This window comes from Halomonas qaidamensis, from assembly GCF_025917315.1.
GTDB lineage: Bacteria > Pseudomonadota > Gammaproteobacteria > Pseudomonadales > Halomonadaceae > Vreelandella > Vreelandella qaidamensis.
The window spans coordinates 3,513,194-3,570,864 of sequence record NZ_CP080627.1 but is presented as its reverse complement, the minus strand read 5'-3'; the positions used below and the strand labels follow the sequence as shown (position 1 = coordinate 3,570,864).

The window sequence follows — 57,671 nt, the reverse complement described above, 5'->3', positions numbered from 1 at the left end:
ATAGCGGCATTGTTAAACAACCCGCTTAGGTGATGTATGCAACCCCTCTGTCTGTCTCAATCGTTTACTCGTACGTTAATTAGTGCTGCTGTGGTGAGTGCGTTTTCGCTGGCGGCCGTTAGCGCCTCCGCTGACCTCTCTTCGCGCTATGTTGATAATGACGGCGACATGGTGGCTGATGTGCCCAGCGACGAGTCCCAGTGGGTTGACCCGGACACGTTGGTTTTTGCCTACACGCCGGTTGAAGATCCAGCCGTATACGCCGATGTTTGGGCTGATTTTCTCGAACACTTAAGCGATGCCACCGGCAAGCGGGTACAGTTCTTCCCGGTTCAGTCCAATGCGGCTCAACAAGAAGCGCTGCGTGCAGGCCGCTTGCATGTGGCTGGTTTCAACACAGGTGGCGTACCGGTTGCGGTTAACTGTGGGGGATTCCGCCCCTTTGCCATGATGGCCGCTGAAGATGGCAGCTTCGGTTATGAGATGGAAATCATCACTTATCCTGGCAGCGGCATTGAGTCGGTTGAGGATTTGGCGGGGCGCCAGCTGGCATTTACCTCTGAAACGTCTAACTCTGGTTTCCGCGCGCCATCTGCGCTACTGCGTTCCGAGTACGGTCTAGAGGCTGGTGAAGATTTTGAAACCGCGTTCTCCGGTTCCCACGACAACTCCATTTTAGGCGTGGTGAACAAAGACTACGACGCTGCCGCTATTGCTAACTCTGTTGGCACGCGGATGATCTCTCGTGGCGTTGTCAATGAAGGCGATTACGAGATTATCTACACCTCCGAAACGTTCCCCACCACCGCCTATGGGCTGGCCAACAACTTGAACCCTGAACTTGCCGAGAAAATTCAAGATGCCTTCTTCAGTTATGACTGGGAAGGCACCGCTCTTGAGGCTGAGTTTACCAATTCCGGTGAAGCGCAGTTTATCCCGATTACCTACCAGGAAAACTGGTCGGTCATTCGCACCATCGCCGATGCCAATGGCGTGACCTACGACTGCGATTAATACGCTAGTCGTTCTAAAACCCTATCGGCCAGGAAGGCAACTTTCTGGCCGAATTGCTATGTACCTGACTATTCGTTAATGAGGCACTCTCATGTTAACTCTTACCGGCGTTGGCAAACGTTACCCCACTGGGGATCGTGCGTTAACCGATATACAACTGACGCTACCTAAGGGCCAAGTGATGGCGCTGATTGGGCCATCCGGTGCAGGGAAAAGTACGCTGATTCGTTGCGTGAACCGTTTGGTAGAACCCACCCAAGGCAGCATTCGCCTGGAAGATGTAGAGCTGACCAAACTTTCGGGCAATCGTCTGCGCCACGCACGCCGCTCCATGGGGATGATTTTTCAGGAGTATGCACTGGTTGATCGATTAACCGTGATGGAAAACGTGCTGTCTGGCCAGCTAGGCTATGTGGGTTTTTGGCGTAGTTTTTTGCGCCGTTACCCACAAGAAGCGGTGGCCGAAGCCTTTCGCTTGCTGGAACGGGTTGGCTTACCACACGCCATTGATAAGCGCGCTGATGCGCTTTCCGGTGGGCAGCGCCAGCGGGTCGGTATTGCTCGTGCGCTGTTACAAAGCCCAAAGCTACTGCTAGTTGATGAACCCACTGCCAGTCTCGATCCGAAAACGTCGCGCCAGATCATGCGACTGATTCGTGAACTATGCGCCGAGCGAGAGTTGGCCGCGATTATCAACATTCATGATGTCGCGTTGGCGAAGCAGTTTGCTGACCGTATCGTAGGGTTGCGGGCTGGGGAAATCGTCTTTGACGGGCAGCCTAGCGAGCTTACCAGCGAGATACTCACCACCATCTATGGTGAAGAGGATTGGGATACCACCCCAGAACACTCCGACGATGATGAAACGGAAGAGAAAGCAAAAGTGAAAGCGAAAGAGAGCGAAGCACATCGCCCTCACGCTGGCCGTGAGCTGCCTCCGCTCGCAAGCCTGACGAGTGGAGGCACACGATGAGTGGTAGCGGTTCGTTGGCGCGCCAACAGGCCGCACGTGATGGCCAATGGCGGCGCTTGCCCCTGATTGATAACCCACGTGTGCGTTGGGGGTTGGTGCTAGGTGCCATGGTTTATCTGGTACTTGCACTCGCTTCTGTGGAAGTGAACTGGGCGCGTGTGGCGGAAGGGGCTGGGCGCGCACTCAATTTTCTTGGCGCATTTCTGCAGCCGGACTTCGTTAGCCGCCAGAGTGACATTATCGCTGGCCTGCTGGAAAGTCTGACCATGACGTTAACCTCTACAGTGATTGGCGTGTTATTGGCCATACCGGTGGGGTTGGGGGCGGCACGCAATATCTCGCCATTACCGATTTATGCCGTGTGCCGCGCGATTATTGCCGTTTCACGGACCTTCCAGGAAATTATCATCGCCATTCTGTTTGTGGTGATGTTCGGCTTCGGACCGTTTGCGGGCATGTTGACCCTGGCGTTTGCCACCATTGGCTTTATGGCCAAGCTGCTGGCAGAAGATATTGAAGATCTCGACTGGCGCCAGGTAGAGGCCGTACGTGCCACCGGGGCGAGCTGGTGGCAAACCATGAATCATGCCATTCAACCTCAGGTGATGCCGCGCTTAATTGGCCTCTCTATGTACCGTCTGGATATCAACTTCCGCGAGTCGTCAGTGATTGGCATTGTTGGTGCAGGTGGTATCGGTGCCACCCTGAACACCTCGTTGAGCCGCTACGAATACGGCACATCTGCTGCCATCCTGCTGATCATCATCGCTATTGTACTGATGAGTGAGTATGCCTCCAGCTATGTTCGCCGCTGGACACAGTAACGGCGCGCCACTTGTCATAAGAGGAAACGTTATGCCTGTTTCAACCTCCTCCCAAGGGGCGCCGCTGTGGCAGCGGCGTACTACCCGTGCTCAGTGGCTGCAGTTCGCCGCCTGGCTTGTCGGCATCAGCCTGTTTCTGCTGTGCTGGAAAGTGATTTCTGATAACACCATGTGGGTGTTTGTTGAAGATGCTGGCCGCCAGGGCAGCGACTTAATCAGCCGTATGATGCCGCCGCGTTGGGAGTACGCCAACGTGCTATGGAAGCCCATGTGGGATACCTTAAACATTGCTACGTTAGGAACGGCGCTAGGCATTGCCATGGCCTTTCCTGTGGCGTTTTTAGCAGCACGTAACACCACGCCACATCCACTGGTGCGTAGCCTAGCGCTCACTATTATTGTGTCGTCACGCTCTATCAACTCGCTGATTTGGGCCATGCTGCTAGTCACCATTCTTGGCCCTGGCGTCTTGGCGGGCATTATCGCCATTGCGCTACGTTCCATTGGTTTTGTGGGCAAGCTGCTTTATGAAGCCATTGAAGAGATCCACCCAACGCCTGTGGAAGCGATTAGCGCCACCGGCGCCAGCCGCCTGCAGGTGATGAACTACGGTGTATTGCCCCAAGTTATGCCGGCTTTCGCGGGTATCAGCGTGTATCGCTGGGACATCAATATTCGTGAGTCTACCGTGCTGGGCCTAGTGGGCGCTGGTGGTATTGGCTTGCAGCTCAATGCCTCAATTAACAGCCTCGCCTGGAATCAGGTGAGCGTCATCTTTGTGATGATTTTTGCCACGGTACTGGTGTCCGAGTGGGTCTCTGCCCGTGTGCGCCACGCGATCATCTAGTCAGCCTGTCGAGGAACAGAAACCATGCGCTTTCCAAATGCAGACATCACCACCATCGATATTATGCGCCATGGTGAACCAGTAGGCGGGCGTATGTTACGTGGCAGCACCGACCATCCACTGAGTGAAACAGGTTGGAAGCAAGTGAGCGATGCCGTTATGCGCCACAGCGAAGATGGCAGGCCACCTTACGATGCGATTGTCAGTTCGCCGCTGCTGCGTTGTCGCGAATTTTCGCTGTGGCTAGGCGAGGAGTTTGATGTGCCTGTGCAAGTCGATGACGACTTAGCCGAGCTTTATTTGGGGCGCTGGGAAGGCAAAACCCATGCTCAGGTATTTGCCGATGAGGGCAGCGAGCAAATGAGTGCGTTTTGGTTTAACCCCTGCCAAGCCGCGCCGCCGGAAGGGGAAACGCTGGCCGCGCTGGATGCGCGGGTCAGCGAATCCTGGCAACGGCTGCTAGCCAATCCGCCCGGTCAACACGTGTTGGTGGTGGCACACCTGTTTGTCTGCAATGCGCTGCTGCGCCAAGTGCTGGAGCAGCCGCTTAGTAACGGCTTAGTGATGGACTTGCCCTACGCCGCGATGAGCCGTTTGCGCCATGAGCGCCATTCGCTGGGCGAAACCACCTTTATAGAGTGGATAGGGCGTTAGTTACAGTGCGTTAGTAATAACAACCTACGAATCAGTAGCGGGTAAGCTGCGCATAGGCCATGATAAAAGCACTTCTTACGTGCTGAGCCGGAGCGATGTATGCCGTTTATCCGTCTATCTTCATTGTTAACGCTATTTACGCTGCTTCTATTGGCAGGATGTGCCAGCAAAGAGACCACCACCCTTCCTGAACCAAGTGCTCAGGCGGGCATTTCAATGGAGCGCGCACTAATTCTCTCTCATGCCCAGCAAGCGATTGGCACTCCGTATCGCTTTGGCGGCAATACACCGGAGGGGCTGGATTGTTCGGGGCTTGTAGAAATGACTTATCGCGCTGCGGGTATCCGCGTGCCACGCACCGCTGATGATCAGTTTCGCGCGCTGCCACAGGTAGATGCGCCTCGCCCAGGCGATTTACTGTTTTTTGGGGAGGGCGCTAAAGCCACGCATGTAGGTATTTATGGCGGTAATCGTCAGATGATTCATGCACCCGGCAGCGGCCGAGCCGTGGTCAGTGTGCCATTGGATATCGATTACTGGAATCAGCGCTTTTTAGGTGCTGCTTCACCAGCACCCTAAGCGGCATCAATAGGATTAATAAACTGATTCCAATGTGGGAAAAGCAATGGATCAGGCTGCTTGCTCATTAGGCGTTGCTGTCACATCTTCTGTCGTTGCTTCCCCAGCACTTCGTGCGGCATTCATTTCGCTTTGCTCGCGAGCGGCTTCCAGCTTGGCTTCCAATAAATACTGTCTTGCCTGAGAAGCCACCTGTATATCTTTAGAAGACGGTTCTGCGGGCGCTAACGCTGCCGCGATGACGGTTTGCATTTTTTCAATAGTCGCTGTGGGATTGCCTGGTACGGGGCCGTAATCAATAGGTACTTCACCCGCAACTGCATAGCGTTTGCCGTCTGGCCCAACTTCGTACTCATAGCTAGCGCCGCCAGTGTAGGGGCCGCCTACTGTCTGGTGGGCCATTTCATGTTGGCGAACTTCCCTGTCAGTTTGCTTAAGCTGCTCTAAATGCTGGATCTCCTCAGGTGCTAGCGGCGTACCGTCGGGGCGCGTAGGACCAGTCGTTTCACTACTGGCGGAGGAGTCCGTCTCTTCACTGGCTTGTGCAGTCTCAGAGGAGTGAGCCTTCTGCTCTTCCGGCTGCATCCGATTAGCCTGCGCGCTGCTTACCTTAGGCTGCGGTAACGTATATGAAGAAACAAAAGGGTTTAGAGTAGAAAGATCCATAAGCAATTACCGAAGGATAAGCTGTTTGCGTTAGCATAGAGCATCTATGAAAGAATCGCAGCACGTAATCGTCGTGTCTAAAACGACCGCTTAGCTATTATTTGGTTAATCATTCACATGCCCATAATTGATGTTGTTATTCATCTATCAAAAAGTGAGTGCCTAGCGCATTACGAAGGGCGTTACAGCAATGTTCGTACGCGCAGTGTTGATGGTCGCTGGGTCATTTTTCCGGCTGAAGCGCTGCGCCGTGTGGTAGGGCAAGAAGGTGTTCATGGCGTTTTTCGCCTTGAGTTTTCTGACCAAGGCCGTTTTATCAACATTCAATCTCTCCCAGGGAGTTGACTTGGCATATGCACCATAGTGATTCAAAACTAACGCTCCATGAACTCGTCTATTCCGTTATACCCAATTTAAATAGTGCAGAAAAATTAGTACTGAATACCCTGGAAAGCTTAATTGATGCGTCAGAAAACCCGTTAGACGTGTTTCAACGTAACGAACAAAAACATGCTTTTTCGCTAGAAATACACCGTATCCGTATCAACCTAGAACATCTTTTAGAACGCTATCGTACTGATGTTGAAACTATTTTAAACAAAGATAGAGAAATGGACGGCCCTGTGATTATGCCGGATGCCCAGGAGGCTGAAGCGATTAATAGCGCCATTGATATCTATCTGCACGTAAGAGCTTTTCAGCGTGGCGAACGTCGACAGCCAATTCCTAGCCGTTAGCAACCACCTTATCGTCACATGGCATCATGATTGCTTGTATAATGTGTATCGTAGCCTTTGGGTTTACCCACCTGAAAGCAAACAGCTTGCCTACCCGGCAATTCGCTGTGACCACATTAGGAGATATATCATGTCTGCCTCACCTGTCACGTTAATGGTCGCTCGCCGAGTAGCAAGCGGTCGTTATCAAGATTTTAACCGTTGGTTAAACGAAGGCCGCGAGTTGGCGGCTGATTTTCCTGGCTATTTAGGCTCTGGTGTTTTGGCACCTCCCAATAGCGATGACGAATATCAGATCATTTTCCGCTTTAGCAGCAGTGACACACTAAATGCCTGGGAGCATTCGGCTTCGCGGAATGCATGGCTACAGCGAGGTAAAGGGCTATATGATGCGCCCCATGAGCACCGTGCCACTGGCTTAGATGCTTGGTTTCAGTCTAGCTCTGGCTCGACACCGCCACGCTGGAAACAGGCCGTCGCTGTATGGTTGGCTTTCTTTCCAATCTCACTGCTATTCAATTGGGTATTTGGCAGTGCTTTAGCGGACTGGCCGATGGTGCCCCGTGTAATGGTTAGTACAATGATGCTGACGCCTGTCATGGTGTTTTTATTCATCCCGCTTTCTACACGGCTACTTGCTCCTTGGCTGGAAGGAAAATGGTCTCCATTAGGTAGTTTGGCGCGCTGGCGCCATGAACATAGAATGTAATTGATAAATAAGTAACAGCAGTGTGTATTGTTAAAAACAATTAAAATCAAGGTGTTATCGTTCAATCGCTGCGTTAAGCATTTTTTCTGCTAGTAGGCTGATTACTAAGGTAAATAGTTCCTAAGCTTCTTCATGGGGTTCAACGCCGTAATAGTGCTAAGCTAAACACGCTTATCGCAAAAAGGATAATTGGCGTTAGCGCAATGCTAGCGTAACAAGTCGCCCCATGGAGTCGTTATGATCCGCGTTCATCATCTTGAAAAGTCCCGCTCTCATCGCATTTTATGGCTTTTAGAAACACTTGGCCTTGATTATGAGATTGAGGTCTATCAACGAGATAGTAAAACCCAACAAGCTCCGGAATCACTTAAAAAAATTCACCCACTAGGTAAATCGCCTATTATTACCGATGGCGAGCTGGTGGTGGCAGAGTCAGGGGCCATTATTGATTATCTCGTCAACTGCTATGGTGAAAGTAAAGAGCACTCTATTGATGAGCGCCGCAATGAGTGGGTCAATTATCGCTATTGGCTTCACTATGCAGAAGGGTCGTTAATGCCGCTCTTAGTGATGGGGCTAGTGTTTAGCCAGATACCTAAACAATCCCCTTGGCTAATCAGGCCTTTGGCAAAAGGAATCAGCTCAACGGTACAGCAGCGTTTTATTAACCCCCAGTTAAAGCAGCACTTGCATCTGGTAGAGACGCACCTAGAGAAACACGGTAATTTTGCCGGTGTTTGGCCAAGTGGTGCCGATATACAAATGAGTTTTCCTCTACAAGCGATTGCCGCGACACAATCGTTGACCTCTTATCCTGCTATTGCGTCGTTTGTATCACGTATCGAAAACGATCCTGCCTGGCAACGAGTTGTTGAGCGTGCTGGCCCCCTTACGATGCCGGGTGAATAGGTTTCTTTATGTCGAAGACGCTGGGCTATTTGAGTACATGCTCATCTTCTATGCACAAGAAAGGTGTGTGTAGTCTGCTCCGTCTAGTACTCAGAACGCTATTGTTGGGAGGCTGTTTAGCGCCCTTCCAGTTAATGGCTGAGACCCTGACAGTTGGCGTTTACCATAATCCTCCTAAACTTTTTGCTGACGACGAGGGGCGGCCTAGAGGCGTATTAGGTGATCTATTACAGGAGATTGCTAAGGAAGAGCAGTGGCAGCTTGAAAGTTATCAATGCGACTTCCAGCATTGCCTGACGCTGTTAAAGCAGGGTGATATCGACGTGCTTCCTGATGTTGCCTGGAGCGAAAGTCGTGCTGGAGATATTGCCTTTCATGAAGAGCCTGTGCTGCATAGCTGGTCACAACTTTATCAGCGAGAAGGTGTTGAGATTGAGGCTATTTTTGATCTTGAGCAGCGTCGAGTAGCCGTGGTGTCAGGCTCTGTTCAACAACGCTATTTAGCATCGGTAACCGAACGTTTTGATATTAATGTTACCTGGCTACCAGTAAATAGCTTTGCAAAAGGGTTTCAGGCTGTGGCTGATGGTGAAGCAGACATAGTGGCTGCAAATCATCTATTTGGTGACTGGCGTGCACACGATTATGGGTTGCGCGCTACTCCCGTCATTTTTCAACCAGTAAGGCTTTTTTATGCGGCATCGCCGCAGCTTTCTGAAGAAGTTCTCAGCCGTATCGATGATGTCCTGCGTCGCTGGAAGCAGGATAATGGCTCTATTTATTATGAAACGTTAAGTTTATGGCGGGCTAATCCAAAGCCACATCAAGCAATCCCTACGTGGTTATGGTGGAGTGTCAGCTTACTTTTTTTACTGCTTCTATTAGCACTTTTAGTTAATTTTCTGCTTAAGCGACGTATGAAAATTAATCGTGAACAGTTGAATACTAATGAAGCACTATTGTCGACTATTTTAGATAGCGTTGATGCGTATATTTATATTAAATCACCTTCTTTAAAGTATCGTTATGTGAATCGAAAAATAAGTGAACTTTTTAACTGCCCAGCTAAAGATATTATTGGGAAGCGCGACGATGACTTTTTTGATGAAGTAAGTACAGCAGCCGTTAAGGCAATTGATCAAAAAGTTTTAGAAACTGGCACTAAGATGACGGTTGAAGAACACCATAAGCTCCAAGGAGAGGAGCATGTGCGTACCTTTCTCTCAATTAAGATGCCACTCACTATGGTGGCAGGAGAAGCACCTTGTTTATGTGGCGTTTCAACAGAATTGACCGAATACCTGGAAATGCAAACAAAAACCCATCGTCTGGCATTTTATGATGCGTTAACAGGACTTCCTAATCGTCGTTTATTAATGGAATCGCTAGCAGAAGTTACTGAACAAGACAGCCATTTAAGCAGGTATAGCGCTGTTTTTATTCTTGACCTAGACAGTTTTAGATTGGTGAATGATATACAAGGCCATGAGAGCGGCGATCAATTGCTAATTAAGGTGGCTGATCAGTTGCAGCAACAGCTCCCACAAGAAGCCATGGTTGCACGTTTTAGTAGCGATGAGTTTGTTGTATTACTTAAGGTGTTAGACGAGCAGCAAGGGGATGCTACCCATAGGGCTGAACGCCTTGCACGGCAATTCTTAGAGACGATTACTAAGCTGCGTAATGATCGTGCTCTACCGGTTAGTGCCAGTATCGGCATTTCGTTGTTTGAGGGTACTGGACAAAGTGTGAACAGCGTTCTGCAGCAGGCCGATATGGCATTACAACAAGCGAAAGCGGCAGGCGGCAACACGTTGCGCTTTTTTAATATGGATATGCAAATCAGTGTGCTTGAGCGGGCCAGCTTGGAAGGTGACCTGCATCAAGCGCTAGAGCGTAATGAGCTATCGTTGCATTACCAAGTACAAGTAGATCATCACGGTGCTACCACGGGCGTCGAAGCGCTGTTGCGCTGGTACCACCCCCAGCGTGGGTGGGTGTCGCCAGCCACTTTTATTCCGCTTGCAGAAGAAAACGGCCTGATCTTGCCTATCGGTCACTGGGTACTGAAATCAGCCTGTGAACAATTGGCAAAGTGGGCAGAGCATCCTGCGTATTCGTCACTTACCATTTCGGTTAACGTAAGTTCCGTTCAGTTTCAGCAGCCTGAGTTTGTGCGTAATCTAGAAGGTTTACTGGCACACACTCAGGCCCCACCTGGCCGTTTGGTGCTGGAAGTCACGGAAAGTCTGTTAATGAATGAGCCTGCGCGAGTGCGCAGCACGATGTTGAAGCTTCGCGCCCAAGGCATTCGGTTTGCATTAGATGATTTTGGTACTGGCTACTCGTCGCTGAGCTATTTAAAACGCTTGCCTTTAGACGAGTTAAAGATTGACCAGTCGTTTATTCGTGAACTATTAACTGACAAGACCGATGCGGCGATAGTAGATACCACTATTTTGCTAGCGGTTAGCCTGGGCTTAACGGTGGTTGCAGAAGGTGTTGAGAAAAAAGAGCAGCTTGACTGGCTGAAAGGCCATGGCTGCTACCGTTACCAGGGCTATTTGTTTGGGCGTCCTACGCCTATTGAGTACTTATTTGAAGCGTACTAAAAAGCCCGCGTAGTGCTCGTAAGCGCATGACGCGGGCTTGTTTTATGACAGCTGCTTGCTAGCCAAAGACGGCAAAGCTGTCAGCGTTAAGCCACATATGCACGATGATACTGGCAACGTAGCCAAGGAAAATCACCGGTGCCCAGCGCAGGTGGCCCATAAACGTGTAGGCGCCTCGTGCTTGGCCCATCACAGCAACACCCGCTGCTGAACCAATTGAGAGCAAGCTACCCCCTACACCTGCTGTCAGCGTAATCAGTAACCAATGGCCGTGAGACATCTCTGGCTCCATGGTAAGTACAGCAAACATTACCGGAATGTTATCGACAACCGCTGAAACAACCCCCAAGACAATATTGGCCCAGGTGGCATTCCAACCGGTGTAAAGCGCTTCGGAAAGCAGCCCAAGGTAGCCCATAAAGCCTAGGCCGCCGACACACATCACCACCCCGTAGAAGAACAACAGGGTGTCCCACTCGGCACGAGCAACACGGTTGAAAACATCAAACGGTACTACGCCACCTAACTGCTCAAGCTTCTTGTTGTCGCCCCGGCGACTGTAGCGTTCACGCTTGCGCTCCAGTGAACGGGGAAGGCTGCGACGTAGGTAATAGCCAAAAAATTGCAGATAGCCAAGGCCTGTCATCATGCCGAGTACAGGCGGCAAGTGCAGTAGTGTATGGCACATCACAGCGGTGGCAATGGTGATCAAAAATAGCGCAATAATTCTCCGTGCACCGCGCTTTAGCCAGACATCTTCATACACACTGCTGGGCTTCTGATCCTTGATAAATATGCTCATAATGACAGCAGGAATCAGGAAGTTAACCAAGGAGGGCAGGAATAGGATGAAAAATTCCTGGAATTGGATCAGTCCTGCTTGCCAAACCATCAGCGTAGTGATGTCACCAAAGGGGCTAAAGGCACCACCAGCGTTAGCAGCCACCACAACGTTAATACAAGCGAGATTAATAAAGCGCTTATCACCTTCAGCCACCTTGGTGATAACTGCGCACATCAACAGTGCCGTGGTTAAGTTATCAGCAATGGGAGACAGCACGAAGGCCAGGCCACCCGTTAGCCAGAATAACTGACGATAGCTAAAGCCTTTGCGCAGCATCCATGAGCGAAGGGCATCAAAGACGCGGCGCTCTTCCATGGCGTTGATATAGGTCATAGCAACGAGTAGGAACAGCATTAGCTCGGTGAACTCCAAAAGTGTCACACGAAACGCATACTCTGACGTTTCCGACATGCCATTTTGGACGTACACCCAGCCAATGAGTCCCCAAATAATACCGGCGGCTACCAAGACGGGCTTAGACTTACGCATGTGGATTTTTTCTTCTGCCATGACCAACCCATAGGCCAGTACGAAGATGGCAACAGCGAAAAAACCAACAGCAGACGTAGTGAGATCAATATCGCCTGTTACAGCGAACGCCGGTGTGCCAAGCAAGGGTAGTAAAGCTACTAATAAAAAAAGCCAGCGACGATAGGATCGTGGCTGACTTGAGTCATTATGCAAGGTAAGCATGCGACGTTATTCCCCATGGTTAAGTGGATGAAAGTGGTGTAGAAGCCGCGATATTGTAGCAGCCCGTATTGCAACGCAATATGTAATAAAAGCGAATGAAACTGCTAAATAAGAAGCTAAAAGAGACTTTTTTTATAAATTAATCGTTTCGCTAATAGCAATGTTAAAAAAACGGTGTAAAGAGACATTTTCATCCAAGAGTCATTTCCAAACTAAATAACCGTATCAGTGAGGTGAAAGCCCAGCGTCGATTGAGTGTCGAGCGTGAGCTCTTGCGTTCAAGCAACGGTTAGGTTCATGACGATGTTCGCAAAGGAAATGAGGGGTATTCTCCCAGCAGCTTAGCCAGCTCGTTACAGATAAAGCGTGGTTCTATCCATTGTGTTAGGTGTTCATGAACGTAATGCAAAAAGCGTTGTGCTGATTGTGGCAAGCGTTGGTCATTACGCACAATAAATTGCCAGTGGCTTTCAATAGGTAACCCTTCAACGGGTAAAACCACTAGGTCAGGGTGTTCATTGGGCAAAACGTGCTCGGATAACACTGCAACGCCCATATTAGCGGCAACACTGACTCGAATAGCCTCGTTACTTGCCATCTGCAACGTTTTTTGCATGGTTAGCCCGTGCTCCTGAAGCCAGCTGTCTAACAGCATGCGCGTAGCTGAACCAGGTTCACGCAGCAGTAAGCGTTCAGTGAGGAGCTGTTCCATAGAAACGCTGGCCTGCTGGGCAAGCGGGTGGTCAACACTAGCGATGGCAACTAAGGGGTTACGCATAAAGCGTGAAGCGACCGCGTGCGCGAGGGCGGGGGGATGGCTAAAAACATAAAGGTCATCTTCCTGACGCTCAAAGCGGGCAAGTACTTGGCGTCGATTGCCGATATGGACAGTGACATCCACTTCTGGGAACGCTTGGCTAAAGGGACCAAGCAGGCGCGGTAGCACGTACTGAGCAGTGTTCACTAGAGCAATACTAAAACGGCCTTTACTGCCGTGTTGTAAGTCGCTTAGCTGGTCGGCAAAATCGTCAAAGCGTCCCAGCACATCGCGGCTTGCCTGATAAAGAGCTTGCCCGGTTGCAGTCATCGCTAGTCGCTGGGAGTGCTGTTCTAACAATGGGCTACCCACTGCCTCTCTTAGCCTTTTTAGCTGTTGTGACACCGTTGGCTGGGTAAGGTGGAGCTGGCGTGCGGCTTCGCTAATGGAGCCGCATCGAACAACGGTGACATAGACCTGTAACAACCTGAAGGTCAGATGGCGAATATTCACAGTGGCTCATTACTCCTAGAAACGTATTAAAGATAAGTATAGAAAATTATCTATGGGTTTCTTTCAATATATTATTAGTTATCTAGTGTAGTCGCTCGCAAAATGCAGCCTCTTTTTGATCCTAAGGAGCAATGGCGATGCCAGATATTGTGGTGATGTTTTTCCTACTAGGCCTCGTTGCTGGAGCGGTAAAGTCAGACCTGCAAGTCCCCAAGGCTACTTACGACACCTTAAGCCTGCTACTAATGCTTACGATTGGTTTGAAGGGCGGGATGGCGCTGCATGGCAATATTCATTGGGGGTTAGTACCAGAGCTGGCTGGCGTCGCCTTGCTATCGGCGTTTATACCGCTATTGTTGATGCCGGTGCTTCGCCGTTGGGTGCGTCTTTCTCCCGCTGATAGTGCTAGCATCGCTGCTCACTATGGCTCCGTCAGTGCAGGTACCTTTGCGGTTGCGTTAGCGTATGTGGAAGCTCGCCAGTTAGTGGTTGGCAGTGAAGTGACGCTCTACTTAGTGGCGATGGAGTTGCCTGCGATTATGGTGGCAATAGCTCTATTTAGACGCCACCAAGGCGCTGCTGTTAAAGAGAGCACCAGTAAGCTATGGCATGAAACCCTAACCAATCGTGGCGTTATTTTATTGGCTGGCGGGGTCGTCATCGGCACGCTGTATGGGCCGTTTCAAGGAGAAGAAGTCACCGCACTGTTTACAGGGGCTTTTAAGGGTGTGCTGGCGCTGTTTTTGTTAGAAATGGGGTTAACCGCCGCGCAAACGTTACGTCCAATGCCTTGGCACCACTGGCGCTTAGTCACTTTTGCTCTGGTGACACCGCTATTGTTATCGCTACTGGGCATTCTAGTAGGAACTCTGGTTGGATTGCCGATTGGGTCTATCGTAATACTTGCCTCTTTGGCTGCCAGTGCGTCTTATATTGCCGCTCCCGCCGCCATGCGCGCCGCTATTCCACAGGCAAATATTGGCCTTGCCATGCTCGCTTCGCTTGGGATCACGTTCCCTCTCAATGTGATGTTAGGCATTCCGCTCTATCACAGGTTAATTGAGTACTTACTTAGCTAACAAAAGGGTAGCGCTATTGGCCGCTCTCTCAACACTATCGCCACAATGTGATCGGCTTTAGTAATGTTTGTTATTTTTTAGTGGGGTTAAACACCCGTCTCGCTTTCAGCGAGACGGGTGTTTTTGCTTGGTCTATTTTTTGGCTTTTTGGCTATTCTGCAGATTTTTTAGGCTGCTAAAAGATATTTTTTTATTAAAAATACAGTGTTTGCTTTAGTTTTTAGGTAAATAAGTTAATTGTCTTAAAGTGTTAATTTTAAGCATGAATGTTTAGTCGTTGTGAGTTTCCCCTGAATGCAGCACGAAAACCCGAGAAATAGACACGTTAAGTCTTCGTTACCTTCGTATTCTTTTGTTACAGGGACGTGATTGCAATGCCGTTCGTATGTGGAAAGCGTAGTGACGCATTGTAAGTAGTCAGCTGACATAGATAAAAAGGCAGGACAGTACAATGCTAAAAAACATGTCTACTGCCAGTGATCTAAACGATAAATCTAAGAAACTCTAGTAATACGAGAATAATAGCTGCTGATAAACCTATCAAAAGCTCAATAATGACGAGGATAATAAGATGGAAGAAAAACCAAAAAGGGTTCGTCAAAAACCCAGCCTTGGGCTTGCCCTAACGCCTGTTATATTGACGCTCATCGCCATTGGTGTGCAGATTTTCTATTTTGGCGACTTTACCCCTCATATTCCGCTAGCCATCGGTTTAGCGATTACGTCGCTTGTTGGAATCAAACTAGGTTTTCGCTGGAAGCGCATTGAAGACGGTGCTTTTCACGTTATTAACGTCTCACTCCCCTCGGTTTCGGTGTTGATCTTAGTGGGCATGATTATTGGCGTTTGGATCGCTAGTGGTACCGTGCCCAGTCTGATCTATTACGGCCTTTTACTGTTGTCTCCTGCTTTTTTCCTTGCCGCAGCGATGTTGATTTGTGCGGTGGTGTCCGTTTCCTTGGGCACTTCCTGGGGTACGGTTGGTACCGTCGGTTTGGCGCTGGTTGGAATCGGTGCTGGATTTGATATTCCCATTTATTGGACTGCAGGCGCGGTAGTGTCTGGCGCTTTCTTTGGCGATAAGGTCTCTCCGCTGTCCGATACTACCAATCTAGCCTCTGCAGTAACCGGCAATAATGTCTTCTCGCACATCAAAAACATGATGCCGACGACGATTCCGGCCATGCTAATTGCGTTGGTGATTTATCTGGTGGTGGGTTTCACGATGATTGATGACCAAGCCGCCTCGTTTGAACGTATCAACGCCATTACTGCATCTCTGGATGAAAATTTCACGATTTCTCTATGGTTACTGCTTCCGGCCGTGCTGGTTATTATCTTAGCCGTTAAACAGATGCCCCCCATCCCCTCGCTATTTGCTGGGGTCCTTGCCGGTGCGGTAACGGCGATGGTGGTTCAGGGCGTAGGTCTGCACGATATTGTGACGTATGCCAACTACGGCTACTCCATTGAGACGGGTGTTGATGCCATGGACAGCTTGCTGAACCGTGGTGGTATTCAGTCGATGATGTGGACAATTTCGCTGATTTTAATCGCGCTGGGTTTCGGTGGTGCGCTAGAGAAAACCGGCTGTCTCGAGACGATCATTACGGCCATTATGGCTAAAGTGCGCTCTTTCAAAGGGGTTCAAACGTCTGCGATTGCCACGTCCTTTGCAACTAACTTAGTGGCAGGCGACCCCTACTTATCGATTGCACTGCCGGGTCGCATGTATGCGCCCACGTACCGGGGATTGGGCTACTCGACGCTTAACCTGTCACGGGGTATTGAAGAAGGCGGTACGTTGATGTCTCCTTTAGTGCCTTGGAATGCCGGCGGCGCCTTTGTCATCAGTGTCCTGGGACTGGGAATCACCGACGGAAACGTTGAGAACCTGCTGTATATCCCGCTGGCCTTTGCCTGCTGGCTAGCCCCGGTACTCGGTATTCTTTACGCCCAGTTAGGCTGGTTCTCACCAAAAGCGACTGATGAAGAGCGTGCTTTGTGGGAGAGCCAGGGAGAAGCAATCGCCTCCTCATCAGCGCTCGGTGCCGCCGCTGATTCTGCTGTCACTAGCGCGACGCCGGTTTCCAGCTCAAGTGGCTAATTCTTAACGAATTAGACGTCGATTGTTCTAACGTTAGCGTAAGCATTTTATCGATTTGTCAGCACCCTGACCTGCTAAAGGCAGGGTGCTTGGCGTTTCCAGGAGAATAATAATGACCACAACGCATCCAGCCGTGGTGATCGGAGGTGGAATCGTTGGTATTTGCTGTGCGTTATATCTGCAAAGAGAGGGACTCGAGGTTACGTTGGTAGAGCCAGCTAGGGTTAACCATAGGTGCTACAACGGGACGCTTGGTAGCCGACCTACTGCATGGGCGTAAGAGTCCGTTGGAGATTCGTCCTTTCAGCGCGTCGCGGTTTAAGCTGATGGGGCATTAACTGACGCTGAACGTTTCACAAACCTGAGAAATGCATCAATGACTCGGTTAGGGCGACGGTCATTGCGAGTGATCATTACAAATGGTATTTGATAGCGAAGGGTGGCAGCATCAATGGCGCGCATCTTGCCTGCGTTAACCCATTGCGCAGCAACATGCGCGGGTAGAAAACCAATGAAGCGCCCAGTAAGAATCAAAAAGGCAGTGCCTTCACGATCAGAGGCGGAAGCCTGTAGATTAAGTGCATCATGTGCCTCACGCGCACTGTTAGGGAGTGGGTAACGAGGCATTATCGCTGGATAAGATGCTATTTTTTCAGCGGTTAGAGTCTTATCTGTATCTGTAAATAGCGGATGAGTTGCTGCGCAGTAGAGGTAGGACGGCTCATCGTATAGATGGTGTGTTTCTAAGCTAGCGGGTAGGTTTACATCGGGAACCACGCCGACATGTAAGTGCCCGTCCATAACACTTCGAATAATGGCATCTGAGGGCTCCATGTGAATATTAATGGTGACTTCATGGTTTGGTGCTGTCAGCTCGGCGAGCGCGTTGGTGACATGCATCGCGGGTAAGGTGACCAAGTTATCAGTAATACCGATATTTAGTTCACCTTTAATAGTATGATGCAGCGCATTGACGTCGCTTTTAAAATCTTCAAGCGCAGTAAGTAGGGTTAAGCCCGCCTGGTAAATTTCTTTGCCCTCTTCGGTTAAGCTAAACCCGCCTCTGCCACGTTGACATAACGAAAACCCTAGCCTGCCTTCTAAGTCGTTCATGTGTTGGCTAATGGCCGAACGACTGATGCCTAAGGCGGTCTCCGCAGCAGTAAAGCCGCCACACTCGACAACGGTTTTAAAAATACGCACTAAGCGCACTTCATAGTCACCCATTTGGCCTAACGATGCCATGGCAGCCTCTTGTTAAGTAAAATAACGTCGTTTAGTGAGTATTTTTGCTGAAAATTGATATACAACAAAAACAAGCCACGCCACTATTGAACCCTGCTGCTAAAGAGACGTAGTGGTGTATCGTCGTCTGTTTTTTTATATTGTACTAGGTGTGCTGTGAAGTACCTGAACAAGGTCTAACTATAATGCTGCTTTCTCGCAGTGGTAAAATAACTGAAAACAGGCAGCTAACCCCTGTCTATCGCCGTCAAAAACGTCGTGTTATTGCGATTTATATAGTGTCTCTATGTACGATGATGGCGTTGTTTGGTTGGTTGCTCAAAGGCCAATACCACCAAGAAGTCCATGCGGCTGAGTCCCGTATCATTGCACGCGCCAACGTGGTTTCTGAATGGGTAAAAGGCGTGTTTGGTCAAAGTGGTCAAGGGTTATTTAGCCTGGCTGAGCTGTTGGACGTTTATCAAATAACTACCTTAGATCAGAATCATTTAGAGGCTGAAACTTCGAGGGCTCTTCAGCAGGTGTTCAAAAATCTTGCTCAGTATGTGCCGTTGATTGATGAAGTAAGTATTCTGGATGACGAAGGGCGCGTATGGCTGGGCAGCGGTGATGAGCAGCATGTTGGAGATGAGCTAGGTAATAGCGTTTTTTTTCGTACGTTTGTGCAAGGTGAACAGGCTGAAAAAATGACGCCGCTACTTCGGTCAATGCATAGCGAGCGTTTTTACCTTTATCATGGTCAGCGTTTAGTAAATGATAATAACAATCTTGTGGGCGTGATTATGTCCCGTATTATGCCGCAAGTTTTGGTCGATACACTGAGGCAAATGCGGGTATACGACGGTGAGACTATTGCGTTAATAGATGAAAATTTACGGGTAATTGCTAGGCATCCAGCACCGGACGGGGGGATCACCATTGGTAGTCAGGTGAATGCACCCTCTACTCAGCAGTGGTTGGAGAGTGGTGATATTTCTCAAACACTCACCGCTATTTCGCCTATCGATGGGCATAAACGCTTATTACACATGCAAAGAATTAGTGACTATCCGGTATTTGTGGTGGTGGGGGTTGACCTACGTACACTGATGGCGGGGTGGTATCAGCGACTATTGGTATTGTCCTTGGTCGCGATCTTAATGACGTTGCTAGGTGCATGGGGGGTTCGCCACTACCTCAACCGTCTCACACTAGCTTATCAGTTACATGAGCGAATAAAAGAACGAGAGCTAGCGCGGGCGGAAGCCCAAGCACGCGGCGCGCGTATGGATGCTCTGGTAAGCTCAATCCAGGATTTGATCTTTGTATTTGATGGGGATGGACGCTTTAGCTACATCCACGCAGTTGCCCCTGAGCAACTGCTCATTAATAGCCAGGATGCATTAGGCAAGCACTTTGCTCATGTTTTGCCTAGCGCGTTAGCGGCCGCTTTTACTGCTGTTTTTGAAAGAGTGCAGCAGTTTCGCCGGGTAGAAAGATTTGAATATCCATTGATTATAAATGCACAGCGACACCATTTTCATGCCACCGTTAGCCCGCTAATGAGTAGTGATGGTCAGTTTGAGGGAGTACTATCGGTGAACCGTGATATTACCGAAGCAAAGCGCGCAGAAGTGGAATTGAAGATTGCCGCCGCCGCTTTCCAGGCGCACTTGGGCATCATGGTGACCGATGCTCAGGGAAATATTTTAAAAACCAACGATACGTTTAAGCGTATCACGGGCTATAGCGATGAAGAAGTAATTGGTAAAAACCCGCGAATGTTTAGCTCTGGTCATCATAGCTCGTTGTTTTATAGACGTTTATGGAAGCGGGTAACAGCAACGGGGAGCTGGGAAGGGGAAATTTGGAATCAGCGTAAAAATGGCGAACTGTTTCCTGAATGGTTAACAATTAGTGCCGTATACGATGCAGAGGGCGACCTCACTAATTACGTTGCCACCATGAGTGACATTAGTGAGCGTAAAGCTGCTGAGCAAGAGATCCATCAATTAGCGTTTTACGATCCATTAACAGGCTTCGCGAACCGGCGTCTGTTTATGGATAGAATGGAAGTGGCCCTAAAAGAGCTCAATCGACACCAACGCTGCGGTGCGCTGTTAGTAATCGATATTGACCGTTTCAATCATATTAACGATACGTTGGGCCACCTCGCCGGCGACCAGCTATTGCAGCGTGTAGCCCAACGATTTGGTCAAATGTTACGTGATACCGATACGTTGGCGCGTTTGGGTAGTGACGAATTTGCTGTGCTCATCGAAGGTATTGATGGAAGCCCCCGGCAAACACGTCGCTTAGCAGAGCATATCGCCCAAAAACTGCTGGCGGCGCTTGATGAGCCCATTACTTTTTCTGAAGAGCATGTCATGGTGACTGCGAGTGTTGGCATCACTATTTTATCCGATAGCCAACTGAGTACCGAAGACTATCTTCAGCAGGTTGACATGGCCTTAGCGCAGGCAAAAACAAGCGGGCGTCGTGTTATACGCTTCTTTGATCCTGTCATGCAGGCAACGCTACTGGCGCGAGTCAAGCTTGAAGCCGACCTGGGCCAAGCCTTGGAAAGCCAGCAGTGGCGCTTGCACTACCAGCCCCAGGTTGGTCGAACTGGTCACATTACCGGCGTTGAGGCCCTGCTGCGCTGGCAGCACCCAGAGCGTGGCATGGTGTCTCCGGGCGAATTTATCCCGCTATTAGAAAGTACCGGGCTAATTAATGAGGTCGGTGAGTGGGTCATCGAGGATGCGTGCCGCCAGTTAGCCTGCTGGGCAACCATGCCGCATCTGCGTGAACTGACGATTTCTGTGAATATTAGCCCACTTCAGTTTCGCGATAGCGATTTTCTGTCTCGCTTACAGCAGGTTTTTATTCGCACAAAAGCGCCGCTTGAGCGCCTAAAGCTTGAGGTCACTGAGTCACTGTTTGTGGAAGCGCGAGATGATGCTCGCGATAAAATGCTTAGTCTGAAAGCCCAGGGCGTACGTTTTTCTCTGGATGATTTTGGAACCGGTTACTCATCACTGGCGTATCTTGCTCAGTTACCGCTTGATCAGCTGAAAATTGATCAATCATTCGTCCATCAAGTATTGGATAGCAGTGCCAATGCGGCGATTGTTGAAAGCACCATTGCCCTAGCGAAAAGCTTAAATTTAGATGTGATTGCCGAAGGGGTAGAAACAGATGCTCAACAAGCGTGGTTGTTAGCTCACGGCTGTCGTGCTTTCCAGGGTTATTTGTTTGGCCGCCCTATGCCAGCTGAAGATATTGAGGCAGCGCTCTTAGCTCAGCATTCCTAACCCTGTACTTCTAGTTCGGTATTTCTAGATCAGTACTTCTAGAGCTTACCCTAGCTCAGTGCTCCTGAAGATGGTAGTTCTCTTAGTAAGTGAGTGTGGGTATGGGTGTCATTGTCAGGGGTAATGACTTCAAGCCGAGAATCCTGACGCCAAGCGCTGCTCCCAACGGTTAGCGTTCCGTCAGCTCGATTGAGTTGTTTCCAACCCAGCTCGGTATGAAATACGCCTTTGACGCGCGCAGTAGAGGGGAGCCCGCTTAAGTAAGCGGCTAAATGGTCAAGGTCGAAGTGTTCATTTGGATGCCAGCGTAGGCTAGTGCTGGTGTACCCAAGGGTGCTGGCGGTTTTTTGTTGAGGTTGACCAAGTAGAGGGGGAATATCAAAAAAACTGCCTTCCAAGGTGGGGGTAGCTATCACTTGGCGGTGTGTATCAGGAATGGCTGAGCCCTCGTGAGTACGTGTTTGGCCGCCGTTCAGCAGCAGCGCTAGTGGTATCATGCCATGCTCAATGCAATGCACCCATTTGCGCGGTGGCCAGAGTTCAGTCACAAACTGCTGCGCCTGTTCGTATTGTTCGGCACTGGCTTGCTCTCCCATTGTGATCGCTACAGCATCGGCCATCGCCAGTTGATCTTGAAAGGTCTCGTGTTGGCGTACCCGTGGCTCATCTAAGCGACGCGGGTCCAGCGTGGCGATAATATCGTGCACAACCACCACGTCCTGGAAAGCCTCACCACGCAGTAAATCTAATAAGCCGGCCGGATGGCCCAGCCCCGAAGGCTCAATAATGACGCGATCGGGCTTATTGCGAGCGAGTAAATTGACCAGCGCAGCTTGCAGCACAAAGGCCAGCTGGCAGCATAAGCAGCCACCGGGCAGACCTTTAACGACAACATCATTGCGCTGCTCAAACATTGTTTGATCAATGCCGATCTGACCAAACTCATTGACTAAGATGGCCCATTTTTCATCCACAGGCTTTTGCTCGATCAGGCTGTGGATAAGCGTAGTTTTACCGCTGCCGAGAAAGCCAGTAATAATATGTACTGGCACACGATTGGCTGACAACGATTACCCCCCTGTCATATTCATAAAGCGCACCACCTGGACATCACCATCGGTGGTGAAGTGATGGCGCTCGGGCTTGAGCGGTAAGGCGTTAATAATGGCCATTTTCAATGCCTGCATATTGCCAGGATGTCTGCGCAGTACGGCACGTAAATCGACAGAATGTTCATTGCCGAGGCAGAGTAGTAGACGGCCTTCAACGGTTACCCGTACACGGTTGCAGCTGTCGCAAAAGTTATGGCTATGGGGTGAAATAAAACCAACACGGCTGTTGCTGTCGGCCATTTTAAAGTAGCGCGAAGGCCCTGGTGTGGTTTCTGTGGTCGGCATGAGCGGGTAGCGTGTTTCGATCAAGGCTTGTACGTCGTCGCTGGAGTAAAACGTCTCTGCCCGTGAGTGATCAGACACATCGCCTAGCGGCATCTCTTCGATAAAGCTGATATCCAGCCCCTCATGGCGAGCGAATGTGACGAGGTCTAGCACTTCATCTTCATTGCGGCCTTTCATGATGACAGCGTTAAGTTTGATGCGTTTAAAGCCAGCTTCCTGGGCGGCGTGAATGCCGTCAATGACCTTAGCTAAATCACCGGTGCGGGTTAGCTGTTTGAAGCGTTCAGGGTCAAGAGAATCAAGGCTAATATTGAGCCTGCGCAGCCCGCCTTGATAGAGCCGGTTAGCGTGTTTGCGTAGGCTCGCGCCGTTCGTGGTCATGGTGAAGTCGTCAAGCCCTGGCAGCGCGCCAATGTCATCCACCAGCTGCTCAATACCTTTACGCACTAGCGGCTCGCCCCCGGTTAAGCGGATTTTCTCAACGCCAAGTTCGGTAAACGCCTGGGCCACCATGGCAAGCTCTTCCAGCGTAAGCACTTGGGCCCGTGGCAAAAAGGTCATCTCTTCGCTCATGCAATAAACGCAGCGAAAATCGCAACGGTCCGTCACGGAAATGCGTACATAACTGACACGGCGGCCGAAATCATCAATGAGTTTTTCGGCAATTGGTTGTTTAGTCATTGCCACCTCGTCAGTGGTTGAATGCAGACTGCCTCGCCTGGTTGAGCGCTTTCTTGATGGTCACCCAGTTCAATCAGGCAGTTGGCAGCTACCATCGAGGTCAATATTCCTGACCCCTGAGCTCCGGTGCTACGTACCTGTAACACGCCTTGGGCATTGCTTGAATAAATGCCACGTATAAAGTCGGTGCGTTTTAAACGGCTTTTTAGCGGTGTTTGGGCGATGGCTGTTAAGCGCCTAGGGGGAGAGGGCATTTGCCCTTGTAATCGTTGCAGTAACGGCACCACGAATTGGCTAAAGGTTACCATGACCGCGACGGGGTTACCGGGTAAGCCGACAAACGGTTTACGAGCCTCACCGAGCCAACCACAAGCCATAGGACGTCCGGGTCGCAATGCTACGCGCCAGAAAGCTAATTGTCCTAATGCTTCCAACGCTTCCCTTGTGTAATCAGCGTGGCCGACAGAAACGCCCCCACTGGTAATCACTAAATCGCACTGTTTGGCGGCGCTAGCCAGGGCGTTTTGAATGGTGGTGGGGTCGTCGGGCAGAATGCCTAGATCCATCACCTCGGCCCCCTGCTCGCTGAGTAGGCCGATCAGTGTAAAACGGTTGGTGTCGTAAATGCCGGCACTGGGCAGCGCATCGCCTGGGGGCGTGACCTCATTTCCGGTGGAAAAAATAGCCACTTTGGGTCGCCGAAACACCCAAACCTCACCATAGCCCAATGAAGCGATTAACCCCAAGCAGGCGGCATCTAACCGCGTGCCTGCTTCCAGTGCTATTTCGCCAATTGCAATATCTTCCCCTGCTTGGCGCACATGCTGGCCCTGGCTAACTCGGTCAGGGGCGTCGATCATGACACTAACACCCTGCTCAATAAGCTGCTCGCGCATGATGACCGTGTCGGTACCTGGCGGTAAGGGAGCGCCAGTGGTAATACGGATACACTGGCCGGAAGGCACATTACCTTCAAATGCCTGACCAGCAAAGGCATCGCCAGCAATTGGCCAGCGCGTTTGATGAGGCTGCACGCTTGGCCAAGCCAGGGCAATGCCATCCATGGCTGCGTTAGTATGTTGGGGTACATTGATAGGCGCGATGATGTCGCTCGCTATCCGCCTGCCATAGGCTTGGCTAAGTGCTATAGGCTCTACCCCAACGGGATGCTCCACCAAGGTCATCAGCGCTTCCCGTGCGTCATCAACGCTGAGCATCTGCTCACCAAGCTCAAAGCACGACAGGCTCATGGTGTTTCCTGCGATGGCAAACCTTTGGAAGTTGTCGTTAGGGTTAGCTCCAAACGCGACTTTTCTTCCTCGGTATTGAGGTTGGCAAACGTTTCTGGGCAATCCGACATATCTACCTTGCACCAGGAGTGGCGTGCGTACCAACGATCGATTTTGCGCTCCCCCCCAGCTAGCGCGTTTGCTAGGTCATCGGCAAGCGAGGTACGCAGCAGCGCAACGACAGGGTGTAAGCGTTCGCCGTCAAACGCAACGGCGATATCGTACTCGCCACTCTCTGAGCTGATGCCTGCCACCATACGATTCACAAGGTCATGGGGTAGGGCGGGAGAATCGCAGGGAGCGACCAGCAGCCAGGGCGTTTCAGCCGCGCGCAGTCCACTGTAAATGCCCATCAACGGGCCTTTAAAGCCGCCTTCCGCATCTTCAATGACCCGTGTTGCAAACAGCGCATAGGCATCAGTATTGCGATTGGCATTGATCATGAGTTCGGCTACTTGGCCATCAAACCGTTTAGCCACATGAGCGACAAGTGGTAGCCCGGCAAAGGGTTCAAGCCCCTTATCGCGCCCGCCCATGCGACGGCCTTCGCCACCTGCGAGAATCATGCCGGTGAGGGTTTGCGGGGTGATCATATGCCAGCCTCCTTAGACGTGCGTGCGCTGGGTGGTTTGGCTGGTATGGCATCTAGCGTTAAGCGATTAGCCGTATTAATAGCCTGGAAGTTTTTGCCTTTAGCACGAGCAATCAGCATCACCCCGAAGCGCTCCGCTAGCTCGACGCCTTTTTGGGTAACCCCTGAACGCGAAACCAACACGCTGATGCCCATCTGAGCGACTTTTAATACCATCTCGGAAGTCAGGCGGCCGGTGGTATAAAAAATATCAGCACTACTGCTTTTCGCTTGATTGAGCCACTGGTGGCCTGCCAGCGTGTCTACCGCGTTGTGTCGCCCAACATCTTCAACGAAGTCAAGCACTTGATGTTGATTACACAACGCGCAGCCGTGCACTGCCCCAGCGCTGCGGTAGGTATCGTTATAAGTATTCAGATTGGTTAGCAGCTGGTAGAGCGTCGATTGGTTAAGCGGTGTCTTGGGCAACTCAGAAAGCGATGTTTGTTCCAGCAATTTGCCGAATACCGTTCCTTGGCCGCAACCGGTTGTAACAGTACGAGTGCTCAGCCGGTTTTCTAAATCGTCGGGTAAATAGTCGGTGACCACCGCGGCGGCTTCAACCTCCCAGTCGACCTGGACAACTTTCAGATCTTCCGCGCGGCGTAATAACCCTTGATTACGTAAGTAGCCCACCACCAGTGCTTCAGGGTCATCGCCTAAGGTCATGAGTGTGACAATTTCGCGCTTATTAAGATAAACCGTTAGTGCGCGCTCTGCCGCGATGGCTTGTTGGCGAGTATCGCCGTAAGCATCCATCACATTGATTGTTGTTGTAGCCGGTAAGCGGGCTTGGCTTAACTGAAGGGCGGGCATCCGCAATCCTCGTTGGAACCTAATAAAAAACCATCTACGAAATAATAGTTGAGTAAAACACTCTGAGTTGACGATGATGGCGCTCAAAAGGCTTACTTGTCTACCCGTTCAAGGTCTAAGGTGGTCTATTTCGTATGAGTGATAATCTGCGTTCGTTGAGTATTACCTTGGTAGCCGAACCCAAGCAGGTCAGAGGGTTTAATTTAACGCAGTGGCGTATTGCTGATCTCGCCCTGGGAGGGGAAGGCGACAATGTGCTAAACCTTCAACTTTATATGACCGAGCGCGCTGCCTACCGTTTTAACCTCACTTCGGCTACGCCTAGGTTATTTGTGCGCGCTGGTTTTACCGGCCAAACACCCAAACCTGATGCCATTACCGCAAGCCAAGATGTGGCGGCGGGCTGGTTGGATGGCGAACAGCAGGTGTTGGAAGCACCGATGCCGATGGCGATTCAAATATGGCTGGAAAGTTATTTGGCACGCCATGGGGAAGCGCCGCCAGAACGGCGTAAAAAGAAGCATAAGGGAGCCGGCCGGGGCAAAGAAACGCCGACCAAGGAGCAACCCCAGTGAGCAGATTTGAACGCTGGTCACGTAAAAAGCGCGGCGTTGAAAGCGACGAAGCAGACACCGAATTCAATAACTGTTCCATCGGCAATGCAGAGTCAGAGGCCAATGCGCTTACTACTTCCCGCGATGATGAGACGTTGGATGAGGCGTCGTTACATAAGAGGGGGCTGCAGACAGAGCCACCTGTTGACGATGCGCCGCTTGCGCCTGGCAGTTTGGATCACACCTTACCTGACCCCGATCATTTGCCCGCAGGCAGTGACTTCAGCGCGTTCATGTCGCCTGGGGTTAGCGCTGCCTTACGCCGTCGTGCCCTGAAACGGCTGTGGGCCACCGGTAACTACAACGTACGCGATGGGTTAGATGACTACGATGCTGATTACCGTCAACAGCTAAAGCCTATGGCCAGCGAACTGGCAGGCAAGCTTCGTCGCTGGGCAAATAAAACAGAAGAGGCGCTAGAGCGGCCAGCAGATGCCGATGATGAAAACCGCATGGCGGAGGATGCTGCTACCCCAGCAGAAGATGTTAATAGCTGTACAGGTGATGCCAATGTTGTACAAAACTCGCGACTAGACGACCAGTCTGATTCATTTGGTGGCGAGGTAGACGAATGTATAAATAAGCAATAATTTTTTTATAAACAATAGCTTAACGTAGGTTCTGCAATGAAGCGTTGAGACGCTCAAGCGCTTTAAAGTGGCAAAAAAAGCCTAGGCACCATACGCTCAAGGTAGAGAAAGCGCTAAGATATACCCTCAAAGTAAAAAACGATGACATTTAATTATAAAAAAAACGATTTTCTGACCGTGAGAATGCATGAACCAACGAATTCAACTGGCATCGATAGATGACCAGATCAATGTCACCGCTCGTGAGGCGGTGCGTCAGCGTATCTCGTGGCCGGTTAACTTAACGCCCGCTAACGTGACGTATCACAGTCGTGGCCATGCGCTGTTGCTAGGTAAGGCGCACGAGGTTAGCTATGCTGCCCGCGTGCTACAAAACCGTGGCCTCGCCTCATTGACGCTTCTGACAACCGATATCGCCCCCGACATAGCAGCTGCTAGCGAGCCGCTAATCTGTCACACGCTGACAGACCTTCAACGATCACAGCTAAGCATCACCGGCTATTTAGGTGCCTTTCGCGCTGAAGTAGCCGTTGCTGACGACGACACACTTAATTTGGCGCAAGCGCTGATTGAGCGTGAGTCGTTTGACGTGGTGCTCGACGTAACGGCTGCGGACATATCGAACAGTGATCAATCCTGGGAAATCCCCCCGCCAGGCTACATTCGCCTAGACTGGCTAACCCAGGAAGCTCAACGCAACGAAATTCTGGACAGCGTTGTCGAGCTGGTTGGTGAGTTCGATAAGCCACGTTATTTTCAGGTTAATAGCGATCTTTGTGCGCACTCATCGAGTGGCAACGTTGGCTGTACGCGCTGTTTGGATGTTTGCCCAGCTGATGCTATTTCCAGTGTTCAGGGACGCATTGAATCGCGCATTGAAATTGACCCGTTCCTTTGTCAAGGGGTGGGCAGCTGTACCAGCGCTTGCCCAACCGGCGCAATTGAATTCCGCCTGCCCGAAACCCGTCGTCAGCAAGACACGTTAGCGACGTGGCTGGCTGCCTACCGCGAAGCGGGTGGTCAAGCGCCTGTTATGCGCTTTGTCACTCATGACTTCCTCGATACTGAGCGCAAAGCTGGTGTTGTTACGCCGGGCCACGTACTAGATGCTCCGCTTGAAGAGCTGGGTGCTGCTGGCCACGACCAGTGGCTTACCGCACTCGCGAACGGAGCGGCTGAAGTGCGTATTCAGTTGCACGATGAGATGCCGCCTCGTTTAACCACGTTCATCACCCATCAAGTCGCCCAAGCCCATGGGCTGCTGAAGGCACTGGGGCATGATGCTACGCGGGTTAAGTTATTGCAGCCGGAGCAGGCGGAAGAGCGCGATGCACTACCTAGCCTGACGCCGCTAACCGACGAAGCGTTACGCTTTACCGAACCCCACAAGCGCACTCGCTTTAATCAGGTGCTCGCCACACTCACAGCACTTGGGGCTCCTAGCAATGAGCGTTATGTCATGCCTGAAGGGGCTGCGTATGGCGGCATTGAGGTCGATCGTGAAGCCTGCACGCTTTGCCATGCCTGCGTTAGCAACTGCCCAACACCGGCGCTAAAAGCAGGGGGTGACACACCAGCGTTGAGCTTTCTGGAAGCTGATTGTGTGCAGTGCGGGCTGTGCGAACAGGCGTGCCCTGAAAACGCGATTACGCTGCTGCCTGGTTTTTTGGCTGCGCCGGAACGCGACACTCGGCACATTTGCCACGAAGAGGCGGCCTTTGAGTGCATTGGCTGTGGCAAGCCGTTTGCTACTGCCAGTACGGTAGCGACGATCAAAGCGAAGCTAGCTGACCACCCCTATTTCGCGGGCGATGCGCTAGCACGGCTAGAAATGTGCGAGGACTGTCGGGTCAAAGATGTGTGGAAAGCCATGATCCGTGACCCTGATGCGCAACTGAAGGTGTAAAGCAATGAGTGATGCAATGCCCACACTAAGCGATACCGATGCACTGCGGGCCGATATTTATCAGCTTTTAGCCAGCCTGCTACGCCAAGCACCTGACTGCGAGCTATTAACCTGGCTCGCTAACCTAGACATTGAACAAGACGGTAGCCGTTTGGCTGAGTGCTGGGCAGCACTTTCTCACGCCGCTGGCCAAAGCAGTCCTGAGAATCTTCAGCGCGCGCACTTTCGCCTTCTTGTTGGCGTTATTCAGGGCGAAGTAGTGCCTTACGCCTCTTGGTACCGAAACGGAGAACTAATGGAAGCCGCACTAGTGGCCCTGCGTCAGGATCTTCGGGCACTGGGGTTTGAGCGCAGCGAGCATACCCGCGAGCCAGAAGACCACCTGGCGGCTGTCTGCGAGGTCATGGCGATGCTGATTACGGCGCAAAGCGGCGAACAAACTTACTTCTTCCAACAGCACATTGCTCCTTGGGTGAAGCACTGCTTTGACGACCTTACTAAAGTAGACACTGTTTTTTACGCATCGCTTGGCCAGTTGGGCGGCGCGTTTATGGAAAGCGAACAGGCAACGTTGAGCGAAAGAGCGGCCTATCAACCGGTGCGGTTTGTGGAGCCAACGACAGACGCAGCCGGCGCGGCGCGCGACGTCACACCGTGAGTGGCAGTGCGCAGTGGTAAGCAAATAGCAAGGCCTGCGGGCCACGTATAAGAAAAAGGGCATGATAGAGGAGAAACCCATGCACACGTCACATAACCCTGAGCGCCGCCGGTTTATGAAAACCGTTGGTCTAGGTACCGCCGCTGCTGGTGCGGCCGCCGCAGTAGGTCACGTCACGCTAGCTCAAGCCGATAACACCCCCTCGGTTGAGCCTAAAAAAACAACGAATTACCACGAAACCGACCATATCCGCGCTTACTATGCGTCGCTGCGTGATTGACGGCACACTGCCAGGAGAACTGCCATGCGTCTAACTCGCAAAACCAACACTCCCAATGCTTCAGGGCTTGGAATCTCCCGTCGTCAATTCTTAAAGCGTAGTGGTGTCGCCACCGGTGGTGTAGCAGCTGCAGGCTTTATGGGTGCGCCAATGATGCAGCGCGCTGAATCGGCGACTAAAACCCCCGTATTAGATTCCCCCGTCGAAACTAAGCGCACCATCTGCTCGCACTGCTCGGTGGGCTGTGGTGTGTATGCCGAAGTTCAAGAAGGTATCTGGACAAAACAAGAGCCTGCCTTCGACCATCCGATTAATCGTGGCGCCCATTGCGCCAAAGGGGCCTCACTACGCCAGCACGGCCACTCCACTCGTCGTCTCAAGTACCCAATGAAGTTAGTGGCGGGTGAATGGCAACGGCTGAGTTGGGACGACGCGGTTAATGAAATTGGCGACAAGCTGCTTGAACTGCGTGAAGCCCACGGACCCGACAGTGTTTACTGGCTTGGCTCAGCCAAATTCAATAACGAGCAGGCGTACTTAATGCGCAAGCTGGCCTCCATGTGGGGCACCAACAACACCGATCACCAAGCGCGAATTTGTCACTCCACCACCGTGGCAGGTGTTGCAAACACCTGGGGTTACGGCGCGATGACCAATTCGCTCAATGATATGCAGAACAGCAAGGCGATTCTGTTCATCGGCTCTAACCCGAGTGAAGCTCACCCGGTAGCGATGCAGCACATTCTGATTGCTAAAGAGCGTAATAATTGCGACATCATCGTCGCGGATCCACGCTTTACGCGCACCGCAGCAAAAGCCAATAAATATGTACGTCTGCGTCCAGGCTCGGATGTTGCCTATATCTGGGGTCTGCTGTGGCACATCTTTGAAAACGGCTGGGAAGATAGTGAATATATCAGCCAGCGTGTTTACGGCATGGATGAAGTGCGCGCAGAGGTGGCACAGTTCACGCCGAGTGTCGTGGAAGACATTACTGGCGTACCGGAATCAGAGATGTTTGATGTGGCCAAACGGCTTGCTGACAATCGTCCGGGCTGTGTGGTGTGGTGTATGGGTGGTACCCAGCACACTACCGGTAACAACAACACTCGCGCGTACTGCATTTTAGAGCTGGCGCTGGGCAATATTGGTAAATCCGGTGGTGGTGCCAACATTTTGCGGGGCCACGATAACGTACAAGGTGCCACCGACCTTGGCCTAGGCTGCGACTCATTGCCAGGTTATTACGGTTTGGCCGAAGGCGCATGGCAGCACTGGTCTCAGGTGTGGGATGTCGATTATGAGTGGCTAAAAGGCCGCTTTGACGATACCGAATACGCTGATGGTAAGCCGATGTATTCTAGCGGTATTACCGTATCCCGCTGGGTAGATGGTGTACTGGAAGAAGACGAAAATATCTCCCAGCGCACCGCGCTAAAAGCAATGTTCTACTGGGGGCACGCGGTCAACTCGCAAACCCGCGGCGTGGAAATGCAAAAAGCCATGCAGAAGCTTGAGATGATGGTCATTGTTGACCCTTATCCCACGGTTGCCTCGGTGATGCATGACCGTTCTGATGGTGTTTATCTACTGCCTGCGGCGACCCAGTTTGAAACCACCGGCAGTGTGACGGCAACCAACCGCTCTATTCAGTGGCGCGATCAAGTCATTGAGCCGCTATTTGAATCAAAGCCTGATCACGAAATTATGTACCTGTTTGCCAACAAGCTTGGCTTCGGTAATGAGTTCGTGAAGAACTTTGAGATGAACGGCAACGAGCCTCTGATTGAAGACGTGCTGCGCGAAATTAACCGTGGCATGTGGACCGTTGGCTACACCGGCCAAAGCCCTGAGCGTCTCAAAGAACACCAGAAAAACTGGCATACCTTTAGCTTCGAGAACCTGCGTGCCCAAGGTGGTCCCGCCGACGGAGATTACTACGGACTGCCATGGCCGTGCTGGGGCACACCAGAGTTTAAACACCCCGGCTCGCCCAACCTGTATGACACTAGTGTGCCTGTCATGGAAGGCGGCATGGGTTTCCGCGCCCGTTTTGGTATTGAGCGCGACGGCGTTAATTTGCTGGCTGAAGGCTCAGCGCCGGTTGGTGGTGAGATTGATGACGGCTACCCCGAATTTACCGACCAACTGCTTAAAGACCTCGGTTGGTGGAATGATCTGACCGATGTTGAGAAAGTGGCCGCTGAAGGCAAAAACTGGAAAACCGATCTTTCTGGCGGTATCCAGCGGGTGGCGATTGGACGAGGTTGTGCGCCTTATGGCAACGCGAAAGCGCGCGCAGTGGTATGGACTTTCCCAGATGCCGTGCCAAAACACCGTGAGCCGCTTTACACCACCCGTCGTGATCTGGTCGAACGCTATCCCACGTGGGATGACTTTGACTCGATTATGCGTCTGCCCACGCTGTACAAAACCATTCAGGATCGCGATAACAGCGCCGATTATCCGATCATTCTCACGTCAGGTCGTTTGGTCGAGTATGAAGGGGGCGGTGAAGAAACACGCTCCATGTCTTGGCTAGCTGAGCTGCAGCAAGAGATGTTTGTCGAGATGAACCCAGCCGATGCCAACGATATTGGCGTACGCGACGGTGACGACGTATGGGTGGAAGGTGCCGAAGGTGGCCGTGTGAAAGTGAAAGCGCTGGTGACACCGCGAGTGGATCGTAAGGTCGCCTTTATGCCGTTCCACTTTGGCGGCATGTTCCAAGGTGAGAGCCTGCGTGATCGGTATCCGGATGGGTCTGACCCGTACATTATTGGTGAAGCGGCGAACACCGCCACGACCTATGGCTATGACCCGGTGACACTCATGCAAGAAACCAAGTGCACCATCTGCCGAATTGAGCGCGCTTAAGCTAATAAACGTCTCGACTGACCTGACAGAACCCAGCGTGGCCTAGTGCCACGCTGGTGAGAGGAGAACACCATGGCTCAAATGAAATTTATGTGTGACGCCGAGCGCTGCATCGAGTGCAACGGCTGTGTCACCGCCTGTAAAAACGCCAATGATGTAGAGTGGGGCATTCAGCGACGCCGCGTAGTGACGCTTAATGACGGCGAAGCGGATGAAATGTCGATTTCAGTCGCTTGTATGCACTGTGACGACGCGCCCTGTATGGCCGTTTGTCCGACCGACTGCTTCTATAAAACCGACGATGGCATCGTGCTGCACGATAAAGACTTGTGCATTGGCTGTGGCTACTGTCTGTATGCGTGCCCCTTTGGCGCACCGCAGTTCCCTCAGCAGAATGCATTTGGTGAGCGCGGAAAAATGGACAAGTGCACTTTCTGTGCAGGCGGCCCAGCAGAGAGCAAAGAGGAAGAGTACGAGAAGTACGGCTCCAACCGCATCGCGGAAGGCAAGCTGCCGCTATGCGCGGAAATGTGCTCTACCAAAGCCCTTCTAGCGGGTGATGCTCAAGATGTTGCCGATATTTTCCGTCAGCGTGTCGTCCATCGTGGCCATAAAGATGGTGCTTGGTCGAATAACCCCCAGGCCAGTACTGACAACCTTGCCTACGATGCTGCCCGTAAAGGGTAAGGAGGCGTGTCATGACATCAATGACCATAACAACAACGACCTCTCAGGTGCCTTCACAGGCACCTTGGTTGAGGGCGTTTTTCCAGCGCTGTTGGCGTGTCGGCATCCTGTTACTGCTGGTGGTTGCAAGTCTTGGCATGTCTCAACTAGCGGTTGCCCAAGCTGATACAGACCGCGAAATGGTAACCGCTGCTCCTGGTATTAGTGCCGACCAGTGGCGGCAGGTTCGCAGTGGAGAAACAGGGCCTAACTATCGCGACTCGCGTTTTGACAGTAACTACAACCTGATTAATTCAAGTGGTGAAACTTGGCGGCAGATCCGCAACCGTTGGGTGTCACCGTTTGGGTTGATTACGGTTGGTGGGATGATTGCAGTGATTGCGCTGTTCTACTTTATTGTTGGGCGCAAACACCTCGATGAACCGCGCACAGGGCGAAAGCTTTTTCGCTGGTCGTTGCTTATGCGGTCGCTTCACTGGACCGTGGCTACGCTGTTTATCACCTTAGCGTTAACCGGTTTGAATCTGCTATTTGGTAAATTTGTGTTTCGCACGCTGTTTGGCGATGCCGTTTGGGCGTGGATGATCTCCGCTTCCAAAGTACTGCATAACTACCTCGGCCCGGTGTTTGGCATCCTGTTGGTGGTGCTGCTGCTCAAATTGCTGAAAGACAACATTCCGAAAAAGCACGATTTGCAGTGGTTCAAAATGGGTGGTGGGCTGGTGGGTAAAGGCCACCCAGATGCAGGCTTTGCCAACGGTGGTGAGAAAGCGTGGTACTGGCTGTTAGCAACTGCTGGGTTGGTGGTGGTAGCCAGTGGCTTTGTACTCGACTTCCCCAACTATGGCCAAGGCCGTGACACTATGCAGTGGGCAAATATTATCCACGCAGTGGGTGCGCTGGGTTTAACGGCGGTTGCGCTAGGCCATATTTATATTGGCACCGTCGGAACGGAAGGTTCACTGGAAGGTATGACCACAGGCTATGTCGATGAAACCTGGGCCAAAGAGCACCACAACTTGTGGTACGAAGAGGTCAAAGATCAAGCCCTAAGCGAAGAAGAAGTCGCGGCACAAAAAGCGGGTAGCAGTAGTGGTGGCGATGTTTCCGCCACTAAGCCTAGCTAAGCCGTTTGCTGAAACGCTTTTCGACACCGCCTTCGGGCGGTGTCTTTTGTTATGCTGCTTCACAGTCACTTGATAAGAGGATCGGTAATGTCATCGTTCAATGAACTAGACCAAACCACGCGTACAGAACTAGAAGCTGCCGCGTTTCGCCGCTTGCTACAACATTTAGACGATAATAAAGATGTGCAAAATATCGACCTAATGATTCTTGCTGACTTCTGTCGTAACTGCCTATCTAAATGGCTAGTTACGGCAGCAGATGAGCAAGGTAAAGCACTGGACTATGACGCTGCCCGTGAGTATGTCTACGGCATGCCCTACAGCGAATGGAAAGCCCACTACCAAGGTACCGCAACTCCTGAACAGCTAGCCGCATTAGAGGCTCGCCAAGCCCAGAAAAAAGCCAAGGAGTAAGCCCATGGACAGCATGGAGCCCTTAAAAATAGCGGTATTGACGGTATCGGATACGCGCACGGAAGAGACCGACCGCTCTGGACAAGCGCTGGTACAACGTTTAACCGAAGCAGGTCACACCCTAGCCGAAAAGCGCATCGTGCCAGATGACGTCTACCAAATCCGCGCGGTCGTTGCCCAGTGGATTGCCGATGCCAACGTTCAGGTGGTGATTACCACGGGCGGCACTGGCTTTACGGGGCGTGACTCGACGCCTGAGGCGGTGTCCGTGCTACTGGATAAGCGTATTGAGGGATTCGGTGAACGTTTTCGCCAGCTGAGTGGTGATGAGATTGGTAGTTCAACCATTCAAAGCCGCGCGTTAGGTGGCTTCGCTAATGCCACAGTCATGTTTTGCCTGCCAGGTTCAACCGGCGCCTGCCGCACTGGTTGGGACGGCATTTTGGCGGAACAACTCGACAGCCGCCACAAACCCTGCAACTTCGCCAACCTCGTCATTCCAGGCCGGGGGCAGCATGGCTGAGTTACAGCCGATAAGTGCCGCGCTTGAAGCGCTGCTAGCCGATGTCACTCCGCTTGGCGCTGAGCGTGTGCCGCTTGATGCGGCAGCTGGGCGTGTGTTGACCGACGCTGTTAACGCACAGCTAGACGTCCCGCCATTTGATAACAGCGCAATGGATGGCTACGCGCTTCGTGCCAGTGATGCGGGCAAGTGGCTGCCGATCAGCCAGCGTATTGCGGCGGGCAGCCCCGCTGTACCCTTGGCACCAGGCAGTTGTGCGCGCATTTTTACCGGCGGTGAGATTCCTGATGGCGCCGACTGTGTAGTGATGCAAGAGCGGGTAACGCAGCACGGTGACCAAGCATTGATGCCGGATGCACTGCCGGTGGGCGACAACGTGCGCCGCCAAGGGCGTGATGTACACCAGGGGGAGCTGCTGCTGGCGGCAGGCGAGCGCCTGGAGGCGGCAGCGCTGGGGCATTTGGCGGGGCAAGGAATTACCCAGGTGAGCGTGCGTCGTCGGCCGAGGGTAGCGCTACTGTCGACGGGTGACGAAATAGTTGATCCTGGCACGCCGTTAAAGCCAGGTCAGCTATATAACTCTAATCGGCCGATGCTGAAACGATTGCTAGAAAACTTTGGTGCGGAGGTGGTACAGCGGGTTAGTGTGCCTGACGATTATGCCCAGACGGTCAAATTATTAACGCAAGCCGCCTCCGTCGCTGACGTGGTTGTCAGCACCGGTGGGGTTAGCGTCGGAGAAGAAGATCATGTTAAGGCTGCGCTGGAAACGCTAGGCCAATTAGATATGTGGAAACTGGCGATTCGCCCAGGAAAACCGTTGGCGCTAGGCCGTCTGCCACGTGAAGATGGCAGCGAGGCGCGTTTTGTAGGGTTGCCGGGTAACCCTGTTTCTGGGTTTGTGGGCGCGTGGTTGTTTTTACGTCCTTTGATAGGAAGCCTACTGGGTTGCTCAGCGTTGAGCGCCTTGCCTGCCCTAATGGCCACGGCTAATTTCAACACGAGTACTGGCCCACGCCAGCACTATATGCGTGTTGCGCTGCGGTTTAGCGAGGAGGGCGTCATAGCTGATGCGTTTGAAGACCAAAACTCAGGCGTGCTTTCATCGTGTATTAGTGCTGACGCATTAGCGGTGATTGACCCGCACCAGCAGATAGAGAAAGGCACGCCGGTTCGCTGTTTATGGTTACAGCGTTAGGTCTGGTTTAAGCGCTGCGCCATCAAATAACAAGCGTACCGTTTGGTTGGCCAACGCTAAGCCTCGCAGAGCGGGGCTTGCGTGGCGTGCAGCAATTAGAGCGGGCAATGGAAACAGTTCCACTATTGGCGTATGTGCTAAAACAACTTCTCCCGAGACACCTAACTGCCAAGCGCCATCGGCATCTTGCAGGGTGAGCCAGTGAGTAGGGGCTATGCTTATTAGTTGAGTATTAAGCAGCAGGCGCTCAGCATTGGCGCATCGTGGTAAGCGGGCTATGTTCGCTAACCCAGTGATATGACGTGCTTCAATGGCGGCCAGGGTCTTGCCAGCACTAAATAGCACTAAGGCAACATGGGACGGTGGGTCTGAGGAGTGCTTCGGTGCACCATTTACCATGACTTACCCTAAGCCTTGCTGATAAGCACTGAATAACGCGTCTGGGTCGAGTAGAACAATGGCTGCGCTGCGTTTTTCAGAATAACCTTCAGCTGCTTCTCTCTCGCTCTCTTCCGGCGTTGCTTCAGGTTGCCAGAGCCCACTTACATAGGGCGTTAACTGGCTGGAAAGGGTGTCTGGGGCGGGTTTCAGCGTGCTGATCGGAATGTCGCAAACATCGTCTAAATGGTCGATACGAACGGCGCTACGAATGCCTGCCGCGGTAACTAATAACAGCATGCCCGTTTGTTCTGCAGGGGGAAGCTCAAGCAGTGACCGCAGCGTCATCACCGATTCAATGTTGCCGCGTAAGTGAATCACACCTTCCATCGAGTCGGGCAGCCCAGGCACAAAATACACGGGTTGGTCACCGTTCAAAATTTCATTGACCGCACTGCCAGGGAAGGCGAAGCGTTGACCTGCTAAACGAAATAGCACCAACTGCTGGCAGGGTTCGTCCACATCAATAATCGACTCGCCGTTACTCTGGCGTGCTAGCGCTTCTTCAAGAGAGATAGCTTGTGCATCACGTTGTGGAGCAGTATCGGTCATTGTTTTCCCGTGTCACGTTGTGCTGCGCTACGATGGTTTGGGTCATGCTCTTTACTGATCACTACTTGATTACGCCCTTGCCGCTTAGCAAGGTAAAGCGCTTGGTCTGCGCTAAGGCGTAACGCTTCAGTGGAAGGCTGGTTAGGAAAACTGCTAATGCCTGCACTGAAGGTGCAGCGAAAGCGCTCTCCACCGGCATGAAAATCCACTAGTTCAAAATCGTGGCGCAGTTCATCAATAAGTTCGGCTGCGCGTTCTGCAGTGATCCCTTTTAGTAATACAACAAACTCTTCCCCACCATAGCGTCCAATAATATCGGATACGCGCAAGCGAGTTTTTAGCAGCCGAGCCAGTGTGATAATGACCTGATCACCCGCTAAGTGCCCATGGGTATCATTGACGGTTTTAAAATGATCGATATCCAGCATGGCCATGGCGTGCTGGCTGCCTTCGCGATAGGCATGGGCGAGGGCTTTACCGATCATGTCAGTGGTGGTGCTATGGTTATAAAGCCCCGTCATGCTGTCTTGGGTCATCAGAGAGCGCAGTAAATGCAAGCGTTCGGCACGCAGCTGTACCGCAGAGACCAGTTCATCGGGGGTAACAGGCTTAGTAATAAAGGCCTCTACGCCTGCGGTCATGGCCGAAAGCTGCTTTTGGCTGTCTGTTTCGCTAGATAGATAAATAATCGGCAGGCCAATATGCGCGGATTGCTGGCGAATAATCGTCGCCAGCTCTTCCCCAGAACACACTGGCATATAGACATCAATTAGCAGTAAGTCAGGACTAAAACGGTCCAGCGCCGCTAACGCATCCGCAGGGTGATTAACCTGCTGAACAATCATACCTGCTTCTTCAAGAATCAATGAGTGATAGGCCGCCGCTTCTGGCTCATCATCAACGACCAATACGCGCAGAGGCTCTTCATCTAGTGGAGTGGTGAGTTCATCGATGGCTAACATTAAATCCAGTGGCTTAATGGGCTTAGTAAAGTAGCCATTGCAGCCAGCACGAACAGCGCTCAGCCGTGAATAAAAATCGCCGTAGGATGACAATACAATAGAAGGCAGCCGTTCTCCGGTGAGCTTGTTCAGGCTGGTCAGCGTTTCAGTACCCGCGGTGTTACCTTGAGGAAACTGCACATCCATGATGATAGCGTCGGGTCGACGGGTAATGACCGCGTTAAAGAAAGATTCGGTGTCTTCAAAATGAACCACTTCATGGCCGAAACAGCGCAGGTGATGCAGCAGCTGACTAACTTGGTCGGGTTCGTCGTCGCATAAATAGATTAGCCGTTGACGCTTACTGCGTGGCTGTGCAATGGCCGATGACAGCTCAATACTGTTAAGCGATGCCAGCACCGTCTGCTGGCCTTGCTGGGACTGCAAATACTTAATTTCCTCGGCAAGCTGTTGAAAAAGCTGAGGTATCAAGCTGTTTAATGTAGGTGGAGTAGGGCTTGTTTTTAGCGCTTCTTCGCCTTGATTGGCTAACATCGCAATGCGCTCAAAGCCTAACGAGCGCCCTGTACCTTTTAAGCTGTGGAAAAAGCGATGGAGTTCAGGCGCTAAGCGTGACTCTGCCTCCAGCGACAGGTGGCTTTGTTGCCACTTGTCGGCGGTTTGCTGTAAACGTGCTGGCAGCTGTTCAATAAAACGGTGGCGCAAATGGTTCAGCTTTTCGTGCAGCGTCGGAGCAGAGGATGACATCAGACTACCTGTTTATGTGGGCAAACGATGCGTCGTGAAGCAGATAGCTTAGGTTTAACCATTGAGCGCTTGGGTCACGGCATGTTGGAGTGTAGAGGTTAGCTGCGCATCTTTTTGTAAGCAGGCATTCAAGCCTGGTGTTTGCAGTAGCTCTGGCTCAGGGGTGTCGCCGCTGAGTAAAATAAAAGGCAGAGAGACGTCTTGTTCACGCAACATTTCCAAAAATTCGATGCCATTAATAAGCGGCATATGCATGTCGCTGACAATAAGCTCGATAGTATCCAGGTTGTCCAAGTGTTGAACAGCCTCCATGGCATCATTGGCCATGATCGTTGTATAGCCTTGAAACTCAAGTAACGCTGCTGTCATTTCACAGGCTAATGGGTCGTCGTCTACGACCAAAATTTGCATGATTACCCCCCACCATGAAGTGTGCTTAGCCGAGTAAAGCTCTCAGCGTGTCCACTAAATTATTTTGATCAAAACTACCTTTAACAATATAGGCATCAGCGCCTACTTCAATGCCACGTCGGCGATCCGCTTCTTTTTCTCGTGATGTAATAATGATAATAGGCTTATAACGATAAAGCTCATTTTCTCGCAGACTTGCAGTCAGTGCAAAACCATCCATGACCGGCATTTCGACATCGGTTAGCACGGCATCAAACGAATCAGCAAGGGCTTTATTAAGCCCATCACGGCCATTTTCTGCCAGTGTGACCTGATAGCCCCATGCCTCTAAAACGTCTTTTTCAATTTCACGGGTGTTCAGTGAGTCATCGACAACCAGTATACGATGCGCCTGGAGCGGTTGTTCCGTTTTCACTAACGTCCGTGGTGCATAGCGACGTGAGTGCTCCAGTAATGTTGGTACATGTAAAAGGCTGACCAGCGTATTGCGCCCCAGAGTGACCATACCCGATACCAACGGCAAATGGCGTAAATGGGCGGGTAAAGGCTTAATCACCATATCGCGTTCATCCACTAACGCATCGATAATTAACGCGAGTTTTTGATGACGTTGATGTACGACAAGTAATAGCAAATTATCAGCAGTAGAGGGCGTGTAGGAAAGGCCTAATAATTCTGCGAGAGAAACGACTGGCACAAATTCGTTACGTAAGATTAGTGTTTTTTGCCCAGCAGCATCGATAAAGTTCGTTGATAGATGCTCTACAAGCTCTGATACATAAGGTGCCGTGATACCTAGCGTGATGGCACCCACTTTTATCAACAGAACACGCATCATGGCCAGCGATAAAGGCAGGCGCAGGGTAAAGCAGGTGCCTTTGCCGGAATGGCTGGAAAGATGTAAATCACCGTTGAGTTCATCAATAACGGTTCGTTTGACGACATCCATGCCCACGCCGCGGCCTGAAAAATCGGTAATCAGCGGTTTGGTTGAAAAGCCGGGCAGGAAAATAAGCTCTAGGGTTTCCTGTTCGGTTAGGGCAAGCAACTGCTCTTCGCTGAGCAGCTGCTTGGAGAGCGCCTTGCGGCGTACCGCTTCTAGGGAAATACCCGCGCCGTCATCGCGCATTTCAATCACTACCCAGCTGCCGTCTTGCCATGCCTCTAGCGACAACTGCCCCCGAGCAGGCTTACCCGCTGCTTGGCGTTCATCGGGTGCTTCCAAACCGTGATCTAGTGCATTCCGCAGCAGATGAATAAGCGGGTCCGACAGGCGATCTATCATTTGTCGGTCAAGTTCAATTTCACTGCCGTGAACACGGCAATTAACCTGTTTGCCTAGCGAATGGGCAAGGTCTCTGGCCATTTGGGATAAGGGGTCAAACACCACGCTCAACGGTAACATACGCATCTGCAGTGCTCGATCATGAAGGTCACTCATTAGCCCGTCGTGGGAAAGCACGCTGTCTTTCAACTCGCGGCTAAAGGCGTTAAAGGGGGCCTGCTGATCTTTGGGAAGAGCCGCGCCGAGGCTGCGAGCTTGTTCTACCAGGGAGTGCAGATGATGGTGCCCTGATAATACTTCGCCCATTAGGCGAATCACGTCATCCAAACGGTCAAGGCGCACGCGTACCGTATCTGTTAAACGCAGTTCTTGAGCCGGAAGTGCTGGGCTCTTTGTGGTAGGCGGTGTAACGCTAGGTTCGCTGTTCACGAGTGCTGCTGTTTCAGGGAGCCGTTCAGACGTTGGGGTTAGCTTTCCCGCAGCGGCGTTTTCCAGCGCTTGGCAGAGCTGGCTATCAGCCTCGGGTAGCTCTGCGGGTGGCACATTTTGGGCAAGTTGACTGACCAGGTCCGACAGGGCATCCGTCGCCTGATTTAAAAGACATGTGATATCCGGCGAGGCGGTTTGTGATCCGTCACGCAGTGCGCTTAATAACTCTTCAGTGCTGTGAGCGATCGCTGTAATGGGCGCCAGCTTCAGCATACGTGAAGAGCCTTTCAGCGTATGAGCAGCGCGAAATAGCTCGTTAATTCGCTCTTGCTGGGTGTCGCCTTGTTCAAGTGCTTCGATACCTTCCCTTAAACGGGGCAAGTGATCCGACGCTTCTTCAATAAAGCGCTGAATAAAGCGTTTAATATCCAGTGCCATTAACCCACTCCCTGTGTGGCCGTTTGTGCACGAAGGTGACGAGTTGCCAAAAAGTAGGCATCCCCAGGTGAGATAGGCGGCTCAATGATCGTTAACCCACCATCGGCCTGTTTTGAGGCATCCAATAGGCGAATAACCGCTGCGTAGCCACGCTGACGCTGCGTTGGGGCATCGTTAAGCTCGCCTAAACGGAAAAGTTCGGCTTGAAAAAAGTGCGCTGGCCAGCACTCAGGAGCCACATAAATAGCGCGCTTGAAATAATCATAGGCATCCGTAAAGCCCTGCTGCCAACGAGCAACTAAACCTGCCAGTAGCAGCGCATCAACACTCCAAGGTTGTTGGGCTAACAGTTTGGAAAGTAGCGCGGCGGCTTCAGAAAACGCGTTCTGGTTGAGTAACTGGTGAGCCTGCAGTAAGGCTTTGTTAAACGACGTCAGCGACTCGAACTCAGCGTTATCCTCAGAGGGTGAATAAGTATCTACCTGCACCGGCGGGACTAGCCACTCATCATCGTTGTTATCGTGTGGCTCATCATTAGCCGGTAGAGCGCTGGCCTGCGCCTCCTGGAAGAAAAACACCCCCTGGGCCTGCTGTAGTTCCAAAACGCCCAGATCGTTGCCTAAGGTTTCCGTGACTCCACACAACAAAACGCCATTTGGCGCCAGTAACTGTTGCAAATGGCGCTGTATATCGCGTCGGGTCGATTCGTCAAAATAGATCGATACATTGCGAAATAAGATAACGTCGAAAAGGCCGATTTTGTCAGTATTTGGCTGTAACACGTTGAACGAGCGAAAAGTTATCCACTGACGAAGCGTCTCCTCTATTTTGAAGCGTCGACCCTCTGGGCGAAAATAGTGGTGTTTAAGCGCAGGGCTCAGTGCCCGAAACGACATGCCGCTGTAAATGCCCTGTTGGGCTTTGCTAAGTACCTGCTGATCAACATCTCCGCCGGTAATATGGAAGAGTTGTTTGGCACGTTCGCCGTAACGCTCAAACAGCGCAATAGCGATACTGTAGGGTTCTTCGCCCGATGAGCAGCCCGCGCTTAGAATGGTCAGTGGCTTACCTTTTTCAGCTAGTCGCTTTGGAAGATGAACATCGGCTAACCAATCAAGTGCCTCTGGTTCTCGATAAAAGTAGGTTTCGTTTACCGTTAACTGACTAATAAAATGATTAAACAACACGTCGTTTTGCGCTAATTGCGCAAGAAGCGATGATGTATCAGATACGTTGGTTTCGGCTTGAAGAGTATCAATGGCTTTCACTAAACGAGCTTCAGCAAGGCCTTCTAAGTGTAAACCACAGCGACGGCGTACGAGATCCTTAAACGGCGTTAGCGAATGTATGGAACTCATAGCGGTTGCATCCACGAAGATGCCCGTTGACCGCTTGATTCATGAATAAGCCTATCAGGTAGCTCATCAAGCGCCACAATGTGTTGAATAACACCGGCATTCACCGCTTCTTGGTTCATCCCATAGATGACCGAGCTAGCTTCATTTTGAGCAAAGGTGCTACCGCCCGCTAGGTGTATGGCACGCACCCCATTAACGCCGTCGCGTCCCATGCCCGTTAAAATGACACCAATTGCCTCCGGACCATATACATTGGCAACGCTCGTTAACAGCGCATCGCAGCTAGGGTGGTAGAGCGCATTGTCAGGCCCTTGTTGTAACTGTAGGCGGTGATGAGGCGTTACATGTAGGTTAGTTTCCGACGGCGATAGATAAATACACCCTGGTTTGAGCGGTTCACCATGTTGAGCAACGCGAACTGGCATTGAACATAGTGATGCCAGCCAGTGCGCCATGCCTTCAATAAACCCATGGCTGATATGTTGAGCAATCACCACTGGCGCAGGAAAGTTGGCGGGCAGCTTACTCAGTAAATGGGCCAATGCCTGCGGCCCACCGGTAGAGCAAGCAATAGCGACGATGCGTTGAAACGCTTTCGGCATAGTGGGGTGACAGACAGGTGGTGCGTTTATCGCCACAACAGGCATAACCGAGGTGGGGCGGCGCCGTAGGCGAGTAATCACGGCTACTCCCGACAGCAGTCGAACACGCGCGAGTAATCGTTGTGCGTCTTCATCATCAAGGGTCGGCTTCTGCATAACCTCTAGCGCGCCAACATCAAGCGCACGATAAGCTGTTTCGGCATCAGAGCGGTCGCTTACCACCAGGATCGGCACCCCTTTGGTATGCATAATTTCTTCAATGGCGCTGAGACCGTCCATCACCGGCATATTCAGATCCATGGTGATTAACTGCGGCGCTAAGCGACGGGCAAGTTCCACCGCTTCACGCCCGTTAGTGGCTTCACCAACAATCTCAATATCGCCATCGCGGGTGAGGATATTACGCAGCACATCGCGCGCTAGTTGACTGTCGTCCGTGATCACTACCCGGATTGCACTCATCACGGCATCCTCACGAAGGGCGTTGGTGGTTTGCATCCTGTTGAGCCAGAGTAAACTCCTGCACCAGAGCGTTTAGCTCTGCCGACATGTTAATCATCTCCTGGCTGATGTCGGTTATGCTGCGTACTGACTGCGCATTACGCGAGCTGGCGGTATCAATATCCCGCAGTGCAATCACCACCTGACTGCTGGCGGTTTTCTGCTGTTGTGTTGACAGCGATATCTGCTGCGCCGCACTACTGGTTTGGCTGGCCGCTTTGAGCAGGGCATCCAAGTCCTGGGCGGTACTAATGCTGACCTCAACGCCTTTCTCAATCGACGATGCACCCTTTTCAGAGGCAACGACCAGCCGGTTAATGGCGTTTTGAATATCTTCGGTGTGGCCTTCAATCTCTTGGGTTGAGTCAGTTACGCTGTCTGCCAGGCGACGTATTTCATTAGCGACCACGGAAAAACGACGGCCGGATTCGCCTGCACTTGAGGCTTCTAATGCCGCATTGAAAGCAATTAGTTTGGTTTGCGCAGCAAGGGTGTTAATCAGTTCCATCACCTTACTGATTTGTTTCGACTTAGCACCCAGCGCCATGATTTCTGCCAGACTCTGTTCGCTATCGCTACGAATATCCTGCATTTTAGACTGTAGCAGCTGCATGGCAGTGCTGCCCTTACGGCTGCGTTCCAGCGTTTGATTCGCCACCTCTACCACGGATTGGGAGTGGTCAGCGATTTGCGTTGATGAGGTGGAAAGTTCTTCCATGGTCGAGGTAATTTCAGCCACTGACGACGCCATCTCTTCCACGGCGGCGGCCATGGTCTGATTCGCTTCATGACGAATATCGCCGCCCTGGATGCCTGATAGCCCTGCCGTTTGCGCCAAGCGATCTGCTACCTGGGTAAGGGCTAACGCGTTATTGGAAACAGCCATGATAGTTCGCGATAGTCGGGCTAACAGTTCGTTGGTTTGGTCAGCCAAGACACCGAGTTCAGCTCGATCATCGGTTTCTACCCGGCGGGATAAATCTAAACTAAGAGTGATCTCTTTTAGCTGGCGCTGAAAGCGGATTAAAGGGCGAATTAAGCTGCCGGTAAGTGGGTATAAAATGATTAGACCAACTAAGAGGATCAGCAACCCGATACCGGTAGACGCCAAGAAGCGCTCTCTAATGGAGCTTAAATACTCCTCTTTGGAGACTTCAATCATTAAATAACGCTGCAGCTCGGGCAGCCAGCGTGTAGTGACTAAAAAGGTTTGTCCATCCCGTTGCAGCTCATGCACACGAAGTTCGTGTTCATCTTGTAATAGGCTGTCTGCGTCTTGGCTTTGAAGCGCTGCGAGTGATGTTTCGTCGCTACGAATAAGCAGTTCGCCTTCCGCGTTTAGTAATGCAGCGCGGCCCGTTTCGCCTAATCGGAAGTCGTTAATTAACTGCGCCAACCGAGAAAGATCTAACCCTGCACCGGCAACTACCAGTGGGCGACCATTGAGCGCTTCCTCACGGCTGCGGAAATTTAAAAAGACAAACGCTTCTTCAGGTGAAAATGTATCGCTATCTAGGTTTAAGTTATAAGCGGAGCCGCTGTCGGTAAATTGATAGTACCAATCATCATCGCCGCCAGGCGCTTGTAATGTTCGCTCTAAAAACTCCCCATCGCGGTACTGAAAATAGTAACCACGTCCTTGATATTGAGCAGCGATAAAGAGAAGTTCAGTGTCTAGTTGGGTCATCAACCGCGATAAATAACGCATGATCGCGGGTTGTGACGTATCGGGCAGCCCATCGCGTACCCACTCTTCAATAAAGTAGCTGTCGGCTAGGCTTTCTGACAGTGCCAACGCCGGGCTTAGCCGTAGGGTTAACCGTGTAGCAAGGCCCTCTACCTGGGCAGGTAACTCTTCGTTTAGCAAGTTCGTCAAGCGCGCTTGGCTGTGTGAGCGAGCCTGTAAATAGAGCGCTAGCAACATGGCCAATGCCAATACCGTTCCAAACGAAATAAATAGTCGTAACCGTAAAGGCAAGGATTTCCAACGCGCTGTCATTATCGCTTGTGCTCCAAGTTAACTGTTGTCGCCAATAGAGAGATAGTGCCTGAGCCAATCGTATGATATTAAAAAAAGTTACTCATACATCATAAGATGATTTCAGCGGCTTTTATGAGAGCTGTCCAGTTTTCTCCTTAGCGCTATACCGCCCCGCCCTGCGGTTGGATACTGTCGCACAGATATTGCATCAGTATTTCTTCTTTTTCGTTAACGTCTTGCCAAAATAGAGGGTAGTTAGTAAAAAACCGCCTTATTTATTCTTTATTGCTACTAAAGCATAATGGATGAATCGTTTCACCTGCTTAGAATTCCGCGCATATTGGTAATTTTACCTAAATTCACTATGTCGTTTGTTGTTTAGCGACTTCTTCTAAGGATTTTTTCATGCATGCCCTTACGCTGGCATCGTTCATCTTTTTTACGGGCTTAGTGGCCTTTGTGACATGGCGTATCACACGTCAAGATGATCACCGAAGCACCAGTGGCTACTTTCTCGCCGGCAGGACACTAACCTTTCCGTTAATTGCCGCCTCAATGTTGATGACTAATCTCTCAACCGAGCAGATGGTTGGGCTGAACGGTTCGGCGTTTACCGATGGCCTAAGTGTCATGGCTTGGGAAGTGATCGCGGTGATTGCTTTAGTAGCACTGGCTCTGTTTTTCCTGCCGCGCTTTCTAAAAAGTGGGATCGCGACGCTCCCCCAACTGTTAGCGATACGTTTTGATAATGGTACCCAACTGATTGCCAACGTTATTTTCTTGATTGCTTACGCCGTGGTGCTGTTGCCCATCATTCTCTATTCAGGGGCGATTGGTTTACAGGGCATGCTGGATCTTCAAGGATTGACCGGCATTGAGTCGAGTACAGCGCTGCTGTGGGCTACCGTCTGGACGGTTGGCATCATCGGCGCGGTGTATGCGCTATTTGGCGGTCTGCGCACGGTGGCGGTCTCAGATACATTGAATGGCGTCGGTCTGTTGATCGGTGGCTTTGTGATTGTTTATTTCGGCCTTCAGGCAGTGAGCAATGGCAGCGGTGTCATGGAGGGCTGGAGCATCCTGAAAGAGAGCGACCCGAGTAAATTTAACTCGGTAGGTGGCCCTGATCAGCAGGTACCGTTTTCGACTATCTTCACCGGTGTTTTATTACTGCATCTGTTTTATTGGACAACGAATCAGCAGATTATCCAGCGCACTTTTGCGGCTAAAAACCTGGCTGAAGGTCAGAAGGGCGTGCTGCTAACCGGCTTCTTTAAGCTGTTAGGTCCGCTCTATCTGGTGCTGCCGGGTATCATTGCTTACCACCTCTATGCCGACCAAGGCGTTCGCGCAGACGAAGCCTATGGCCACTTGGTATTTAACGTTCTACCGCCGTACCTAACAGGTTTTTTTGCTGCGGTAATGGTGGGGGCGATTCTCTCCTCATTTAACTCGGCGCTAAACAGCACCACCACGATTTTCAGCCTGGGAATCTATAAAGGTGTGCTTAAAAAAGATGCCACTGAAGAAGAAGTCGTGAAATCAGGCAAGGTGTTTGGCTGGATCATGGCTGTTACAACCATGGTTATTGCGCCGCTGTTAGCAGGCCAGGATAGCCTATTTGGCTATCTGCAGAAGATGAACGCCATTTACTTTATTCCTATTTTAGCGGTTGTTCTGGTGGGGCTTCTGACGAAACGCGTGCCTCCCATGGCGGCTAAAGTAGCGCTGGTAGGGGGCTGTTTGCTGATCGCGGCTGGCTACTTTGTTCCGCCGTTTAACAAGCTACCGATGGTGATGCATGAGTTTCACTTTGTCGCCGCGGTGTTCGTGCTGTTGGTCGCCGTAATGCTGATTATTGGTAAGCTGCGCCCCCGCGCCACCGCATGGGTGCAAGAAGATTCGGGCGATGTGGACCTTACGCCTTGGAAGGGCGCTGTGCCAACCGGCATTGTGCTTGTGGTACTTGTGGTGATTATGTACGCCTCGTTCGCAGGCTGATAACGTCTGACATCATCGCTTTATTAACAACGGCGCCCCGTTTAGCGGGGCGTCAGTGTGTTGCCGTCTCCTTAAAAATCTCCCGGTGCGCACTGCAAGCAGGTGAGGCCGAGCGCGCGCCATTGGGCGACTACTGCGTCACGGTCATCCAGCACCAGCCAAGGCGCAAAGCCGTCGCTACGCATTTGATTGAGCAGTGCGGCTTTCACCTCTTCATCATCGATATGGTCATCACCTTGCGGGCGCAGGTACATGGCATCAAAGGGAATGGTGTGGCGCTCTAACCAGCGCTGGGTATGCTCACGGTGGCTGTCAGGCCGGCCGCTGCAGATCACGATCTGTTGGCCTTGAGCTTTCAGCAGCTTGACTAGCCGCGCCACTGGCTCAATGACTGGCGCTTCGGCCATATGGGCAAAAAAAGGATCCCACTGTTTGGCTGGGCCAAGAACCCAGTCGTGTACGTCGGTGGGGTGAAATTCGGCAAGCGTGCCGTCAACATCAACAATCACTGTGGACATCGTTAATTTCCTAAACGGTTAAATGGGCGGTAGAGCGTCCGGCCGTATGCGGATGAATCTCTAGGGAGCGGTGGATACACAGCCGCTGCCCCAGGCGTTGTTGCCAATCGCTTAAGCAGTTACCAGTGAGCGGGGTAAAGAGCGGCACTACCTGAGTGGCCCTTAGCTGGTCGGCAAGCGCTACTAGATGCGATGCACGCAGGTGTACGTTCCAGCGCTGCCAGCGCACCTCGCCTGCGGCAAGCTGGGCTTGACGTTCAGGCGTTAAATAGCCGGTGTGCAGTAGCTGGTAATTGGGCCATTGGTCGGGCGTATCATTGCGATCGCTGACCAGCTGTAGCACTGGCTGCGAAGCACTCTGTCGTTTTAGCAGTGCGCTAATCGCACTGTCGAGACCAGGGCGGCGTAAGTCGCTTGGCAGTGCTAGCAGTGCGGCGAGGTTGTCGCGAATAATCGGGTCAATGGCGAAAGGGAGCTGACGGCGGTCGGCCTCTTCCGACAGCCACAGCGCCATTTCCAGAGCGCGCCCCGTTTCAGGCACCGGTAATACCAACGGCTGTTCAAGCTGCTGGCAAATCGCCTGCAGACAGTTTTCCTGGGGCTGGTCGTAATTGCCGTAGGAACCATCTAGTAGCGCAGTGTGAGCTGCTGGCGGCGTATCAAAGGGAAACAAGCGGGATTCAAAACAGGCATCGCCGCTGTAGAAAATGCCGCCATCCACGTCTAAGTGCAGCCAAACGCCACCCAGCGAGTGCCCCGCTTGGCCGGTGGTCACTTTGATACCTTCGACCATCAGGCTTCCGCGTGCTGGCAAAGGCTGCCAAGCGCGGTGCTTAGGCAGTGCGTTAGCGACTAAGGGTGTGCAGTAGAGCGGGATGGTCTCGGGCAGTTCGGCAACGCCGCCGATATGGTCAATATGGTCGTGACTAATCAGCATAGCGTCTACGTCTAAGCCACCTGCCCAGGTGATAGATTCCCCAGGGTGCAGCGCTCCACCGGCGTCCAGCAGCAGCCGCTTTCCGTTGGTTTCGACCACGATAGCCGCAGGGCCTTTATCACCCAACCCGCTTAATAAATGAATATGGGTGCTCATTGGTCAGGCTCCAGGCACCAGCCTTCTAGTAGCCGCAGAGCGACTTGCTGGCCCTCTTCAAGCGCACAGTGGTGGTAAGCCAGCAAGGCTTCACCGCTGGGCAGGCGCAGGTGCAACTCATAGCGTTCACCACGAAAGGTTAGCCGCTCGACGCGCCCGGTAAGGTCGTGTTGATTGGGGGCTTGGGTGTCTACGCGAATATGCTCGGGGCGAACTAATACAGGTTGGCGTGCAGGCTGGGTGCTGTGTGCTGCGGCCAGCCCTTGCATTAGGGCGCTTTCCGTCAACCGCTGCCCTGGCGCACCGTTGGCAATGGCCAACTGGCTACCTTGGCCGATAAAGCTTGCCACCCACTCGCTGCGCGGTTCGCGATAAAGCGTTTCAGGCGTTGCCCACTGTACTAGCTCACCGTCGCGCATTACGGCAATTCGGTCCGCCATCGCCATGGCTTCACTTTGGTCGTGGGTGACGTACACCATTGTTGCGTGGGTACGGCGGTGGAAATCCACAAAGCTGTGTTCCATAGAGGCACGTAGATTACGGTCTAGATTGGCCAGCGGTTCATCCAATAACACAACCGCAGGGTCAGTCACTAGGCAGCGGGCTAGCGCGACCCGTTGGCGCTGACCACCGCTAAGCTCCTGTGGCGAACGCTGTGCATAGGGTTCCAAGGCTACCTGTGCCAGCGCATGAGCAACTCGGCGTTGATACTCACTGCCCTGAATGCGGCGCAGTTTGAGTGGGTAACCGACGTTGTCGGCCACGTTCATATGCGGCCAAAGCGCGTATGACTGAAAGACCATCGCCATGTTGCGCTGTTCTGGGGGCATATGTTGATGGCGACTGGCTAGCAGCGTATCGTTCAGGCGTATTTCGCCACCCGTCACGTTTTCGAACCCCGCTAGCATACGCAACATGGTGGTTTTACCGCAGCCGCTAGGGCCCAGCAGTGCCACAAACTCCCCTGGTGCAATCTCTAACGAGAGATCATTGACCGCGCGATGGTCGCCAAACTGTTTGGTGACCTGTTGAATCGCTAGCCCAGCCATGGCACGACTCCTTTGGGTAAACGAGGGGCAAGCAGGCTGAGCGACAGCATCAGCGAGGCGACCATGACGACCACCAGTACCGATACCGCAGACGCCAGTACGCTTTCACCGCCCTCATCAAGGTTAAAAATCAATACGCCCAGCGTTTCGTTACCGGCGCTCCAAAGCAGTGCCGATACCGTTAGCTCGTTCACCGCCAGCAGGAAGACCAACAGCCCACCTGCAAAGAGCGATGGTGCAATCAGCGGCAGTACGATCGTGGTTAGCCGCCGCCAGGGGCCTGCCCCCGCCAGTTGTGCAGCTTCTTCCAAGGAGGGATCAAGCTGTGCCAGGCTGGCACTAACGGGTTTGAGGCATACCACTAAAAAACGCGCCAGATAGGCCACAAAGATCAGCCCGAGCGTGCCGTAGAGCGCTACGTTGATCAGCGGCAACGGGCGCACGAACAGCAAAATGCAGGCGATCGCCAGCACCACGCCGGGCAGTGCGTAGGGCAGCTCAATAGCGCTGAGCGTGAGCTGCTGGAGTCGGGGAGGGAGCCGCTGCAGGCGATATGCTAGCGGCAGGCTGCACAGCATAAGCACCAGCGCGGCACCGCCTGCTAGCCATAGGCTGTTGCGCACGGCGCGCCAGGTGGCTCCTTGGCGGCCAATCACTTCGTGATAGGCGTTTAATGTCACGCTATCGACGCTAAGAGGAACGCCCATGGCGGGCACCAAGGAACTGACCACCAGCGCTGCGAGTGGCGCGACGAGAATCACCAATAAAACGCCGACGAGTACGGTCGTCACCACTGGCCGAAAACGGCCCAGCGTAAAGTCATGTGAGCGGCCACTGTGGCCGCCTAAGCCAAAGCGGCTGCGGTTCATCCAGTATTGCTGCAAGGCAACCCCTGCCAGTGCCAGCACACCAATCAGTAACGAGAGCGCTGCCATTTCCGCCAGCACGCCAGTACCAAAGCTAGCCATACGCTGGTAGATCAGCGTCGGCAAAACATAGTAGCCCGCTGGAATTCCCAGCATGGCAGGAATGCCGAAGTTACCCAGGCTAGAAATAAACGCCATCGCAGCCCCGGCAATTAAGCCGTGCCGAGTGACTGGCAAAATAATCTGCCCCCAAACTTGGGCTTGGCGTGCGCCACTGATGCGGGCCGCTTCGATAAGTTCGCGGGGCAGCGAGATCAGAGAGGTGCGCAGCGCTAAAAAGACCAGCGGTGCGCTTTGAATCCCCAACAACAGAGCAATGCCTTCCGCCGAGTAGAGTGGCTGGGGGCTGCCCAGCGGTGGTGCCATACCAATGCTTTTCAGCAACGGGCTGGCGGGGCCGAACAGCTGTAGCCAGCTCAGCGCCGTCACTTGTGGTGGAATCATCATCGGCAGCATAAAGCAGAACACGAGCCACGCTTTGCCACGGATATCGGTCAGCGTAATCACGAAGGCGAACAGGCTGCCCAACACCAAGGCAATCAACATGCCAAGGCCCGAGGTATACACACTGTGCCACAACGCTCGCCAAGTACTCGCCGCGTTGAGCACCTTCCATAGCGGTGATTCGCTACCTTGGCCAAGGTCGCTAAGCGCCTCGACGAGTAGCCGCAAACTGGGCGCTAGGCTTAACAGCACCACCGTGAGCGTGATTAGGCTGAGCAGCCAGCGGTGCTGGCTGCCAACGTTAAGCGACGGTGTCATGGTTAGCCGCCAAACAGGTCGCTAAAGCGCTGTTTCAATGTTTCTTCCTGTTCCAGCGCTTGCTCAATATTGATCGGCATTAGCTGAATAGCGTCACGAGCAGGAAAGCCTTCAGGCGGCGTAACAGCCGGGTGGGCGGGCAGGTAGCCTTGCTGGCTAACAAGTTCTTGGCCTTGTTGGGAAAGTACGAAATCGACAAATTTCTGAGCGGCGTCCAGATTGTTGGCACCCTGCATAATCGCGACGGGCTCGGTGACCGCGCTCACGCCCTCTTCGGGGAAAACAAATTCAACCGGCGAGCCCTTAGCGGCCTCACGAATCGGCAGGAAATCGACCACGATGCCGTAGGGCTTCGTGCCTGAGGCAACGGCATTGAAAACGCCGCCATTACCGCCCTGAGCTTCTGCACGATTAGCTTGCAGCGCCTCGTAGTAGCCCATTCCAAGATCGGGGTGGTCGCTCAGCGCTGCCATATGAATAAGCGCTGCGCCGGAATAGAGCGGACTTGGCATTGTTACAAGGCCTTCATAGTCAGGCCCCGTCAGATCTTGCCAACGCTGCGGCTGATGCTCGGCAGCGGTGTTATACACAATCCCAGTGGTGATCAGTTTGGTGCCGTAGAAGTAGCCTTCGGGATCGTATAGCGCCTCATCATAAGCCTCACGCTCTGGGCTGAGGTAAGACTGTAAATGGCCCTCTTGCTTGAGTGAGGTCATGGTCATGCTGTCAGCAATTAACAGTACGTCTGGGTTACTAACGCCAGCGGAAAGCTCGGAGCGTAGGCGCGTCATCAGGCGAGTGGTGCCATCGCGGACCCACTCCACCTCAATATCAGGATAGGCGGCCTGAAAGGCATCCACGGTTTGCTGGGCGTCGCTATTCGGTTGGCTGGTATAAAGCACCAGTTTGTCATCAGCGAGCAGCGACGACGATAGAGCAAAGCTTGCAAGCGTAACGGCAGTGCACAGTGAGCGCTTCAACATCGTAAAAACTCCAGTAGGTGAACACTGATCACACTACTGTCATCGGCTTACAACATCGTGACACTACGCTTTCGTTTGATAGCGATAGGCTTTCGCCTGTCAAAAAAACGCTTTCGTTACTCAGGTGGTCGCCAACGTGAAGAAAATATTGGGCTTAAACGAGCGCCGCCGTGCCGTGTTGGCGCAGGTTCGCCAGCAAGGACGCCAGCCCCTGGAATCGCTGGCTAGCCAGTTTGATGTGTCGGTACAAACATTACGCGGGGATGTTCGTGTCTTGGCGGAGCAAGGGCTGGTATTGCGTCGCCACGGAGAAGTGCTGCCATTTCCTGATCAGGAAAATATTGGCTACGATCAGCGCCAAATCGTTAATCAAGTGGGTAAGCGCCAGATTGCCCGACAGGCCGCTTCGCTGGTTCAGCATCATCAATCGCTATTTTTAGGTACGGGCACCACGGTAGAGCAGCTGGCCGACGCCTTGCGCGATAAACAAGGTCTGCAGATTATGACCAATAATCTGCATGCACTCATCAAATTATGCACCATGGAGTGTGAGCTGGTGGTGGCGGGTGGGCGTGTACGGCGCCGTGATCAAGATGTGATTGGCGGCGATGCCTGTCGCTTTTTTCAGCGCTACCGAGTGGATGTCGGTATTGTCTCAGTGGGTGGTATGGACAGTCATGGCCATTTATATGACTACAATGATGACGAGGTCATGGCCCGTGAAGCGCTGCTCTCCCATGCTGCATACCGCATCCTGGTGCTGGATAAAACCAAATTCGACCTGCCGCTGCGCTGTGCCGCTGGCGAGCTTGCTGACTACCATGCAGTGATTACCGATAGCCCACTACCCGATAGACTGCGCAGCCCTTTGGCCGCCCAGGGGGTGAGATTTTTGTGTTAACTCCCTTTCAAGGCATGTTCGTTGTTATTAGGCCGTGGTTTAAAGCTTACTAATGAAGTTGATGTCTTTTAAATAAGGGCATTTGACAACCCTGCTGGGGTATGACAAACAAGCATCATTTTTCGTGAGGAATCAAATAGTGGCACACGAGCAGCCCTATCAAGCACTGGATGTCGATACCCTGGCGCAGCGGCTAGGTGAGGTAGAAGAAGTGGCAAGCCGAGTGGGCGGCAACCCCGGGCAGTGGCAGATTCGCGAAGTAGGGGATGGCAACCTAAATTTGGTCTTTATTGTTTCGGGGAGTGTGGGCAGCGTGGTGGTAAAACAAGCGCTGCCTTATGTTCGTATGGTAGGCGAGAGCTGGCCGCTGCCGCTTTACCGTGCCCACTTTGAATACTACGCTCTGGTACGCCAAGCTCAGCGTGCGCCTGGCATCGCGCCAGAGGTGTTTTATTTCGATAAGCCCCAAGCGCTGATTGTCATGGAGTACCTTTATCCGCACACGATTTTGCGCCGCAAGCTGATCAGCGGTGAGCGGGTTACACAGCTTGGCGAAACCATCGGTGAATTCTGTGCGCGCATGGCGTTTCGTGGCTCGGAGCTCTCGTTAAACAGCCCTGAGAAGAAAGCCGATGTGGGGCTTTTTTCAGGCAACGTGGCGATTCCTGCGATTACCGAATCCCTGGTATTTACCGACCCCTATTACGGCGCCGAAATGAACCGTCATACGCCGGAACTTTCGCCGGTAGTGGATGAGCTGCGCCGGAATACGCGCTTAAAAGCTAAAGTGCAGCGGTTGTTGATGAAGTTCACCGCGAATACTGAAACCATGCTGCACGGTGATTTGCACTCTGGGTCAATTATGGCCACCGAGTCGGATGTGCGGGTGATTGATCCCGAATTTTCTCAGTATGGCCCAATGGCCTTTGATCTAGGCATGGCCGTTGCCAACTTCCTGATGGCCTACTTCAGCCAGCCTGCTCACCGCCAAGCCGATGAACTGGATGCCTACCAAGCGTGGATTCTTGACGTAATTGAAGCGTGCTTTACCCGCTTTGACGCCGAGTTCCGCCACCTGTGGCAAACCGAACGCACCGGTATTCTGTTCCCCCGGGCGCTGTTTGAAGCCCAGGGCAATAGTGCCGATGACGCCTGCGATGCACTGCTTGAAGAGATTCGCCTGGATGCACTGGCTTATTGCGGTATTGAAATGCATCGCCGCGTTTTATCGTTGGCCCATAACGCTGACTTTGAAGAGATCGAAGACACCGCGCTCCGCGCTAAGCTTGAAGCACGCAATGTGCTGATGGGCCAAACGTTAATTATGGAGCCGGAAGCCTACTGTGACCTTACCGCGCTGGCAGATTTAGCCAGGGCGTATAACCAGCAAGAGGTGTTGTGATTATTACTTTAAAAGAGAATGCGGGGTTAAATCCGCACTCTCTTCGTTAAATTCAGTGGTCACGCTGAATACCAATGCTAAATGAGTTTGTGTTAAGTTTTTATAATTGACTTTTATGTAAAAGATAATAATATCCGTTATTTTTTTATTGTTAATTTGAGTGGTGATTTTTTATGAGAGGGATGAGTTTCTCTTTTGTTGCTTTTTTTATTTATTGTGTTGTGGCTGTGGTAATCTATTTCTTGAATGGAAGTGATTATTTACATTGGTTTTTGGATGTAAGTAATGACAGTTTTGCTGATTTTGGCACATATTTTGCCGGCGTTGTGTCGCCATTTGCTGCAATATTTGCGGGATTCTTGGTTTACAAAAGCGTAATGCTTAATTTTTACCAGAAAAAAATTGAGCTTGTTAGAGAGTCGCTTGAAAGGCTGGATGGAACAACTCAAATAGCATTAAAAAAACCAGTAAAAAATAAATGTATAAGTGAAGATTTTTATGGTAAGCCATTTGTAGATATTGTGTATGCTATTTCCAATGATCACTTGCCAAAGTCGGAGGCTATCGATACTGCAATTATTTCTATGATTGGGAATATGGCAATTTTGGCTGGTTCTGTAAGATCATATTTCAAATTAATAGAAAACTTTCCAAGCGGCGATGACGATGTAAATTGGCTAAGAGATTTAGAGCATTGTTATTGGGTTGATAGATATTCAGCAATTTGTAACAGAATGGTGAGTATTGTAGGTGACGAGGCAGTGAAGAAGAAATGTCGAGAGCATCAATTGGCCGGATTGGAAGAGGTTTTTCTATTTAGAAGATTATAAATGTGCATTGTAAAAATAAAAAAGTTGGTACCCGTGGACTTTTCAATCCACGGGTGGTGTGTGTATAACTACAACTGATCCAGGCGGTCAAACTTCCCGGCGATATCGCTCTCTGTCCAGTGAGGCACCCAGCCTTCAACGTTATCGAAGAAGCGCAGCGCAGTAAATTCTGGCGCTGGGCCCATATCGAACCAATGGGGCGTATTCGCGGGTACGCTGATCAGGTCATTGCGGGTACACAGCACCTGATACACCTTGTCTTCAATATGCAGGCAGAAAAGCCCTTGGCCTTTAACGAAGAAGCGCACTTCGTCTTCGTGATGGCGGTGCTCGTTTAAGAACTTCTGGCGCATGGCCTCTTTGTCTGGGTGCGTGGGCACCATGTGCAGTACATCAACGGTTTGGTAGCCGCCCATGGCCTTTACGCGGTCGATATCGTCTTGGTAGAGCGCCAAAATGTCTTCTTGGGTGGCGTTGTCGGCGATCTCGCCTGGCGTTGCCCAGCGCTCAAACAGTACACCCACCTTGCTCAGCTCAGCAGTTATCTGTTCGCCGTCAGTGATGTCCAGCAGGGCGTCGTTAGGGTTCTGATCAGCAAATACTTTCAGTTGCGACATTCTAGGCTCTCCTTAAAGGTGACGGCAGTAAAGGCTAAACAGCGATTTCATCAAAGCGAGTAACGCAAGCGTGGGTGTTGCCCGCCTGGGTGCCTTCGCGAACTAACTGCAGGGTTTGCATGCCCGCTTGCTTGGCGGC

The 57,671-nt window shown here is 51.9% G+C and carries 54 protein-coding genes (1 of these 54 cut by a window edge); 30 read left to right on the top strand and 24 right to left on the bottom strand.

What is annotated here, in order from left to right:
• Positions 1-36 precede the first annotated feature (36 nt).
• The 6 genes from phnD (at position 37) to K1Y77_RS16065 (ending at position 4,891) form a co-directional block, all read left to right on the top strand.
• Complete coding sequence (phnD, locus tag K1Y77_RS16090; RefSeq protein WP_030071374.1) at positions 37-1,014, top strand: phosphate/phosphite/phosphonate ABC transporter substrate-binding protein; 978 nt, start codon at positions 37-39, stop codon at positions 1,012-1,014.
• 91 nt (positions 1,015-1,105) lie between these two features.
• Entirely contained in the window at positions 1,106-1,987 is an 882-nt protein-coding gene (gene phnC / locus K1Y77_RS16085) for a phosphonate ABC transporter ATP-binding protein (RefSeq protein ID WP_030071372.1), read from the top strand.
• Positions 1,984-2,811 (top strand): phosphonate ABC transporter, permease protein PhnE, encoded by an 828-nt coding sequence (gene phnE, locus K1Y77_RS16080; RefSeq protein WP_030071370.1) that lies wholly within the window; start codon positions 1,984-1,986, stop codon positions 2,809-2,811. Before phnC ends, phnE (K1Y77_RS16080) begins: the two co-directional genes overlap by 4 nt.
• Positions 2,812-2,842: 31 nt before the next feature.
• On the top strand, positions 2,843-3,658 hold the full coding sequence (gene phnE, locus K1Y77_RS16075) for a phosphonate ABC transporter, permease protein PhnE (RefSeq protein ID WP_264429508.1): 816 nt from the start codon (positions 2,843-2,845) through the stop codon (positions 3,656-3,658).
• Positions 3,659-3,682: 24 nt separating this feature from the next.
• On the top strand, positions 3,683-4,312 hold the full coding sequence (locus K1Y77_RS16070; protein ID WP_030071366.1) for a histidine phosphatase family protein: 630 nt from the start codon (positions 3,683-3,685) through the stop codon (positions 4,310-4,312).
• A gap of 99 nt (positions 4,313-4,411) precedes the next feature.
• A complete protein-coding gene (locus K1Y77_RS16065; protein ID WP_030071364.1) occupies positions 4,412-4,891 on the top strand; it encodes a C40 family peptidase in 480 nt (159 codons plus the stop codon).
• Between the two features lie 51 nt (positions 4,892-4,942).
• Here the strand turns inward: K1Y77_RS16065 and K1Y77_RS16060 are convergent, their stop codons facing one another.
• Positions 4,943-5,557 (bottom strand): putative metalloprotease CJM1_0395 family protein, encoded by a 615-nt coding sequence (locus K1Y77_RS16060; RefSeq protein WP_030071363.1) that lies wholly within the window; start codon positions 5,555-5,557, stop codon positions 4,943-4,945.
• 117 nt (positions 5,558-5,674) lie between these two features.
• Here K1Y77_RS16060 and K1Y77_RS16055 point away from each other — a divergent pair, with 117 nt between their 5' ends.
• From K1Y77_RS16055 to K1Y77_RS16035, 5 genes are all read left to right on the top strand, one after another.
• Positions 5,675-5,902: a DUF2835 family protein gene (locus tag K1Y77_RS16055; RefSeq protein ID WP_030071362.1), complete on the top strand. Its 228-nt coding sequence runs from the start codon at positions 5,675-5,677 to the stop codon at positions 5,900-5,902.
• A gap of 8 nt (positions 5,903-5,910) precedes the next feature.
• Entirely contained in the window at positions 5,911-6,294 is a 384-nt protein-coding gene (locus K1Y77_RS16050) for a hypothetical protein (RefSeq protein WP_264429507.1), read from the top strand.
• A 130-nt stretch (positions 6,295-6,424) separates the two neighbouring features.
• Complete coding sequence (locus K1Y77_RS16045) at positions 6,425-7,003, top strand: antibiotic biosynthesis monooxygenase (protein ID WP_030071360.1); 579 nt, start codon at positions 6,425-6,427, stop codon at positions 7,001-7,003.
• Positions 7,004-7,240: 237 nt separating this feature from the next.
• On the top strand, positions 7,241-7,912 hold the full coding sequence (locus tag K1Y77_RS16040) for a glutathione S-transferase (RefSeq protein ID WP_030071358.1): 672 nt from the start codon (positions 7,241-7,243) through the stop codon (positions 7,910-7,912).
• A gap of 134 nt (positions 7,913-8,046) precedes the next feature.
• The gene (locus K1Y77_RS16035; protein ID WP_404813855.1) at positions 8,047-10,524 is read left to right on the top strand and encodes an EAL domain-containing protein; all 2,478 of its coding nucleotides are present in this window, start codon (positions 8,047-8,049) and stop codon (positions 10,522-10,524) included.
• 58 nt (positions 10,525-10,582) lie between these two features.
• Here K1Y77_RS16035 and nhaD read toward each other — a convergent pair whose 3' ends face one another.
• A complete protein-coding gene (gene nhaD, locus K1Y77_RS16030; protein ID WP_030071354.1) occupies positions 10,583-12,061 on the bottom strand; it encodes a sodium:proton antiporter NhaD in 1,479 nt (492 codons plus the stop codon).
• A 295-nt stretch (positions 12,062-12,356) separates the two neighbouring features.
• Positions 12,357-13,331, bottom strand: a complete 975-nt coding sequence (locus tag K1Y77_RS16025; protein ID WP_030071351.1) for a LysR family transcriptional regulator — start codon at positions 13,329-13,331, stop codon at positions 12,357-12,359.
• Positions 13,332-13,468: 137 nt separating this feature from the next.
• On the opposite strand from K1Y77_RS16025, the gene K1Y77_RS16020 reads away from it, so the two are divergent.
• The 3 genes from K1Y77_RS16020 (at position 13,469) to K1Y77_RS16010 (ending at position 16,797) form a co-directional block, all read left to right on the top strand.
• Positions 13,469-14,410 (top strand): sodium-dependent bicarbonate transport family permease, encoded by a 942-nt coding sequence (locus tag K1Y77_RS16020; protein ID WP_264019138.1) that lies wholly within the window; start codon positions 13,469-13,471, stop codon positions 14,408-14,410.
• 571 nt (positions 14,411-14,981) lie between these two features.
• Entirely contained in the window at positions 14,982-16,517 is a 1,536-nt protein-coding gene (gene nhaC, locus K1Y77_RS16015; protein ID WP_030071347.1) for a Na+/H+ antiporter NhaC, read from the top strand.
• Positions 16,518-16,629: 112 nt separating this feature from the next.
• A complete protein-coding gene (locus tag K1Y77_RS16010; RefSeq protein WP_264019139.1) occupies positions 16,630-16,797 on the top strand; it encodes an FAD-dependent oxidoreductase in 168 nt (55 codons plus the stop codon).
• A gap of 38 nt (positions 16,798-16,835) precedes the next feature.
• Here the strand turns inward: K1Y77_RS16010 and K1Y77_RS16005 are convergent, their stop codons facing one another.
• Positions 16,836-17,762 carry a LysR family transcriptional regulator gene (locus K1Y77_RS16005; RefSeq protein WP_264019140.1) on the bottom strand — a complete coding sequence of 309 codons (927 nt, stop codon included), beginning with the start codon at positions 17,760-17,762 and terminating at the stop codon, positions 16,836-16,838.
• A 185-nt stretch (positions 17,763-17,947) separates the two neighbouring features.
• Between K1Y77_RS16005 and K1Y77_RS16000 the strand changes: the two genes are divergently transcribed.
• Entirely contained in the window at positions 17,948-21,058 is a 3,111-nt protein-coding gene (locus tag K1Y77_RS16000; RefSeq protein ID WP_264429503.1) for a bifunctional diguanylate cyclase/phosphodiesterase, read from the top strand.
• A 50-nt stretch (positions 21,059-21,108) separates the two neighbouring features.
• On the opposite strand, the gene K1Y77_RS15995 is transcribed toward K1Y77_RS16000, so the two are convergent.
• Genes K1Y77_RS15995 through K1Y77_RS15975 form a run of 5 tightly spaced genes read right to left on the bottom strand, consistent with a single transcriptional unit; the run spans position 21,109 to position 25,872 of the window.
• The gene (locus K1Y77_RS15995) at positions 21,109-22,125 is read right to left on the bottom strand and encodes a CobW family GTP-binding protein (RefSeq protein WP_264429501.1); all 1,017 of its coding nucleotides are present in this window, start codon (positions 22,123-22,125) and stop codon (positions 21,109-21,111) included.
• A gap of 3 nt (positions 22,126-22,128) precedes the next feature.
• The gene (gene moaA, locus K1Y77_RS15990) at positions 22,129-23,136 is read right to left on the bottom strand and encodes a GTP 3',8-cyclase MoaA (protein WP_264429500.1); all 1,008 of its coding nucleotides are present in this window, start codon (positions 23,134-23,136) and stop codon (positions 22,129-22,131) included.
• The gene (gene moeA / locus K1Y77_RS15985; RefSeq protein WP_264429497.1) at positions 23,133-24,386 is read right to left on the bottom strand and encodes a molybdopterin molybdotransferase MoeA; all 1,254 of its coding nucleotides are present in this window, start codon (positions 24,384-24,386) and stop codon (positions 23,133-23,135) included. Before moeA ends, moaA begins: the two co-directional genes overlap by 4 nt.
• Entirely contained in the window at positions 24,383-25,018 is a 636-nt protein-coding gene (gene mobA, locus K1Y77_RS15980) for a molybdenum cofactor guanylyltransferase MobA (RefSeq protein ID WP_264019143.1), read from the bottom strand. Before mobA ends, moeA begins: the two co-directional genes overlap by 4 nt.
• Entirely contained in the window at positions 25,015-25,872 is an 858-nt protein-coding gene (locus K1Y77_RS15975) for a formate dehydrogenase accessory sulfurtransferase FdhD (protein WP_030071332.1), read from the bottom strand. Before K1Y77_RS15975 ends, mobA begins: the two co-directional genes overlap by 4 nt.
• 134 nt (positions 25,873-26,006) lie before the next feature.
• On the opposite strand from K1Y77_RS15975, the gene K1Y77_RS15970 reads away from it, so the two are divergent.
• From K1Y77_RS15970 to K1Y77_RS15920, 11 genes are all read left to right on the top strand, one after another.
• Positions 26,007-26,447 carry a DUF3305 domain-containing protein gene (locus K1Y77_RS15970; RefSeq protein ID WP_030071330.1) on the top strand — a complete coding sequence of 147 codons (441 nt, stop codon included), beginning with the start codon at positions 26,007-26,009 and terminating at the stop codon, positions 26,445-26,447.
• On the top strand, positions 26,444-27,076 hold the full coding sequence (locus K1Y77_RS15965) for a DUF3306 domain-containing protein (RefSeq protein ID WP_264429494.1): 633 nt from the start codon (positions 26,444-26,446) through the stop codon (positions 27,074-27,076). The genes K1Y77_RS15970 and K1Y77_RS15965 overlap by 4 nt, the downstream gene beginning before the upstream one ends.
• A gap of 187 nt (positions 27,077-27,263) precedes the next feature.
• Entirely contained in the window at positions 27,264-28,982 is a 1,719-nt protein-coding gene (locus K1Y77_RS15960) for a 4Fe-4S binding protein (protein ID WP_264429492.1), read from the top strand.
• A gap of 4 nt (positions 28,983-28,986) precedes the next feature.
• Positions 28,987-29,640, top strand: a complete 654-nt coding sequence (locus K1Y77_RS15955; protein WP_264429490.1) for a TorD/DmsD family molecular chaperone — start codon at positions 28,987-28,989, stop codon at positions 29,638-29,640.
• Positions 29,641-29,719: 79 nt separating this feature from the next.
• Positions 29,720-29,920: a twin-arginine translocation signal domain-containing protein gene (locus tag K1Y77_RS15950; RefSeq protein WP_030071324.1), complete on the top strand. Its 201-nt coding sequence runs from the start codon at positions 29,720-29,722 to the stop codon at positions 29,918-29,920.
• Between the two features lie 24 nt (positions 29,921-29,944).
• On the top strand, positions 29,945-32,797 hold the full coding sequence (locus K1Y77_RS15945; protein WP_264429488.1) for a molybdopterin-dependent oxidoreductase: 2,853 nt from the start codon (positions 29,945-29,947) through the stop codon (positions 32,795-32,797).
• A gap of 72 nt (positions 32,798-32,869) precedes the next feature.
• On the top strand, positions 32,870-33,484 hold the full coding sequence (fdh3B, locus tag K1Y77_RS15940) for a formate dehydrogenase FDH3 subunit beta (protein WP_009722867.1): 615 nt from the start codon (positions 32,870-32,872) through the stop codon (positions 33,482-33,484).
• Between the two features lie 137 nt (positions 33,485-33,621).
• On the top strand, positions 33,622-34,611 hold the full coding sequence (locus K1Y77_RS15935; protein ID WP_404813856.1) for a formate dehydrogenase subunit gamma: 990 nt from the start codon (positions 33,622-33,624) through the stop codon (positions 34,609-34,611).
• A gap of 87 nt (positions 34,612-34,698) precedes the next feature.
• The gene (locus K1Y77_RS15930; protein ID WP_030071317.1) at positions 34,699-35,025 is read left to right on the top strand and encodes a DUF1244 domain-containing protein; all 327 of its coding nucleotides are present in this window, start codon (positions 34,699-34,701) and stop codon (positions 35,023-35,025) included.
• A gap of 4 nt (positions 35,026-35,029) precedes the next feature.
• Complete coding sequence (gene moaB / locus K1Y77_RS15925) at positions 35,030-35,548, top strand: molybdenum cofactor biosynthesis protein B (protein WP_030071315.1); 519 nt, start codon at positions 35,030-35,032, stop codon at positions 35,546-35,548.
• A complete protein-coding gene (locus tag K1Y77_RS15920) occupies positions 35,541-36,746 on the top strand; it encodes a molybdopterin molybdotransferase MoeA (RefSeq protein ID WP_264429485.1) in 1,206 nt (401 codons plus the stop codon). The genes moaB and K1Y77_RS15920 overlap by 8 nt, the downstream gene beginning before the upstream one ends.
• On the opposite strand, the gene K1Y77_RS15915 is transcribed toward K1Y77_RS15920, so the two are convergent.
• Genes K1Y77_RS15915 through K1Y77_RS15880 form a run of 8 tightly spaced genes read right to left on the bottom strand, consistent with a single transcriptional unit; the run spans position 36,735 to position 46,468 of the window.
• Complete coding sequence (locus K1Y77_RS15915; RefSeq protein WP_264019150.1) at positions 36,735-37,145, bottom strand: hypothetical protein; 411 nt, start codon at positions 37,143-37,145, stop codon at positions 36,735-36,737. The genes K1Y77_RS15920 and K1Y77_RS15915 overlap by 12 nt on opposite strands.
• A gap of 3 nt (positions 37,146-37,148) precedes the next feature.
• A complete protein-coding gene (locus tag K1Y77_RS15910; protein WP_264429484.1) occupies positions 37,149-37,736 on the bottom strand; it encodes a chemotaxis protein CheW in 588 nt (195 codons plus the stop codon).
• Entirely contained in the window at positions 37,733-39,445 is a 1,713-nt protein-coding gene (locus K1Y77_RS15905; RefSeq protein ID WP_051690138.1) for a diguanylate cyclase, read from the bottom strand. The genes K1Y77_RS15910 and K1Y77_RS15905 overlap by 4 nt, the downstream gene beginning before the upstream one ends.
• Before the next feature lie 54 nt (positions 39,446-39,499).
• Complete coding sequence (locus tag K1Y77_RS15900; RefSeq protein WP_030071301.1) at positions 39,500-39,856, bottom strand: response regulator; 357 nt, start codon at positions 39,854-39,856, stop codon at positions 39,500-39,502.
• 25 nt (positions 39,857-39,881) lie between these two features.
• Entirely contained in the window at positions 39,882-42,008 is a 2,127-nt protein-coding gene (locus tag K1Y77_RS15895; protein WP_264429483.1) for a hybrid sensor histidine kinase/response regulator, read from the bottom strand.
• Positions 42,008-43,357, bottom strand: coding sequence for a CheR family methyltransferase (locus K1Y77_RS15890; RefSeq protein WP_264431521.1), 1,350 nt, complete (start codon positions 43,355-43,357; stop codon positions 42,008-42,010). The genes K1Y77_RS15895 and K1Y77_RS15890 overlap by 1 nt, the downstream gene beginning before the upstream one ends.
• A 5-nt stretch (positions 43,358-43,362) precedes the next feature.
• Positions 43,363-44,430: a chemotaxis-specific protein-glutamate methyltransferase CheB gene (gene cheB / locus K1Y77_RS15885; protein ID WP_264429482.1), complete on the bottom strand. Its 1,068-nt coding sequence runs from the start codon at positions 44,428-44,430 to the stop codon at positions 43,363-43,365.
• 10 nt (positions 44,431-44,440) lie between these two features.
• Positions 44,441-46,468: a methyl-accepting chemotaxis protein gene (locus K1Y77_RS15880; RefSeq protein WP_030071292.1), complete on the bottom strand. Its 2,028-nt coding sequence runs from the start codon at positions 46,466-46,468 to the stop codon at positions 44,441-44,443.
• Positions 46,469-46,855: 387 nt separating this feature from the next.
• Between K1Y77_RS15880 and K1Y77_RS15875 the strand changes: the two genes are divergently transcribed.
• Positions 46,856-48,451 (top strand): solute:sodium symporter family transporter, encoded by a 1,596-nt coding sequence (locus K1Y77_RS15875; protein WP_030071290.1) that lies wholly within the window; start codon positions 46,856-46,858, stop codon positions 48,449-48,451.
• Positions 48,452-48,522: 71 nt separating this feature from the next.
• Here K1Y77_RS15875 and K1Y77_RS15870 read toward each other — a convergent pair whose 3' ends face one another.
• Genes K1Y77_RS15870 through K1Y77_RS15850 form a run of 5 tightly spaced genes read right to left on the bottom strand, consistent with a single transcriptional unit; the run spans position 48,523 to position 53,782 of the window.
• Positions 48,523-48,969: a phosphatase domain-containing protein gene (locus K1Y77_RS15870; RefSeq protein ID WP_264429481.1), complete on the bottom strand. Its 447-nt coding sequence runs from the start codon at positions 48,967-48,969 to the stop codon at positions 48,523-48,525.
• Between the two features lie 10 nt (positions 48,970-48,979).
• The gene (locus tag K1Y77_RS15865) at positions 48,980-50,062 is read right to left on the bottom strand and encodes an MBL fold metallo-hydrolase (RefSeq protein WP_264429480.1); all 1,083 of its coding nucleotides are present in this window, start codon (positions 50,060-50,062) and stop codon (positions 48,980-48,982) included.
• Entirely contained in the window at positions 50,059-51,111 is a 1,053-nt protein-coding gene (locus K1Y77_RS15860) for an ABC transporter ATP-binding protein (RefSeq protein WP_030071284.1), read from the bottom strand. The genes K1Y77_RS15865 and K1Y77_RS15860 overlap by 4 nt, the downstream gene beginning before the upstream one ends.
• A complete protein-coding gene (locus tag K1Y77_RS15855; protein WP_264429477.1) occupies positions 51,099-52,799 on the bottom strand; it encodes an ABC transporter permease in 1,701 nt (566 codons plus the stop codon). The genes K1Y77_RS15860 and K1Y77_RS15855 overlap by 13 nt, the downstream gene beginning before the upstream one ends.
• Positions 52,800-52,801: 2 nt before the next feature.
• Positions 52,802-53,782: an ABC transporter substrate-binding protein gene (locus tag K1Y77_RS15850; RefSeq protein ID WP_264429475.1), complete on the bottom strand. Its 981-nt coding sequence runs from the start codon at positions 53,780-53,782 to the stop codon at positions 52,802-52,804.
• A 148-nt stretch (positions 53,783-53,930) separates the two neighbouring features.
• Between K1Y77_RS15850 and K1Y77_RS15845 the strand changes: the two genes are divergently transcribed.
• From K1Y77_RS15845 to K1Y77_RS15835, 3 genes are all read left to right on the top strand, one after another.
• On the top strand, positions 53,931-54,683 hold the full coding sequence (locus K1Y77_RS15845) for a DeoR/GlpR family DNA-binding transcription regulator (protein WP_406567289.1): 753 nt from the start codon (positions 53,931-53,933) through the stop codon (positions 54,681-54,683).
• A gap of 139 nt (positions 54,684-54,822) precedes the next feature.
• Positions 54,823-56,085 (top strand): S-methyl-5-thioribose kinase, encoded by a 1,263-nt coding sequence (mtnK, locus tag K1Y77_RS15840; protein WP_264429472.1) that lies wholly within the window; start codon positions 54,823-54,825, stop codon positions 56,083-56,085.
• Between the two features lie 173 nt (positions 56,086-56,258).
• Positions 56,259-56,915: a hypothetical protein gene (locus K1Y77_RS15835; protein ID WP_264429471.1), complete on the top strand. Its 657-nt coding sequence runs from the start codon at positions 56,259-56,261 to the stop codon at positions 56,913-56,915.
• Between the two features lie 68 nt (positions 56,916-56,983).
• On the opposite strand, the gene K1Y77_RS15830 is transcribed toward K1Y77_RS15835, so the two are convergent.
• Positions 56,984-57,532, bottom strand: coding sequence for a 1,2-dihydroxy-3-keto-5-methylthiopentene dioxygenase (locus K1Y77_RS15830; RefSeq protein ID WP_264429469.1), 549 nt, complete (start codon positions 57,530-57,532; stop codon positions 56,984-56,986).
• A gap of 34 nt (positions 57,533-57,566) precedes the next feature.
• Positions 57,567-57,671, bottom strand: partial view of an acireductone synthase gene (mtnC, locus tag K1Y77_RS15825; protein WP_264019161.1) — the end only. 582 nt of this gene lie beyond the right edge of the window; the window shows 105 of its 687 coding nt (coding positions 583-687); its start codon lies beyond the right edge, outside the window; the stop codon is at positions 57,567-57,569.

Bases quoted from the DNA above. Each gene is read 5' to 3' on its own strand.
- phnD (WP_030071374.1), top strand. From the start codon at position 37: ATGCAACCCCTCTGTCTGTCTCAATCGTTTACTCGTACGTTAATTAGT.
- phnC (WP_030071372.1), top strand. From the start codon at position 1,106: ATGTTAACTCTTACCGGCGTTGGCAAACGTTACCCCACTGGGGATCGT.
- phnE (WP_030071370.1), top strand. From the start codon at position 1,984: ATGAGTGGTAGCGGTTCGTTGGCGCGCCAACAGGCCGCACGTGATGGC.
- phnE (WP_264429508.1), top strand. From the start codon at position 2,843: ATGCCTGTTTCAACCTCCTCCCAAGGGGCGCCGCTGTGGCAGCGGCGT.
- K1Y77_RS16070 (WP_030071366.1), top strand. From the start codon at position 3,683: ATGCGCTTTCCAAATGCAGACATCACCACCATCGATATTATGCGCCAT.
- K1Y77_RS16065 (WP_030071364.1), top strand. From the start codon at position 4,412: ATGCCGTTTATCCGTCTATCTTCATTGTTAACGCTATTTACGCTGCTT.
- K1Y77_RS16060 (WP_030071363.1), bottom strand. From the start codon at position 5,557: ATGGATCTTTCTACTCTAAACCCTTTTGTTTCTTCATATACGTTACCG.
- K1Y77_RS16055 (WP_030071362.1), top strand. From the start codon at position 5,675: ATGCCCATAATTGATGTTGTTATTCATCTATCAAAAAGTGAGTGCCTA.
- K1Y77_RS16050 (WP_264429507.1), top strand. From the start codon at position 5,911: ATGCACCATAGTGATTCAAAACTAACGCTCCATGAACTCGTCTATTCC.
- K1Y77_RS16045 (WP_030071360.1), top strand. From the start codon at position 6,425: ATGTCTGCCTCACCTGTCACGTTAATGGTCGCTCGCCGAGTAGCAAGC.
- K1Y77_RS16040 (WP_030071358.1), top strand. From the start codon at position 7,241: ATGATCCGCGTTCATCATCTTGAAAAGTCCCGCTCTCATCGCATTTTA.
- K1Y77_RS16035 (WP_404813855.1), top strand. From the start codon at position 8,047: ATGGCTGAGACCCTGACAGTTGGCGTTTACCATAATCCTCCTAAACTT.
- nhaD (WP_030071354.1), bottom strand. From the start codon at position 12,061: ATGCTTACCTTGCATAATGACTCAAGTCAGCCACGATCCTATCGTCGC.
- K1Y77_RS16020 (WP_264019138.1), top strand. From the start codon at position 13,469: ATGCCAGATATTGTGGTGATGTTTTTCCTACTAGGCCTCGTTGCTGGA.
- nhaC (WP_030071347.1), top strand. From the start codon at position 14,982: ATGGAAGAAAAACCAAAAAGGGTTCGTCAAAAACCCAGCCTTGGGCTT.
- K1Y77_RS16010 (WP_264019139.1), top strand. From the start codon at position 16,630: ATGACCACAACGCATCCAGCCGTGGTGATCGGAGGTGGAATCGTTGGT.
- K1Y77_RS16005 (WP_264019140.1), bottom strand. From the start codon at position 17,762: ATGGCATCGTTAGGCCAAATGGGTGACTATGAAGTGCGCTTAGTGCGT.
- K1Y77_RS16000 (WP_264429503.1), top strand. From the start codon at position 17,948: ATGCTGCTTTCTCGCAGTGGTAAAATAACTGAAAACAGGCAGCTAACC.
- moaA (WP_264429500.1), bottom strand. From the start codon at position 23,136: ATGACTAAACAACCAATTGCCGAAAAACTCATTGATGATTTCGGCCGC.
- moeA (WP_264429497.1), bottom strand. From the start codon at position 24,386: ATGAGCCTGTCGTGCTTTGAGCTTGGTGAGCAGATGCTCAGCGTTGAT.
- mobA (WP_264019143.1), bottom strand. From the start codon at position 25,018: ATGATCACCCCGCAAACCCTCACCGGCATGATTCTCGCAGGTGGCGAA.
- K1Y77_RS15975 (WP_030071332.1), bottom strand. From the start codon at position 25,872: ATGCCCGCCCTTCAGTTAAGCCAAGCCCGCTTACCGGCTACAACAACA.
- K1Y77_RS15970 (WP_030071330.1), top strand. From the start codon at position 26,007: ATGAGTGATAATCTGCGTTCGTTGAGTATTACCTTGGTAGCCGAACCC.
- K1Y77_RS15960 (WP_264429492.1), top strand. From the start codon at position 27,264: ATGAACCAACGAATTCAACTGGCATCGATAGATGACCAGATCAATGTC.
- K1Y77_RS15955 (WP_264429490.1), top strand. From the start codon at position 28,987: ATGAGTGATGCAATGCCCACACTAAGCGATACCGATGCACTGCGGGCC.
- K1Y77_RS15950 (WP_030071324.1), top strand. From the start codon at position 29,720: ATGCACACGTCACATAACCCTGAGCGCCGCCGGTTTATGAAAACCGTT.
- K1Y77_RS15945 (WP_264429488.1), top strand. From the start codon at position 29,945: ATGCGTCTAACTCGCAAAACCAACACTCCCAATGCTTCAGGGCTTGGA.
- fdh3B (WP_009722867.1), top strand. From the start codon at position 32,870: ATGGCTCAAATGAAATTTATGTGTGACGCCGAGCGCTGCATCGAGTGC.
- K1Y77_RS15935 (WP_404813856.1), top strand. From the start codon at position 33,622: ATGTCTCAACTAGCGGTTGCCCAAGCTGATACAGACCGCGAAATGGTA.
- K1Y77_RS15930 (WP_030071317.1), top strand. From the start codon at position 34,699: ATGTCATCGTTCAATGAACTAGACCAAACCACGCGTACAGAACTAGAA.
- moaB (WP_030071315.1), top strand. From the start codon at position 35,030: ATGGACAGCATGGAGCCCTTAAAAATAGCGGTATTGACGGTATCGGAT.
- K1Y77_RS15920 (WP_264429485.1), top strand. From the start codon at position 35,541: ATGGCTGAGTTACAGCCGATAAGTGCCGCGCTTGAAGCGCTGCTAGCC.
- K1Y77_RS15915 (WP_264019150.1), bottom strand. From the start codon at position 37,145: ATGGTAAATGGTGCACCGAAGCACTCCTCAGACCCACCGTCCCATGTT.
- K1Y77_RS15910 (WP_264429484.1), bottom strand. From the start codon at position 37,736: ATGACCGATACTGCTCCACAACGTGATGCACAAGCTATCTCTCTTGAA.
- K1Y77_RS15905 (WP_051690138.1), bottom strand. From the start codon at position 39,445: ATGTCATCCTCTGCTCCGACGCTGCACGAAAAGCTGAACCATTTGCGC.
- K1Y77_RS15900 (WP_030071301.1), bottom strand. From the start codon at position 39,856: ATGCAAATTTTGGTCGTAGACGACGACCCATTAGCCTGTGAAATGACA.
- K1Y77_RS15895 (WP_264429483.1), bottom strand. From the start codon at position 42,008: ATGGCACTGGATATTAAACGCTTTATTCAGCGCTTTATTGAAGAAGCG.
- cheB (WP_264429482.1), bottom strand. From the start codon at position 44,430: ATGAGTGCAATCCGGGTAGTGATCACGGACGACAGTCAACTAGCGCGC.
- K1Y77_RS15880 (WP_030071292.1), bottom strand. From the start codon at position 46,468: ATGACAGCGCGTTGGAAATCCTTGCCTTTACGGTTACGACTATTTATT.
- K1Y77_RS15875 (WP_030071290.1), top strand. From the start codon at position 46,856: ATGCATGCCCTTACGCTGGCATCGTTCATCTTTTTTACGGGCTTAGTG.
- K1Y77_RS15870 (WP_264429481.1), bottom strand. From the start codon at position 48,969: ATGTCCACAGTGATTGTTGATGTTGACGGCACGCTTGCCGAATTTCAC.
- K1Y77_RS15865 (WP_264429480.1), bottom strand. From the start codon at position 50,062: ATGAGCACCCATATTCATTTATTAAGCGGGTTGGGTGATAAAGGCCCT.
- K1Y77_RS15860 (WP_030071284.1), bottom strand. From the start codon at position 51,111: ATGGCTGGGCTAGCGATTCAACAGGTCACCAAACAGTTTGGCGACCAT.
- K1Y77_RS15855 (WP_264429477.1), bottom strand. From the start codon at position 52,799: ATGACACCGTCGCTTAACGTTGGCAGCCAGCACCGCTGGCTGCTCAGC.
- K1Y77_RS15850 (WP_264429475.1), bottom strand. From the start codon at position 53,782: ATGTTGAAGCGCTCACTGTGCACTGCCGTTACGCTTGCAAGCTTTGCT.
- K1Y77_RS15835 (WP_264429471.1), top strand. From the start codon at position 56,259: ATGAGAGGGATGAGTTTCTCTTTTGTTGCTTTTTTTATTTATTGTGTT.
- K1Y77_RS15830 (WP_264429469.1), bottom strand. From the start codon at position 57,532: ATGTCGCAACTGAAAGTATTTGCTGATCAGAACCCTAACGACGCCCTG.